Origin of the sequence: Paraburkholderia sp. NMBU_R16 (genome assembly GCF_013282575.1) — a bacterium.
Taxonomy (GTDB): domain Bacteria; phylum Pseudomonadota; class Gammaproteobacteria; order Burkholderiales; family Burkholderiaceae; genus Trinickia.
The window spans coordinates 1-57,671 of record NZ_JAAAYE010000003.1; the positions used below are offsets into that span (position 1 = coordinate 1).

At 63.8% G+C, this 57,671-nt stretch carries 52 protein-coding genes and 1 pseudogene (1 of these 53 running past the window's edge); 24 read left to right on the plus strand and 29 right to left on the minus strand.

The window, feature by feature from the left end:
* The 3 genes from GWC77_RS01840 to GWC77_RS30230 form a co-directional block, all read left to right on the plus strand.
* The coding region (locus tag GWC77_RS01840; protein ID WP_302181256.1) for an IS4 family transposase at positions 1–396 on the plus strand (396 nt) is incomplete at its 5' end.
* Between the two features lie 4 nt (positions 397–400).
* On the plus strand, positions 401–541 hold the full coding sequence (locus tag GWC77_RS01845; RefSeq protein WP_173255160.1) for a hypothetical protein: 141 nt from the start codon (positions 401–403) through the stop codon (positions 539–541).
* 232 nt (positions 542–773) lie between these two features.
* The gene (locus tag GWC77_RS30230) at positions 774–1,202 is read left to right on the plus strand and encodes an ACT domain-containing protein (protein ID WP_173255161.1); all 429 of its coding nucleotides are present in this window, start codon (positions 774–776) and stop codon (positions 1,200–1,202) included.
* Between the two features lie 172 nt (positions 1,203–1,374).
* Here the strand turns inward: GWC77_RS30230 and argP are convergent, their stop codons facing one another.
* The 3 genes from argP to GWC77_RS01865 all read right to left on the minus strand — a co-directional run bounded on the left by argP (position 1,375) and on the right by GWC77_RS01865 (position 4,340).
* Complete coding sequence (argP, locus tag GWC77_RS01855) at positions 1,375–2,325, minus strand: HTH-type transcriptional regulator ArgP (protein WP_173255162.1); 951 nt, start codon at positions 2,323–2,325, stop codon at positions 1,375–1,377.
* A gap of 138 nt (positions 2,326–2,463) precedes the next feature.
* Positions 2,464–3,210 (minus strand): glucose 1-dehydrogenase, encoded by a 747-nt coding sequence (locus GWC77_RS01860; RefSeq protein ID WP_173255163.1) that lies wholly within the window; start codon positions 3,208–3,210, stop codon positions 2,464–2,466.
* A gap of 197 nt (positions 3,211–3,407) precedes the next feature.
* A complete protein-coding gene (locus tag GWC77_RS01865; RefSeq protein ID WP_173255164.1) occupies positions 3,408–4,340 on the minus strand; it encodes a LysR substrate-binding domain-containing protein in 933 nt (310 codons plus the stop codon).
* Positions 4,341–4,525: 185 nt separating this feature from the next.
* Here GWC77_RS01865 and GWC77_RS01870 point away from each other — a divergent pair, with 185 nt between their 5' ends.
* Positions 4,526–5,755: a multidrug effflux MFS transporter gene (locus tag GWC77_RS01870; protein ID WP_173255165.1), complete on the plus strand. Its 1,230-nt coding sequence runs from the start codon at positions 4,526–4,528 to the stop codon at positions 5,753–5,755.
* Positions 5,756–5,805: 50 nt separating this feature from the next.
* On the opposite strand, the gene GWC77_RS01875 is transcribed toward GWC77_RS01870, so the two are convergent.
* Entirely contained in the window at positions 5,806–6,834 is a 1,029-nt protein-coding gene (locus GWC77_RS01875; protein ID WP_173255166.1) for a LacI family DNA-binding transcriptional regulator, read from the minus strand.
* A 173-nt stretch (positions 6,835–7,007) separates the two neighbouring features.
* Between GWC77_RS01875 and GWC77_RS01880 the strand changes: the two genes are divergently transcribed.
* A complete protein-coding gene (locus GWC77_RS01880; protein ID WP_173255167.1) occupies positions 7,008–7,553 on the plus strand; it encodes a gluconokinase in 546 nt (181 codons plus the stop codon).
* Between the two features lie 131 nt (positions 7,554–7,684).
* Positions 7,685–8,982 (plus strand): annotated as a pseudogene (locus GWC77_RS01885) (MFS transporter).
* Between the two features lie 12 nt (positions 8,983–8,994).
* Here GWC77_RS01885 and GWC77_RS01890 read toward each other — a convergent pair.
* From GWC77_RS01890 to GWC77_RS01915, 6 genes are all read right to left on the minus strand, one after another.
* On the minus strand, positions 8,995–9,855 hold the full coding sequence (locus GWC77_RS01890) for an MBL fold metallo-hydrolase (RefSeq protein WP_173255168.1): 861 nt from the start codon (positions 9,853–9,855) through the stop codon (positions 8,995–8,997).
* 125 nt (positions 9,856–9,980) lie between these two features.
* On the minus strand, positions 9,981–10,517 hold the full coding sequence (locus GWC77_RS01895; protein ID WP_367948983.1) for a hypothetical protein: 537 nt from the start codon (positions 10,515–10,517) through the stop codon (positions 9,981–9,983).
* Between the two features lie 74 nt (positions 10,518–10,591).
* Positions 10,592–11,137 carry a TIGR01841 family phasin gene (phaP, locus tag GWC77_RS01900; RefSeq protein ID WP_173255169.1) on the minus strand — a complete coding sequence of 182 codons (546 nt, stop codon included), beginning with the start codon at positions 11,135–11,137 and terminating at the stop codon, positions 10,592–10,594.
* 80 nt (positions 11,138–11,217) lie between these two features.
* Positions 11,218–11,712, minus strand: a complete 495-nt coding sequence (locus tag GWC77_RS01905; protein WP_173255170.1) for a ferritin-like domain-containing protein — start codon at positions 11,710–11,712, stop codon at positions 11,218–11,220.
* A 120-nt stretch (positions 11,713–11,832) separates the two neighbouring features.
* Positions 11,833–12,408 (minus strand): thiamine phosphate synthase, encoded by a 576-nt coding sequence (locus tag GWC77_RS01910; protein ID WP_173255171.1) that lies wholly within the window; start codon positions 12,406–12,408, stop codon positions 11,833–11,835.
* Between the two features lie 66 nt (positions 12,409–12,474).
* Positions 12,475–13,488 carry a hypothetical protein gene (locus GWC77_RS01915; protein ID WP_173255172.1) on the minus strand — a complete coding sequence of 338 codons (1,014 nt, stop codon included), beginning with the start codon at positions 13,486–13,488 and terminating at the stop codon, positions 12,475–12,477.
* 125 nt (positions 13,489–13,613) lie between these two features.
* Here GWC77_RS01915 and GWC77_RS01920 point away from each other — a divergent pair, with 125 nt between their 5' ends.
* The 4 genes from GWC77_RS01920 to GWC77_RS01935 are packed head-to-tail and all read left to right on the plus strand — an operon-like array spanning position 13,614 to position 20,411.
* Complete coding sequence (locus tag GWC77_RS01920; RefSeq protein ID WP_173255173.1) at positions 13,614–14,477, plus strand: M15 family metallopeptidase; 864 nt, start codon at positions 13,614–13,616, stop codon at positions 14,475–14,477.
* A gap of 60 nt (positions 14,478–14,537) precedes the next feature.
* Positions 14,538–18,473 (plus strand): type VI secretion system membrane subunit TssM, encoded by a 3,936-nt coding sequence (gene tssM / locus GWC77_RS01925; RefSeq protein ID WP_173255174.1) that lies wholly within the window; start codon positions 14,538–14,540, stop codon positions 18,471–18,473.
* A complete protein-coding gene (gene tagF / locus GWC77_RS01930; RefSeq protein WP_173255175.1) occupies positions 18,470–19,456 on the plus strand; it encodes a type VI secretion system-associated protein TagF in 987 nt (328 codons plus the stop codon). Before tssM ends, tagF begins: the two co-directional genes overlap by 4 nt.
* 4 nt (positions 19,457–19,460) lie before the next feature.
* Positions 19,461–20,411 carry an OmpA family protein gene (locus GWC77_RS01935; protein WP_173255176.1) on the plus strand — a complete coding sequence of 317 codons (951 nt, stop codon included), beginning with the start codon at positions 19,461–19,463 and terminating at the stop codon, positions 20,409–20,411.
* 52 nt (positions 20,412–20,463) lie between these two features.
* On the opposite strand, the gene tssA is transcribed toward GWC77_RS01935, so the two are convergent.
* The 9 genes from tssA to GWC77_RS01980 all read right to left on the minus strand — a co-directional run bounded on the left by tssA (position 20,464) and on the right by GWC77_RS01980 (position 31,159).
* Positions 20,464–21,573: a type VI secretion system protein TssA gene (tssA, locus tag GWC77_RS01940; protein WP_173255177.1), complete on the minus strand. Its 1,110-nt coding sequence runs from the start codon at positions 21,571–21,573 to the stop codon at positions 20,464–20,466.
* 1 nt (position 21,574) lies between these two features.
* Complete coding sequence (gene tssH / locus GWC77_RS01945) at positions 21,575–24,244, minus strand: type VI secretion system ATPase TssH (protein WP_173255178.1); 2,670 nt, start codon at positions 24,242–24,244, stop codon at positions 21,575–21,577.
* A complete protein-coding gene (gene tssG / locus GWC77_RS01950) occupies positions 24,241–25,356 on the minus strand; it encodes a type VI secretion system baseplate subunit TssG (protein ID WP_173255179.1) in 1,116 nt (371 codons plus the stop codon). The genes tssH and tssG overlap by 4 nt, the downstream gene beginning before the upstream one ends.
* A complete protein-coding gene (gene tssF / locus GWC77_RS01955) occupies positions 25,320–27,194 on the minus strand; it encodes a type VI secretion system baseplate subunit TssF (RefSeq protein WP_173255180.1) in 1,875 nt (624 codons plus the stop codon). The genes tssG and tssF overlap by 37 nt, the downstream gene beginning before the upstream one ends.
* 51 nt (positions 27,195–27,245) lie before the next feature.
* On the minus strand, positions 27,246–27,752 hold the full coding sequence (tssE, locus tag GWC77_RS01960) for a type VI secretion system baseplate subunit TssE (protein WP_173255181.1): 507 nt from the start codon (positions 27,750–27,752) through the stop codon (positions 27,246–27,248).
* Between the two features lie 84 nt (positions 27,753–27,836).
* Complete coding sequence (locus GWC77_RS01965) at positions 27,837–28,340, minus strand: type VI secretion system tube protein Hcp (RefSeq protein ID WP_173255182.1); 504 nt, start codon at positions 28,338–28,340, stop codon at positions 27,837–27,839.
* Positions 28,341–28,424: 84 nt separating this feature from the next.
* Complete coding sequence (gene tssC, locus GWC77_RS01970; RefSeq protein ID WP_173255183.1) at positions 28,425–29,915, minus strand: type VI secretion system contractile sheath large subunit; 1,491 nt, start codon at positions 29,913–29,915, stop codon at positions 28,425–28,427.
* A 17-nt stretch (positions 29,916–29,932) separates the two neighbouring features.
* Positions 29,933–30,469: a type VI secretion system contractile sheath small subunit gene (gene tssB, locus GWC77_RS01975; protein WP_173255184.1), complete on the minus strand. Its 537-nt coding sequence runs from the start codon at positions 30,467–30,469 to the stop codon at positions 29,933–29,935.
* A 36-nt stretch (positions 30,470–30,505) separates the two neighbouring features.
* Positions 30,506–31,159, minus strand: a complete 654-nt coding sequence (locus tag GWC77_RS01980) for a tetratricopeptide repeat protein (protein WP_173255185.1) — start codon at positions 31,157–31,159, stop codon at positions 30,506–30,508.
* Between the two features lie 349 nt (positions 31,160–31,508).
* Here GWC77_RS01980 and tssJ point away from each other — a divergent pair, with 349 nt between their 5' ends.
* The 3 genes from tssJ (at position 31,509) to icmH (ending at position 34,333) form a co-directional block, all read left to right on the plus strand.
* Positions 31,509–32,123, plus strand: a complete 615-nt coding sequence (gene tssJ, locus GWC77_RS01985; RefSeq protein ID WP_173255186.1) for a type VI secretion system lipoprotein TssJ — start codon at positions 31,509–31,511, stop codon at positions 32,121–32,123.
* Between the two features lie 87 nt (positions 32,124–32,210).
* Positions 32,211–33,557 (plus strand): type VI secretion system baseplate subunit TssK, encoded by a 1,347-nt coding sequence (tssK, locus tag GWC77_RS01990; protein ID WP_173255187.1) that lies wholly within the window; start codon positions 32,211–32,213, stop codon positions 33,555–33,557.
* Positions 33,554–34,333, plus strand: a complete 780-nt coding sequence (gene icmH / locus GWC77_RS01995) for a type IVB secretion system protein IcmH/DotU (protein ID WP_173255188.1) — start codon at positions 33,554–33,556, stop codon at positions 34,331–34,333. Before tssK ends, icmH begins: the two co-directional genes overlap by 4 nt.
* Before the next feature lie 7 nt (positions 34,334–34,340).
* Here the strand turns inward: icmH and GWC77_RS02000 are convergent, their stop codons facing one another.
* Both GWC77_RS02000 and GWC77_RS02005 read right to left on the minus strand, forming a co-directional pair.
* Positions 34,341–36,068, minus strand: coding sequence for a SulP family inorganic anion transporter (locus tag GWC77_RS02000; protein ID WP_173255322.1), 1,728 nt, complete (start codon positions 36,066–36,068; stop codon positions 34,341–34,343).
* Positions 36,069–36,176: 108 nt separating this feature from the next.
* Entirely contained in the window at positions 36,177–36,872 is a 696-nt protein-coding gene (locus GWC77_RS02005) for a DedA family protein (protein ID WP_173255189.1), read from the minus strand.
* Positions 36,873–37,018: 146 nt separating this feature from the next.
* Between GWC77_RS02005 and mutL the strand changes: the two genes are divergently transcribed.
* Together mutL and miaA are read left to right on the plus strand one after the other, a co-directional pair.
* Positions 37,019–38,986: a DNA mismatch repair endonuclease MutL gene (gene mutL / locus GWC77_RS02010; protein ID WP_173255190.1), complete on the plus strand. Its 1,968-nt coding sequence runs from the start codon at positions 37,019–37,021 to the stop codon at positions 38,984–38,986.
* A gap of 10 nt (positions 38,987–38,996) precedes the next feature.
* On the plus strand, positions 38,997–39,941 hold the full coding sequence (gene miaA, locus GWC77_RS02015; RefSeq protein WP_173255191.1) for a tRNA (adenosine(37)-N6)-dimethylallyltransferase MiaA: 945 nt from the start codon (positions 38,997–38,999) through the stop codon (positions 39,939–39,941).
* Positions 39,942–40,014: 73 nt separating this feature from the next.
* On the opposite strand, the gene purM is transcribed toward miaA, so the two are convergent.
* Complete coding sequence (purM, locus tag GWC77_RS02020; RefSeq protein WP_173255192.1) at positions 40,015–41,082, minus strand: phosphoribosylformylglycinamidine cyclo-ligase; 1,068 nt, start codon at positions 41,080–41,082, stop codon at positions 40,015–40,017.
* 114 nt (positions 41,083–41,196) lie between these two features.
* Here purM and GWC77_RS02025 point away from each other — a divergent pair, with 114 nt between their 5' ends.
* Genes GWC77_RS02025 through panB form a run of 7 tightly spaced genes read left to right on the plus strand, consistent with a single transcriptional unit; the run spans position 41,197 to position 47,505 of the window.
* Positions 41,197–42,273: an AI-2E family transporter gene (locus GWC77_RS02025; protein WP_173255193.1), complete on the plus strand. Its 1,077-nt coding sequence runs from the start codon at positions 41,197–41,199 to the stop codon at positions 42,271–42,273.
* Between the two features lie 2 nt (positions 42,274–42,275).
* Positions 42,276–43,067: a DnaA regulatory inactivator Hda gene (hda, locus tag GWC77_RS02030; protein WP_367948984.1), complete on the plus strand. Its 792-nt coding sequence runs from the start codon at positions 42,276–42,278 to the stop codon at positions 43,065–43,067.
* Positions 43,068–43,078: 11 nt separating this feature from the next.
* Entirely contained in the window at positions 43,079–43,765 is a 687-nt protein-coding gene (locus tag GWC77_RS02035) for an HAD family phosphatase (protein WP_173255194.1), read from the plus strand.
* Positions 43,762–45,348 carry a polynucleotide adenylyltransferase PcnB gene (gene pcnB / locus GWC77_RS02040; RefSeq protein ID WP_173255195.1) on the plus strand — a complete coding sequence of 529 codons (1,587 nt, stop codon included), beginning with the start codon at positions 43,762–43,764 and terminating at the stop codon, positions 45,346–45,348. Before GWC77_RS02035 ends, pcnB begins: the two co-directional genes overlap by 4 nt.
* Before the next feature lie 58 nt (positions 45,349–45,406).
* The gene (folK, locus tag GWC77_RS02045; RefSeq protein WP_173255196.1) at positions 45,407–45,958 is read left to right on the plus strand and encodes a 2-amino-4-hydroxy-6-hydroxymethyldihydropteridine diphosphokinase; all 552 of its coding nucleotides are present in this window, start codon (positions 45,407–45,409) and stop codon (positions 45,956–45,958) included.
* A complete protein-coding gene (locus tag GWC77_RS02050; RefSeq protein ID WP_173255197.1) occupies positions 45,955–46,629 on the plus strand; it encodes a deoxynucleoside kinase in 675 nt (224 codons plus the stop codon). Before folK ends, GWC77_RS02050 begins: the two co-directional genes overlap by 4 nt.
* Before the next feature lie 60 nt (positions 46,630–46,689).
* The gene (panB, locus tag GWC77_RS02055) at positions 46,690–47,505 is read left to right on the plus strand and encodes a 3-methyl-2-oxobutanoate hydroxymethyltransferase (RefSeq protein ID WP_173255198.1); all 816 of its coding nucleotides are present in this window, start codon (positions 46,690–46,692) and stop codon (positions 47,503–47,505) included.
* Between the two features lie 3 nt (positions 47,506–47,508).
* On the opposite strand, the gene GWC77_RS02060 is transcribed toward panB, so the two are convergent.
* The 4 genes from GWC77_RS02060 to grpE form a co-directional block, all read right to left on the minus strand.
* A complete protein-coding gene (locus GWC77_RS02060) occupies positions 47,509–49,479 on the minus strand; it encodes a chorismate-binding protein (RefSeq protein WP_173255199.1) in 1,971 nt (656 codons plus the stop codon).
* Positions 49,480–49,533: 54 nt separating this feature from the next.
* Complete coding sequence (dnaJ, locus tag GWC77_RS02065; protein WP_173255200.1) at positions 49,534–50,664, minus strand: molecular chaperone DnaJ; 1,131 nt, start codon at positions 50,662–50,664, stop codon at positions 49,534–49,536.
* A 219-nt stretch (positions 50,665–50,883) separates the two neighbouring features.
* Positions 50,884–52,836: a molecular chaperone DnaK gene (dnaK, locus tag GWC77_RS02070; RefSeq protein WP_173255201.1), complete on the minus strand. Its 1,953-nt coding sequence runs from the start codon at positions 52,834–52,836 to the stop codon at positions 50,884–50,886.
* A gap of 165 nt (positions 52,837–53,001) precedes the next feature.
* Positions 53,002–53,586 (minus strand): nucleotide exchange factor GrpE, encoded by a 585-nt coding sequence (gene grpE, locus GWC77_RS02075; protein WP_173255202.1) that lies wholly within the window; start codon positions 53,584–53,586, stop codon positions 53,002–53,004.
* Positions 53,587–53,985: 399 nt separating this feature from the next.
* Here grpE and GWC77_RS02080 point away from each other — a divergent pair, with 399 nt between their 5' ends.
* Positions 53,986–54,147: a hypothetical protein gene (locus GWC77_RS02080; protein WP_173255203.1), complete on the plus strand. Its 162-nt coding sequence runs from the start codon at positions 53,986–53,988 to the stop codon at positions 54,145–54,147.
* Here GWC77_RS02080 and GWC77_RS02085 read toward each other — a convergent pair.
* The 3 genes from GWC77_RS02085 to hrcA all read right to left on the minus strand — a co-directional run bounded on the left by GWC77_RS02085 (position 54,119) and on the right by hrcA (position 56,916).
* Positions 54,119–54,526: an RNA-binding S4 domain-containing protein gene (locus GWC77_RS02085; protein ID WP_173255324.1), complete on the minus strand. Its 408-nt coding sequence runs from the start codon at positions 54,524–54,526 to the stop codon at positions 54,119–54,121. The genes GWC77_RS02080 and GWC77_RS02085 overlap by 29 nt on opposite strands.
* A gap of 115 nt (positions 54,527–54,641) precedes the next feature.
* Complete coding sequence (hemH, locus tag GWC77_RS02090) at positions 54,642–55,709, minus strand: ferrochelatase (RefSeq protein WP_173255204.1); 1,068 nt, start codon at positions 55,707–55,709, stop codon at positions 54,642–54,644.
* A 187-nt stretch (positions 55,710–55,896) separates the two neighbouring features.
* The gene (hrcA, locus tag GWC77_RS02095; RefSeq protein ID WP_173255205.1) at positions 55,897–56,916 is read right to left on the minus strand and encodes a heat-inducible transcriptional repressor HrcA; all 1,020 of its coding nucleotides are present in this window, start codon (positions 56,914–56,916) and stop codon (positions 55,897–55,899) included.
* Positions 56,917–57,103: 187 nt separating this feature from the next.
* Here hrcA and GWC77_RS02100 point away from each other — a divergent pair, with 187 nt between their 5' ends.
* On the plus strand, positions 57,104–57,671 hold the 5' portion of the coding sequence (locus GWC77_RS02100; protein ID WP_173255206.1) for an NAD kinase. Its footprint extends 350 nt past the window's final position; only the first 568 of its 918 coding nucleotides appear in the window; its start codon is at positions 57,104–57,106; its stop codon lies off the right edge, out of view.

Sequence of the window (57,671 nt, forward strand, 5' to 3'; positions counted from 1 at the left end):
TTCTTTCATGTGCTGAAGAACGGTTGCCGAGTCGAGGCGCTACAACTGAGCACGATCGAGCGCATCGAGCGTGCTCTGGCGGTGTTCATGGTGGTGGCGTGGCGCATTGCTCGTCTCATGCGGTTAGGCCGAACTTGCCCTGACCTCGATGCCGAACTGCTATTCGAGCCCGATGAATGGAAGGCCGCCTTCATCCTCAACAAGACGGCCCCACCCGACAAACCGCCACGGCTAAACGAAGTGGTACGGCTCGTCGCCAGGCTCGGCGGCTTCCTCGCCCGCAAAGGCGACGGCGAGCCTGGCGTCAAGACCATCTGGCTAGGCATGCAGCGCGTGGTGGATTTTGCTGCTGGTATCAGATACGCGCGTGAGCTCGAGCAGCAGACTTGTGTGTAATGGAATGGGCTATACCGGTCTCGCCTCGAAAGCGCTCGTCTACCTGAAAACAGAAAAGCACATTGCGATGCTGAACAAGACATTCGGTTCGTTGTTCATGCTGGCAGCGCTCGTGCTGGCGACGTTTCAGCGCGTGGTGCACTGAGCCATGAGCCTGTCCATGATCCACCATCCCGATCCGCGCACGCCTGAACTTTGTGCAGGGCCCGTGGTGCACAAGCTGGTGCGCCTCAGCTGCGAGCGTTACGCCGATCGAGCGGCAGCTGGTCGCACGAGTTGCTCGCGCAAGCCGATTGCGTCGCTGCCGGTCTGCTGCGACAGATCGGACACGCGTGATAGTATTGCGCCGCCAGTAATCCGAAGCGAGGAAGTTCAGCGTGAGCCCAGAGCGTAATCTCGCGGTCCTGCTGCGCGACATGGCCCCCACGCTGACGTCGCCGCGTTACGTCTTTTGCGCTTTCTCGGATCATCGCCTGCCGGATGGCGTCGAGGCCATCTGCCTGTTCCGCGAAGCCGAAGGCCTCACCGCGATCGTCGAAAAGACGTTAGCCGAAGCGCTGGGTTTGTCCTGGTCCTTCGAATCGCGATTGATCACGCTCGAGATCCACTCCGATCTCGCCGCCGTGGGCTTTCTCGCCACGGTTTGCACTGCGCTAGCCCGCGTCCGAATTCCCTGCAATGCCGTATCTGCCTACTACCACGATCACATCTTTGTTCCGGTGGATCAGGCTATACAAGCGCTGGAAGTGTTGCGATCCCTCGCCACCCCTCCTTCGTTTACCTCTACCCTTGCTGCCGACGACTGACGTCCAGGCATGATCGCCAGCTGAGCATCATCAGCATGGCGCGGCCGCTCGCCGCGATGAGCCAGACTGTCGGTCCGCGAAAGTTTCAAAACCACGCGTTCCTGGGCGCCGGAATACTTGCGTCAGTCCTCTCATTGGAAATCCACCGGGTGCGCGAGCCTGGCAGCGCAAGCTAGCTCGACGCGGCGCTGGCCTCCCTAGCGTCGCCAGCAGCCCCGCATTGCCGCCCGTCCAGAGCCAGCGCGGTCCGCGCGAACTCTACGACGAACTCAGTGACTTGCCGCGCCAGAGGCGGCTCTTGTTGCCAGTGGTGCCAAAAGAGTGGAATGCAGAGTCCATCCTGCGGCGCGAGATCGACGAGCTGGCCCGAAGCCAGCAGTTCTTCCGCCTGCTGGGCGGGAACGAGACCGTATCCATTGCCGCTGCGAATCGCGTTGAGCAGCGCGCTCGGCGATGGAAAGTAATGGCGAGGAAACTGTTTCAGTTCGACACCAAACTTCGATTTCAGGAAGGTGTCGTGAAGGGAGTCCTTGCGATTGAAGAGCACCGCCGGCGCCGACTTCGCGTCATGCGGTGTCAACCCGCGTGGAAAATAGTGCTGCGCGAACGATGGCGCGGCAGCGCACCGGTACATCATCGAGCCCAGCGAAATCGCGCTGAAGCCCTGCGAAGGCTGGCTTTCGGTGGAGATGCACCCCGTGACATCTCCCCGCGTCAGCATGTGCCGCGTATGATCCTGATCGTCGACGTTGATTTCAAGCGCCACCGGCAGTTGTTGAACAAGCGCTTCCGAGCACCTGTCGAACCACGTTGCGAGGGAATCCGAATTGACGGCAATCGCGATCGGCGTGCGTTCATTCCGTGAGGTGCGCAGTTTGAGGCTGACATAGACATCATGTTCGAGCAGGCGCAAGGCTTTCACGTGCCGCAGCACGACTTCGCCGGCAGCCGTCGGTAGTGCGGGTCTCTCGCGCACCAGCAGCACGGTGGAAAGCGCTTCTTCCAGGGCCTTGATGCGCTGCGATACGGCGCCACGGGTAATGTGGAGCGCATTGGCCGCCTGCTCGAAACTCCCGTATTCGGTTACCGTCGCAAACGCCTCAAGTTGAAACCGATCAAGCATAGTGCACCCTCGTGAGCATTTTTATGGGGTTTTTAGCAGTGCACTATATTCCACCCTAAATCGGCATTTCATCTCACAAAATTAATTTGATGCGCGCATTAAAAATCTTTTACCGACGCTCAATGCGCGCAGCGCCCCTTAACGCAACCCACCCGCGGCCACGAGTTGTTCGCCCGTCATCCACCGCGAATCGTCGGACGCGAGAAACACCGCAACGCGACCGATGTCGTCGGGCTGCCCCGTGCGCCCCAGCGGTGTCTGGCTGATCGCCTGAGCTTCCATGTCGGAGCCGATGACACCCGCACTGTGCGTACCTTCCGTCGCGACGACACCCGGATTGATCGAATTGACGCGAATGTTCCGCGGCCCGAGTTCGCGCGCGAGTACACCGGTGATCGCATCGACCGCCCCCTTCGTCCCGCTATAGACCGCAGTGGCCGGCGGAACGATGCGCGTGACGACGGAACTGACATTGATGATGCTGCCGCCCTCGCCGAGATGCTTGGCCGCGGCTTGCGTCGTCAGCAGCAATCCAAGCACGTTGACGTTGAATTGCTTATGGAAATGCTCTTCGGTGATAGCCTCGAGCGGCGCGAATTCATAGATACCGGAATTATTGACGAGAACATCGAGGCGGCCGAATTGAGAGATCGCAGCATCGACGATGGCCTGTGCCTCGGCAGCCTTGGATACATCTCCACCCACCGCGACGGCTTTGCCGCCTTTCGATACGATCGCATCGACGACAGCTTCGGCGCCGGCGCGGCTGCTGGCGTAATTGACGACAACGGCGGCGCCTTCGGAGGCGAGCGCCTTGGCAATACCCGCGCCAATGCCTTTCGATGCGCCGGTGACGATCGCTACTTTGCCCGATAGCTTGCTCATGGTGCTTTCCTTTACGGTTCGTAATCGATGAAAGAGGTCCGACGCCGAGTCCCTGATTGGACACGGCGATACGGACAGAAAACACCGTGAAGTTAAGCCCGCCCCCCGATCCGATAAAGCGGACGGCGGCGAATTAACCGCTCGCCAAACTCGAACAATCGCCCAACGCGAAACCGGGCGTGCGTCGGGCGCCTCGCTCACGCCTCGCTGAAGGCCGCGCTGCCGGCTTTGGCATCCTCACGGATGCCATCCAACTCCTGCAGGACTTCCAGAAATCGCCGAGCCCCAACGGTCTGCGCCTTCGCGCGCCACATCGCGTGAATCTCGACCGCAAGCGGCAGCCATTCGATCGATTTGAAAACGACGCCCGGCGGGTTCATCCGCCGCATGCTCGCCTGCATGATCGCCGCGCCCAGCCCCGCACTGACGAGCCCGAGCGTCGTGGAGACATGGGCCACCTCGAATTGGATGTCGGGCTGAAAGCCGCTCGCGGCGCATGCCGCAAGAAACCGCTCGCGCGCCGCGGGGTTCAGCGCCTTGGGAAGCGCGATCCACGGCATGCCGTCCAGGTCGGCCGGCAGCACCGCTGGCCGCGCAGCCAATGGATGATCGTCCGCCAGAGCCAACACGAAAGGCTCGCGTGAAAGCAGCCGCGTGCCGAACGCAGCCGCCTGAGCGGGCACGTTATAGGCAAGCGCGATATCGATCGAGGCGCGCTCGAGTGCCTCCGCCTGCTCGGCCGAACGCATCGCGGCAAGTTTGAGACCGACGCGTGGATACTGCGCGCGAAAGCGCCGCAACGCCGCAGGCAATCGCCCGTTGTGCACGATGCCTTCGCAATAGCCGATCGACAGCGAACACGTTTCGCCCTTGCCCACCTGTCGGGCACGTTCCTCCAGCCGGCTCGCCTGCGCGAGCAGATCGCGCGCCTCGTCGAGAAACGCGCGGCCCGCCGGCGTCAATCGAACGCGTTGCTTGATCCGCTCGAACAGCTGCAAGCCCAAGTCCTCCTCGAGCTGCCGGATCTGCCGGCTCAGCGGCGATTGCGATATATGCAACCGCTCCGCGGCCCGCGCAACATGTTCGGTCTCGGCGACGGCCACGAAATAGCGTAGCTGCTGCAGCTCCATCTCGAACCTCACTTAAGACCACAACGGTATCAACTGCGTCCAATTAAGTCTTGGACGGCATTATATCCGCCGCTCTAAGCTTTCGTCTCGATAACCCGTCGTTGCTCGCTGCGCTCACCGGTTCGACCCGGCCCGCGCAAGCGCAGCGGCCACCTGATGACGTACCTTCATCGAGAGTGACTTCCATGGAACGCCCAACACCTGCCATCGCATACGGCGTACTGCTCACGACACTCGTCCTGCTCAGCGCCAGTGGCCTCATCGCCTCCGACATCAATCTACCGGGCATGCCGCTCGCCGCCCACGAATTCGGCACGCCGATCGCAGCACTGCAGCACACGTTCAGCGTCTATGTCATCGGCCTTGCCATCGCACAGGCCGTGTACGGGCCGCTCTCGGACGCATTCGGACGCCGCCGTCTCGTCATGGGCGGTATGTTGCTCTACACGGTTGCATCGATCGGCTGCGCATTGGCGCCCGATGTCGCGACCTTCGGTATCGCGCGAATCGCACAGGCGCTCGGAGCCGGCGCGGGCATGGTCATCGGCCGTGCCATCGTCAGCGACATCTTCGATACGAAGACCGCGGCGCACACCTTCACCACGATCATGCCGATCGTGGGCGCTTCGCCAGCCCTCTCCCCGCTCGTCGGCGGCTATCTGACGACTTATATCTCGTGGCGCGCGCCGTTTTTCTTCACGGCGGCGCTCGGCCTTGCGGCGCTCGCACTGCTCGCGATGTACATCCCCGAGACTGCGCCGAAGTCGAGCCGCCAACGGTCGGTATGGCGCACGTTCCAGAGCTACCCGATGCTGCTCGCCCAACCGCGCTTCTGGTCCTATACCGTGAATCTTTGCGTGGGCTACGCCGGCTACCTCGGCTATCTGGCTGCCTCGCCCGTCCTGCTCGAGTCCATGGGACTCGATGCCAAGGCCATCAGCCATTGCTACATCAGCCTTTCGGTCACGTATATCGCAGGCAATCTCGTTTCGCGGCATTTCGCCAGGCGCTATGCGCTGAACCGGCTGCTCGGCGTCGGCTATCTGCTGTTCGCGCTGGGCGCGCTCGCACTCATTGGTCTCGGCGTGGATGGCGTGAACAGGCCGTTGCCGATGATTCTCGCCATTTCGGTCATCACGCTCGCCAACGGCTTTCTGGTTCCGCTGTCCTTCGCCGGCGGCGTGACGAGCTTTCCTTCGAATGCCGGAGCGGCATCGGGACTGATGGGTGCCATGCATCTGACAGCGGGCTCGCTGGCCATCTATGCAATCGCCGCACTGCCTGCCACGGTGCTCGCCCTGGCGCTTTTCGTTGCCGGCGTGGCCACGCTAGGCTGCATCGCTTTTCCGCTTCTACTGCTGCGTTCGGAACGGCCCCGCGCCGTTACAGCCGTGACTGCTGCCTGCCGAAGCTGACGATGTCGATGGCGTGCGGTCGATCGCCAAGCCTTACCGCCGCACGTCGCTCACGCGCTCTCGCGCACGATGAGTTCGAAACCGAGATCGACAGCCGGCCGCGCAACGCGCTCGTTATCGATGAGGGCCAGCAGCAGTTGCGCGGCGATGCGGCCCATTTCAGCGCGCGGGGTGCGCACCGTCGTCAGTCGCGGCACGGAGTCCGCCGAACCGGCGAGATCGTTGAAGCCGACGATCGCCACCTGCTCCGGGACGCGCACGCCATGGCGGCAGGCCTCGTATAGCGCACCTTGTGCGAGGTCGTCGTTGCCGAAGAAAACTCCGTCGACGTCCGGGCGCCGCTTCATCAACTGCAAAAACAGCTCCCCACCGAGCCTGACCGACGAGGGCGCCGGCGTCATGACTTCGAGGTCGGCGTCATAGATCCCGCGCCGCTGCAGCACGCTTCGAAACCCTTCGCCACGCTGCATCATCCGCAGATCGAGTTGGGCGGCGACGAACGCGTTGCGTTTGCAACCGCGCGCAATCAGATGCTCCGCCACCGCCTCACCCGCTTTCGTTTGCGAGAAGCCGACGCAATAAATTCCGTTCGCCGACGCGAGCTCCATCATGTGGACGCACGGCACGCCGCTATCGGCGATCAGCCGCCGGGCCGTCTCGGTGCGATCGAACCCGGTCACGATCATCCCGCTCGGCGGCGACGCGAGGTAGTGCCGCAGCAAGTCCTCTTCCGCGTCGCGCGAATAATGCGAGTTGCCGATCAGCATTTCGAAGCCTCGCGGCCGCAACACTGCATGGATCGCTTCGAGCGCATCGGTGAAGACATTGTTCGATAGCGACGGAATCAGTACGGTCACATCGTGGCTACGGGCGGACGCGAGCGCACGCGCCGCGGAGTTGGCCACATAGTTGAGCTCGCGCGCAGCCGCCTGCACACGCGTCACGTAGTCAGGCCCGACCGAAGCCAGCCCGCGCAATGCGCGCGACGCGGTGATGGTGCTGACCCCGGCGCGACGCGCCACCTCCTCGAGGGTCGGCCGGCCCGTGGCCCGGGTTTTCCTGGGTGTCGAAGTTGTCATCGTTCGGCTAGGATAGCGCTGTCTTATCGTCTGGACAACGGTTAAAGCAGGGTGACGAAGCGCAGATGCGAAGCCATCTGAGTTTCTCCGGACGTAGCTCGACGGCCCAATGAAAGGCCGATTTTTCAGCGCGCGAAAGACAGCGCTATCTCAAGCAGCGGGAGTGCGGATCAATGAACCCGGCGATTTCAGCCATCGTCGTCATGGGCGTGGCAGGCTGCGGCAAGACGAGTGTCGCCAAGGCGCTCGCGGAACGCATCGGCGGCCACTATATCGAAGGCGACGCGTTTCACCCGGCCGCGAACGTCGACAAAATGTCGCGCGGCGTCGCCCTCACGGATGCGGATCGTGCGGGCTGGCTCGACAGCCTGGCGGCGGAACTGCTGCGGGTCGCGGCGCTCGGCGCGCGACCGGTGCTCGCCTGCTCCGCGCTCAAGCGCCGCTATCGCGAACGGCTGCGCACGGCTGTCCCCTCGTTGGGCTTCGTGTTCCTCGACATCCCGAGACACGCGGCGCTCGCACGCATTGCGACGCGAGCCGGTCACTTCATGCCGACCTCGCTCGTGAACAGCCAGTTCGCCGATCTCGAGCAACCGATCGACGAGCACCTCACGCTGACGCTCGCCGCCACCGCGCCGCTCGAGGCCATCGTCGAGCGCGCCGCCCTCTGGTGCGGCGATCGAGCCGCACAGCCGATATTTTCGCCGCACGAAAGATAGCGCTATCTCACAGGAACCACTCGGCCGCGACTGGTGCCAACAGCGCTGACCGACACACCGCAGCAATTGAATTCGGGGACCGCCCCGGAGTTTTCGGGAGACAGGAAGTGACCACAACGGCAAGCAATCAAATGACCAAGCGGCGCTGGGTAATTGGCGTGCTGCTCGGCATCGGCGTACTCATCAACTATTTCGACCGCATCAATTTGTCGGTCGCGGCCCCTCAGTTGAAAGAGGCGTTCAACCTCACCCCGGCGGAGATGGGCCTGCTTTTCAGCGCGTTCTTCTGGCCGTACGCGCTGTTGCAGGTGCCGGCCGGGATCGTGCTCGACCGCTTCGGCGTCACGCGCGTCGGCCGCTGGGGTGCGTTTCTGTGGGGACTGGCCTCCGCCGTGACGGCTTTCGCAGGCGGCTTCGGCGGCATTTTCGCCGCGCGCGCCATGCTAGGCGTCGCCGAGGCACCCGGCTTTCCCGTCAGTTCAAAAGCGACCGGCTACTGGTTCCCGCGCAGCGAACGCGCGCTCGCCACGGCAATCTTCGATGCGGCCGCCAAGTTCTCCAATGTGATCGGTGTGCCGCTCGTCGCCTTCGTCGTCGTTCGCATGGGCTGGCGCTGGGGCTTCGGCGTCACGGCGTTGCTGAGCCTCGCGTACTTCCTCGCCTTTTTTCTGATCTACCGCGATCCCAGCCGGGACCGCAAGGTCAACGCGGCGGAACTCGATTACATCCGCCAAGGCGGCGCGACGCCGGAAGGCACGACGAGCGCGAGCGTGTTCGGCATGCTCGGCTACTTGCTGAAGAAGTCGAAAGTCTGGGGGCTCACGATCGGCTTCGCCGCCTATGGCTATTCGTTCTACTTGTTCTCACCTGGCTGCCCGGCTATCTCGTGCATACGATGCACATGAACATTCTGACGTCGGCCGAATATGCGGCGATTCCGTGGGCGGTCGCCACCGTGGCGGACCTCGTCGTGGGCGGCTGGCTCATCGATCACCTGATTCGCCGCGGCCACGACGAAACCCGCGTACGCAAGGGCGTGCTCGTGGTCGGCATGCTGTTCGGCCTCGCCGTGCTGGGCGCGACGCAGACAACGAACGCCGGCTGGGCGATCTTCTGGATCTCGATCGCGCTCGGCGGCCTCGCCTCCGCGGCGCCTGTCGGTTGGTCGCTGCCCTCGCTGATCGCACCGAAAGGCGGTGTGGGCACCATCGGCGGCATCATGAACTTCGTCAATAACCTGATGGGCGTGGCCGCGCCCATCGTCACCGGCTACATCGTCGGGTCGACGAACTCGTTCACCAATGCGTTCATGATCGCGGGCGTGATCCTCGCCATCGGCATCGTCTCGTTCGTGTTCGTCATGGGCCGCATCGAAGCGATCCCCGAGCCGGAGCAACAAGGCGCGCGCGATCGCGCGTCGGTGGCCTGAGTCGCCCGGCGCTCACAGCGCATCGAGCGGAATCTTCAGATACCGCACACCGTTCGATTCCGGCGCGGGCATGGCGCCCGCCCGGATGTTGACCTGGACGGACGGCAGAATCAACGTGGGCATACCGAGCGTACTGTCGCGGCGCGTGCGCATCTCGACGAAGGCTTCCTCGGTAATACCGTCGTGCAGGTGAACGTTGGCATTGCGCTCTTCGGCCACCGTGGTTTGGCAGCACGGTTCGCGCGAATCGGGCGGGTAGTCATGACACATGAATAGACGCGTCTCGGGCGGCAACGACAACAGCCGGCGCACGGACCGATAAAGCGTGTGCGCGTTGCCACCTGGAAAATCGCAACGGGCCGATCCGACATCCGGCATGAAAAGCGTATCGCCGACGAAAACCGCATCGCCTATCTGGTATGCGATATCGGCCGGCGTATGCCCCGGCACATGCATCGCACGCGCCGTCAGCGCGCCGATTGCGAATGTCTCGTCCGCGGCGAAAAGGTAGTCGAACTGCGTACCGTCCGCCGGCACGTCCATCCCCAGGTTGAAGATGCCCTTGAACGTGCGTTGAACGACCTGAATGGCCTCCCCGATCGCGATTTTGCCGCCCAGCTCCGCTTTGAGGTACTGCGCCGCCGAAAGATGGTCGGCATGGGCATGCGTTTCGAGTAGCCACTGGACGCGCAAGCGGTGCTCGCGCACGAAGCGGATGATGCGATCGGCCGATGCGCGTGACGTGCGGCCCGATTTGGGATCGTAGTCGAGAACCGAATCGACGATCGCGCAATCGGTCCCATCGCCCGAATGAACGACATAGCTGAATGTGGACGTGGCCGAATCGAAAAAAGGTTCGACGAAGGGCCGCATGGCAACCTCCAGTTCGTTCGAGATGTGTTTGCGCGTCAATATATCAGCCTCGGGGACCGATGAGGCCTTCGTCGCCAGCGTCAAAGACATCTATCCCGACAGTCGTCGAATGGGCGACGACGCACTCAGCGCGATTGCCGCCGGAGCAAGGCCGCGAACGCGAAGCCGCCGGCGATAGCTGCGTAGACCCACGCCATCGAGCGCGGCGACAGATGCGACTCGAAGCCCGGCGTGAGCCGCTTGGGTACACAGTGATAGTCAACGGCATAGGCGGTCGCGGCCGTCGCCGCGGCCACTGCCAGCGTCGTGCCCACACGTTTGCGTGGCGAACTCGGAACGAGCGTTTCGAACAACACGCCCCAGAACATGGCGGCGCATTGGTGAATGGCCAACCCCAGCAAGGTGTGGCGGACACTGAAGCGTGTCGCGCGTGGGGCTGCGTCGGGCCATAAGCAATGCGTCACTGCATTGATCGGCGCATAGACGGTCGTCCCGTCGATGCGCGCCCGCCTTCCGGCCGTGAGGGCCGACAGCGCGCCGGCCGCCGCGCCCGATGCCGCGACGTGCCGGATCAAAGAAGAACGCTCGCTCGGCGAGAAACGGCGCATGGCCTCGCGCAGCAAGGTTTCACATTCGCCGTCGCGGGCGCGTCTCGTGTTCATCGCGAAGCGTTCCATTTTTCAAGTCCTTTTTCGGCAAGCAGCGTCGTCCATGCCGACGCAATGCTGCGGTAGCGCTACCGCTTCGTCGAGGATACGCTTTTTCCTTCGCTATCGACGAGGTTGACCGAACGCCCCTTGCCGCCGGTTTTCACACTCGCCGCCTCGGTCGATTCGACGGTCGCCGGCAGTTGGGCATCCGGATCCGTGACGACGAGGCTCGTCGACGCGGACGTATCAGCGCCCGCACGCGCGAGTTCCGATGCATCGTCGAGCAAGGAGGCGGCCCATCGCGAGTAGTCGTTGAGACTTGACCAGCTACATCCGACGTTATCGGCCACCGTCTCGATTGCAATATTGCTTGCGTGGCCCCAGTAGGCCAGCGCCTTTTTCAATGCCGCCTGACTCTGCGCGGACGGCAATGTCAGAACCCAGTCGAGCGATCGCGTCGCCAGCACTTCATCGGCGATTTCCTTTTGTTCCGCGAGCGTCGTCTTGACTGTCTGCACATTCAGCTGGGTCATACGCTGCAGGCCGTCGAGGGTGCGATCCGCCATATCGCTGAGCGAGCCAATGGTGGACTTACCGATGCGACCGGCCGATTCGAGTGCGGGTGTGTTCATCTTGTTGCTCCGTCGGAAAGAGGTAGGACTCCTGTAACGCGTGCCGCACGGCACGCATTCAACTAGCGAAGCGCAAACCGTCAGCCCTTTTTCGCCTGGGGATTGCCGACCTTTTCTGCAAACTGCGAGAGCTTTTGATCGGTCGCCTTCTCTTCCTCCAGCGTTTGATGCAGCAGTTTCACCGCATCCTCCCGGCCAAGCTGTTTGCCGAGGGCGCAAAGCGTGCCGTACGCCGCGATCTCGTAGTGCTCGACTTTCTGAGCGGCGCCGATCAGGCCCGCATCGAGGATGGGCCCCTTCTCGAGTTCCTCGATCAGCTCCTGCCCTTCCTCGATGAGCCCCTCCATCGCCGCGCATTTCATGCGCTTCAAACGAATACCGCACATCTCCACGACCTTGTCGATGCGCTCGACCTGGCCGTGCGTTTCTTGCAGATGCGTCTCGAATGCCTGCGACAACTGCTCGTTGGTCGCGGCACGCGCCAGCTTACCGAGTGCACGTGTCAGTTGTTTTTCCGCGCTGTAAATATCGGAAAGATCGTGAATGAACAAGTCTTCCAGCGTTTGGCGTGCCATAGCGAACTCCCTTGGATCGATGTGAAAAGCGATCGCATTTGCGATCAAGCACAAGGCTCCGCTCACGGATGCAACGCACGTGCCTCGAAACGCTCGAACGCCATGGGAGGGGAAGCGGTGCTACCAGAACGCCGAAATACCGGCGATGCCTTGTGCGCCGAACGCTCGGGCCAGCCGGCAATCGGCGCGTGTCATGCCGCCCAGCGCATAGACCGGCAATTGCACGCTCGCGACGAGTTCGGCGAAGCGCCGCCAGCCGAGCGTCGGCGCGCCGGGGTGGGACGATGTCGGCAGCACGGGAGAAAGCGTCACGAAATCGACCCCAATGGCCTGCGCGTGGCGCAACTGCGCTCGTGTATGACAGGCGGCGCTGACCCACTGCGAGCCGGATGTTGGGCGCCGCGTCGAGCGCAGCAATCGTTCGCTATTCAAGTGGATGCCGTCGGCGCGTATCCTCGTCGTTTCGGCAGGCCCGTTCAGCATGAGCCGCGCGCCGTGACGGTGGCAAATCGCGAGGACCTCGCCGGCCAATTCGTCGAACGACTCGGCGCTCGCGTGCTTCGAGCGCAGTTGGATAAGCGCTATCCCACCCGCCAACGCATGCTCGATACGTGCGAGGAATGGGTCGAAGCGCCCGTCGGCCGGCGGCTCGGGTGTCACGAGCAGCCATTCAGGAAGGACTTTGTCGTCGCGCATGCGGCAAAGCTACCAAAAGAAGCTTGCCCTGTCATCGCCTCGGCGCCGCGCCGGTCTCGCCAAGCGCTAGTTGCTCGAGCCGGCGGATTGAAAGGTGCTGGATGGGCACGCCGGATCCTTGCCCCAGTGATCGGCGCAGACGTGCCACCGGCAAAACTGGCCTTCGATCAAACCACGCGTCGAACATTCGGCAACGCGCTCGGCCAATCCCGGCACCCCGCTCGTCGCGGTTTGCGTCTTCTGTGCCGCACCTGTCTTCGCCGGCGTCTTGCCGTGATTGGCATCGTAGGGCTTCGTACGCGCCACGATTGCGGCCAGCAGATCGACGTCCTGGTCGGTCTTTTTCGCGCCGGCATTCGCATCCTTGCGCGGATGCGCCGATGCGACGCGTTGTGCCTGATGCTTCTTATCGGCCTCGCGAACGGTGTGCGACGCCGTGGTCGTCTTCGTCGCCTTCGCCGTCTTCGTCGCCTCACGCGCCGCGACGGCGCTCTTCGCGTGCACTGCCGGCGCGGCCGCACTGCCCGATGCCGATGCGCCGTCGCTCAAGGCGCGGGAAAGACGCTCGCTGTCGGACGCACTCGCACCGATCGCCCCCATCGCGGCGGGTGCAGCGCTCGCCGCCGAGGCAAGCGCACCGGCAGGTGCGGTGGCCGGGCGATCGTTAGCCGCAGTATCGGCCACGATGACAGCCGGCTGCGGAGACGATGCCGTCGTCTTGAGCGTGTCGGCCGCGGTGCCTGCTGCGTCGGCTATGACCGTCGCGGCCGCCGCGCTCGCTGCCGGTACTGCCGCCGCCGTCTTTTGAACACCGTCGAGCGCCGATGCCACGGGCGGGCTCGTCTGGCCATCGTCCCGTGACACGCGCTGCCACTGCCAGGCGCCGAATGCACTCAGGCCCAGCGCCGCGGCGACGACGACGATCCAAAGCTTGTTGGAGCGGCGCGTCGGATTCGGCTGCGCAGCGACACGGCCTTCCAGATTCGCGAGAATCCGCGAATCGTTATCAGCGGCGCTCTTGGCCGTCTCGGAAAGCAGGCTCGGCCGCGCTTTGGAACTGGGACTGTCCGGCGCACTCATTCACTGTCTCATTGAATTTGGGTTTAATTCGCCGCGATAATGCAATCCGGCCCGCCTTGCAGCAGGCCAGATTCTAAGATCAAGCATTACAAAAGACAATTTATTTCCCAGCTACGGGGCCGAACTTGATTGCCGTTGCGCTTACCGCCTATTTTGCTCTCGCCGTCACGCTGGCAGCCGTGCTGCTATTGCCACAGGCGCGTACCGCACTGATCAATGCCGCGCTTCATATACAGCGCCGCGTAGGACGTCGCGCCTCGCTGCGTATGACACAAGCACGCGATCGGATAAGGAAATCAGTAAAAATTTCGCGATCGACGATTGGAAATACGAAAAAAATACTGATTCGACGTCGCTTGATGATTTTCATTACGACAGGTATCCTTGCCGCGCCTCCACTGCTTGCAATTGCACTGCGCGGCAAGCTGTTATTTCAGTATGACGGCGAAACGCGGGCGCCCGACGAGAAAATCGCCGCTTTGCTGCATGGCGAACAGCTCGTTCCACCGCCGCCGTTGCCGCCGGAGGTTTTCGCGACGCAAGAAGTCGAACAGGTCCGTCCAGCATTACGCGACGCGAGTCGCGATTGGAGTTTGCTGGATGCGGACTTTAGAACGCGGCTGTTGCTCGTGTACAAAATCATGCGCGAGCAATACGGCTATGAAATGGCTTTGCTCGAAGGTTACCGAAGTCCGGATCGACAAAACCGGCTGGCGCAGCTGGGGGGTGTCACAAATGCTGCCGCATATCAGAGCTATCACCAATACGGCCTCGCCGCCGATAACGCCTTTTTGCGAGACGGCAAGCTCGTCATTTCAGAAAAAGATCCGTGGGCCATGCGCGGTTATCAGCTGTACGGGCAAACGGCCGAACAGGTCGGCTTGACCTGGGGCGGACGATGGAAATTGATGGATCTGGGGCACGTCGAATATCACAAGCCCGGATTTGTTCTGCGGCGCGCCGCCGCCCTTTCCGTTTCCACCCGGTAATCGAATCAAAAGCTGCTTTTGCCGCGCTGTCGTCGCGCCATTCATATAGAAGAACGTCTTATGCAACGCCTGCTCAATGCGCTCACCCATAAACGCACGATGACCGTTTTCGGCCTGCTCGTCGTCGCCATCATCCTCTTCGGAGGCGCGCTCTGGTTCGACATTCCGCTCGCGTGGCCCGGCGCGGCGTTCGCTGGGCTCCTGCTGATCGTGCTCGTCGTCTGGCTTTGGAGGCGCCGGGCCGCCCGGCGAGCCAACAGCAAGCTTGGCGAGATGCTCGAACAACAGGCCGAAGCCGACAAGGCCGCCGCGGTCCAGCAGCCTGCCAAGCAAGCGGAGCTCGACGTTCTGCGCACGCGGCTCGTCGATGCGGTACGCGCGATCAAGACATCGAAGATCGGACAGATATCGGGCGGCTCCGCGCTTTATGAGCTGCCGTGGTACATCGTGATCGGCAATCCTGCCGCGGGCAAGAGCAGCGCCGTGCTGAACTCCGGGCTCCAGTTTCCGTTCGCCGACAAGAACGACGCGGTAATTCACGGGATCGGCGGCACGCGCAATTGCGATTGGTTCTTCACGACCGAAGGCATCCTGCTCGATACAGCCGGCCGCTATTCGGTGCACGAGGAAGATCGCACGGAATGGCTCGGTTTTCTCGGGTTGCTCAAGCGCTATCGGCCCAAGGCGCCCATCAATGGGATCATCGTCACGGCGAGCATCGCGGAGCTGACGTCGAGCCGTCCCGATGCCACCATCAACCTCGCCCGCAGCTTGCGCCAGCGCGTGCAGGAATTGACCGAGAAGCTCGAAGTCTTCGCCCCGGTCTACGTCATGTTCACGAAGGCCGACCTGATCACCGGCTTCGCCGAATTCTTCGGCGGGGGCGAGCGCCATGAATACGAACGCGTCTGGGGTGCCACGCTGCCCTATGAGCCCGACGAAAGACGGGACGTCGTCGCGCAGTTCGACGAGCGTTTCGAGGAACTCTACGAGGGCTTGAAGGAAATCAGCATCGCCCAGATGTCGATCAATCGAGGCAACAAGCTGTCGCCCGGGCAACTGAGCTTCCCGCTCGAATTCCTCGCCATCAAGCCGGCGCTGCGCATGTTCCTCGCGACGCTGTTCGAGAACAATCCATTCCAATACAAGCCGATCCTGCGCGGCTTTTATTTCACGAGCGCACTGCAAGAGGGCCAGACGAACAGCGCCGCGGCGCTTCGCATCGGCACGCGCTTTGGCCTCGCGACCGACAATCTGCCCGCGCCGCAGGCGCCCTCCTCGCAAAACGGTTTTTTCCTGCGCGATCTGTTCTCGAAGGTGATTTTCGCCGATCGCCAGACCGTGCGACAGTTCGCGAGCCCGGCCAAGACACGGCTGCGCTACGGCACGTTCTTCACGTTCGTCGCGGTACTGGCGCTGGCGCTCGGTGGCTGGACGTGGTCCACGATCGGCAATCAGCAGCTCGTCGCGAACGTGCAGGCCGATCTCGACAACGTCGTTCGCATTCAGCAAGGCCACAACGATCTCCAATCGCGCCTGCAGGCGATGGACATTCTCGAAGACCGCATCGATCAACTCGAACAGTTCCGCCGCGATCGACCGCTCTCCGTTTCGCTCGGCCTGTATCAGGGCGATCGCATCGAGCAGCGCTTGCTCGCCGAGTACTACCGCGGCGCAAAGCAATTGATGCTCGATCCGGTCTCGCAGAACCTTGCATCGTTCCTGCGCGACGTCAATGCGCACCCCGATCAGTTGACACCGCTCACGCGCCCTCCCGAATCGGGCGCCGTGACCGTTTCCGCGCGCAGCGGCACGTCGGCGCTGAATCAGCAAAACGCGCAAGGCGGGCTTTACAGCGATGCCTCGCCGAGCAACGTCGAAGATGCCTATAACGCACTCAAGACCTACCTGATGCTGTCGGACAAGCGTCATGTCGAGGCGGCTCATCTGACCGATCAACTCGCACGTTTCTGGCGGGGTTGGCTCGAGACGAATCGCGGCAACATGCCACGCGGCGACATGATCAGGAGTGCCGAACGCATGATCACGTTCTATCTCTCGCGTGTATCCGACGACGACTGGCCGATGATCGACGCCAATCTTTCGCTCGTCGATCAGACCCGCGAGAACCTGCGCCACGTCGTGCGAGGCATGCCGGCGCGTCAGCGCGTGTACGAGGAAATCAAGGCGCGCGCTTCGACCCGGTTCGCACCGATGACGGTGGCGCGCATCGTCGGCGACAACAACGCCAATCTCGTCGCCGGCAGCTACGCGATTCCGGGCACGTTCACGCGCGATGCCTGGTTCCAGTACGTGCAGCCCGCCATTCGCGATGCCGCCACGAAAGAGCTGCAGGCGAAGGATTGGGTGCTCAACACCGCGTCGCAGGACGATCTCACGCTCGAGGGCAGCCCCGAACAAATCCAGAAAGCGCTGGTCGGCATGTACAAGACCGACTATGCGCAGCACTGGCAGCGCTTCATGCAGGGTATCGCCATTCAGGATTTCGGCAGTTTCGATCAGGCCGTCGCATCCATGAACCGTCTCGGCGACCCGCAGGATTCGCCGATTCGCAAGATCTTCGAGACTGCATACGACCAGACCGCCTGGGACAATCCGGCACTCGCTTCCACTACGCTGCAGCGCGCGCAAAAGGGCGTGAGCGGCTGGTTCAAGCGGATGTTCTCGTCACGCGAGCAGGCTGCGCAAAACGCCGGCATCGACATCGATCCGGGCGCGCTCGCGCCGACGACGATCGGCCCGGTGGGCACGGCATTCACCGGTCTTGCGCGCATCGTCGCCAAGCAGGGAGACAATTCCTTGCTTCGGGGCTACATGGAGACGCTCTCGAAGGTGCGCACGCGCTTCAATCTGCTCAAGAATCAGGGCGACCCCGGCCCTGGCGCGCGCGAGCTGATGCAGCAAACGCTCGAGGGCAACGGCTCGGAGCTTGCCGATTCGCTGAAGTTCGTCGACGAGCAGATGCTCACCGGTCTGACCGACGATCAACGCAAGGCGCTGCGTCCGCTGCTCGTGCGCCCGCTGATGCAAGCGTTCGCCGTCGTGATCGGGCCCGCCGGCGACGAAGTGAACAAGGTGTGGAACGCACAGGTGCTCCAGCCGTTCCAGACATCGCTTGCGAACAAGTATCCGTTCATGGCCAATGCGAAGGTCGAGGCCGGTGCCGGCGAAATCGCGCAAGTGTTCGGCCCGGACGGCGCCGTCTCGAAGTTTGTCGGGACCACGCTGGGGCCGCTCGCGGTCAGGCGCGGCGATACGCTGAGCCCGCGCACGTGGGGCGGCATGGGCGTCGCGTTCACGCCCGACTTCTCGAGCGGGTTCGCACGCTGGGTCGCCCCGCTCTCGGGCGCGGCGGCAGGCGGCGCGCAAGCGACGGCGGAGCCGCAAACCGTCTTCCAGATCCTGCCGCAGCCCGGTGCAAAGACGACCGAATACACGCTGACGATCGACGGCCAGCAACTGCGTTACCGGAACACCCCCGCGCAGTGGGCCAACTTCGTATGGCCCAACCCGCAGGGCGCTGCCGGTGCCACGCTCACGGCGACGACGTTCGATGGCCGCACGATTCAGCTCGTCAACGAACCCGGGCGCTACGGGCTCGAGAAGCTCATCAATTCGGCGCAACGCAAGCGCAATGCCGATGGCACGTTCGACCTGTCGTGGACGCAAGGCGATGTGACCGTCGCATTCAGCATGCGCATCGTCAGCACGTCGCAACCGCAAGCCGGCAGCGGCGATGCGCCTCAGCAACAGAGCTTGCGCGGCACACGGCTGCCGGCGAGCGTCGTCGACGTCGCCGCAGCCCGTGCGAATGCCGCGGCCGCAAGCGGCTCGACGCCGGCGACGGCGGCCGCTTCGGGCGCGACGACGGCCGCCACTTCCGGTCCGACGCCGAGCATCGACTCGCCGCGCACCGTATCGACCAATCCGGCCGCCGCCCCTGCCGCGGCCACGAACCCGGGAGCCGCGCAATGACGCAATCGGTCCAGGCGCAATTGGCCTATTTCGGCAAAATCCCCTCGCGCGGCGATTTCGTCAAAAGCACGAACAATCCGCAGCTCCTGCAAACGCTGGACCGCTGGATTGCGCAAGCGATGGAGCTTCTTGCCGAGGATCCACGTTGGAAGATCGTCTACGAGAACGCCCGGCCGATGAACTTCGCGTTCCTCGGTTCGCAAAGCAAGCTTGCCATCGCCGGTCACATGATGGCGAGCCACGATGTCTCGTCGCGGCGCTTTCCGCTGGTCGCGGCAACCGCACTCGAGGTCGAGCGCCCGCTCGCCTTCCTCGCGCGCAGCCCGCTCGCATTCGCGCGGCTCTGGTCGCGCGCCGCGGCTCAGATGCGGGAGCTTTACGAGTGCACCGAGCCGAGTGCCGCGTTGCAGGCATTGGGCGACACGCAGGTCTCGATCGACGCCGGACAATCGAACTCGCACGACGGCACGTTTTCGGATTTCGTCGAGCATCAAACCTTGGCCGGGCTCGAGCAGATGTTGCTCGCGAGCGGCCATCCGGTACGACTGCGCGGTGCGATGCTCGCACTGGGCTCGCTGCTGAAGCCCGTGATGCAAAGCAAATCCCGGCATCTCGAGCGCGGACTCACGTTGCCGTTGCCGAACGACACGTTCTACCGAAGCCTGGTTGCGGCGTTCTGGCTCGAACTCGTCGCACCGTTTCTCTCGCAGGCCGATTTCGAGGTCGCGATTTTCATCGGTACCGTTGCCGAACGCGAGCGTCTCGTCATCGGCTTCAACGGCGCATCCGCAAAAACGCTTCATAGCGTCATCGATCCGCAGGCTTATGCGACACACAACATCGATATTGACGATCCCGAATGGGTCGACGAACACGCGCAAAACGAACCGGGCATCAGCAAGCTCGTCAGCTATCTGGAGCAACCTCAGCTCTCGCTGCGTATCGCCATCGATACGTTCCGAGAAGCATTCATCGGGGCGTAACGCGATGGTTGCAATTCTTCCTGGTGTGCTGACGCGCCTCGCGGCCGTTACGGCATTCGTCTTGGCGGCCGGTTCGACAGCCGGTGCCGCATTCGCCGACACTGCGGGCCCCGCCAGTGTCTCTCCGGTCGACAACAGCGGGATCGGCATCCGCTCGACTCCGATAGCGCCGACGCAGTCGTCCGGCCAGGCCGCCCAGGCGGGGCAGCCGCCCGGCGCGGCGAACACCGCGACACGCGTTCCGCCGTCGGTCAACGCGACGCCGGGACAAGTCGTCGCCAGCGGCAAGGTGCCCGACGAATCGACGCGCGCGGCCGTGCTGCAGCGTCTGCGCGACACCTATGGCACGGCCAACGTCGTCGATCAGATCGAGGTGGGCAATGTCGATACGCCGCCGAACTGGGCTGCCAACGTTCAAAAGCTCATCGGTCCGCAGTTGAAGCAGATCAGCAAAGGGCAGTTGAAGATCGACGGAACGCAGATCGACGTCAAGGGCGAGGTGGGCAACGAGGCGCAGCGCCAGCAGATCGCCAGCGATATGGCCAATGCGCTCAATCCCACGTACACGATCAAGAACGGCTTGCGAGTCAGCGCGTCGGAGCAAGGTGTGCTCGATAGCACGCTGGCGAACCGCACGATCGAGTTCGAGACGGCAAGCGCGATGCTGACGCCGCAGGGGCGTTCGATCCTCGATCAGATGGCCGCGGCGCTCGCCAGGCTGTCCGGCAAAACGGTGGAAATCATCGGGCACACGGACAACTCGGGCAATCGCGCTTCGAATATCGCATTGAGTCAGGCCCGGGCCGACGCGGTCAAAGGCTATCTCGTGACGAAGGGTATCGCGCCGCAATCGATGACGACGATGGGCGTCGGGCCCGATCAACCGATTGCATCGAACGATACCAGCGATGGACGCGCGCGCAATCGGCGAATCGAGTTTCGTGTCGGGAAGTGAATAGGGCGACGTGTCGATGCATGTCGATGCATATTGCATCCGGCGCGAAGGCTCATTGCGCGTCCGGCTTCACCCCCAGCAGTTCACGCAAATGCGCGAGCGATCCATCGTCCTTCACCACGGCAGCCAGCCATTGATGCAGCGGCATGTCGGCCCATTCCGCGGCTTTGTCCGCCAAATAGGCTGCCGGACTATGCGGCTCCGTCGCCCGTAAGAACTGGGCAACGGCACGCAATTGCGCGACCGCATCGGCACGGTTGTGAATCACGCCCGGATGCCGGGCTTGCTGCGTCGAAACCATTGGCGTTCCTTGCGAAAGCGGCGTCTTGAATGTCGGCTCGGCGCGCTCGACGCTCGGTGCCGCTGGCGGCTGCGCGGCGCTGCCCGAAGACACCTCGACACTCACGCCAACGTCGCGCGCGAATCGCTCCGCCAGCCCATGGACGAAAGCGTAGGAGTCCTTGACTTGCCGAAAACTCGGGGCGGCCTCTTGCGCACGTGTCTCGAGTTCTTGTTCGAGCGCGAGCATCGCCGCCTCGAACGCTTTCAGATCGGCCAGCAACGCGCGATAAAACGGCACCGGCGTTGCGCGCTTCGCCGCATCGATCTGCTCGAACGAGGGTTTGCCGCGCGCAATGTCGTCTGCGTGATCGGGGTCGCGCTTGATCGCCTGCGCGACATTCGATGCGACCTCCCAATCGATGGCGGTGAAGCTGGCGCTCGATGTCTGCGTCAACGGCATTTCGCGCAGCAGTTGCGCAGTACGACCCACGAGCCAGGTCACGTTGCCAAGCCGGTACTCGGTGTCCTCGCCTTCAGCCAGCGGATGCACCTTGTCCCAGTACTGAGCGCAAAGCCCGCTCAGCAACGTGTAGCCTTGCGTCAAACCCGACATCCCTTGCTTGATCGCAAGGGCCTCCGTCATCCACGCGGCAACGCGCAGATCTTTCGTCCGCTTGCTCAGCAGCTCGGTGCACCGTTCGATCACGAGGCTCCAGTTGGCCTCCTTGATCTCGGTCACCCACTCGCCCTGATCGAGCGATGGGTCGTCGAAACGGCGCGCATGCTGAATTTCGTCGAAATCGTTCGAAAACAACATATCCTCGCCGCATGTCGATGCGCCGTCCAACGGCGCCAGAAGCGGTGCAAGATCGATTGCCATCTCATGCCACCTTGTATTCGAATTCGCCGTCCTCGCCGGCACGCACGGCGATCCTCTCCATCCGGGCCCCTTGCGCCACGCGTCCCAATACCTGCTGCGCCAATTCGGGCAGCAGGGTACCGTTTAGAATGTGGTCGACGTTGCGCGCGCCCGAGTCCACTTCTGTGCAACGCGCCAGCACCGCATCGACGAGCGACTCGTCCCACGAGAACTGTGCGCGGTGATTGGCGGCAATCCGATCGCGAATACGCCCGAGCTTCAGTTCGATGATTTTGGCGAGGACGTCATCGGAAATGGGGTAATACGGAATCACCTTGACGCGTCCGAGAAAAGCCGGCTTGAACGTTTTGTATAGTTGCGGGCGCAGCATTTCCGAAAGCGCGCCCGCATTGGGCAATTCGTCGGCCTGCTTGTTCAGGCACGCCTGCATCACGGCCGACGATCCGACGTTCGACGTCAAGATGATCAGTGCATGCCGGAAGTCGATTTCGCGCCCTTCGGCATCGTCGAGCGTTCCCTTGTCGAACACCTGAAAGAACATCTCGAGCACATCGGGATGCGCCTTTTCGATCTCGTCGAGCAGTACGACGGAATAGGGATTGCGCCGCACCGCCTCCGTCAGTACGCCGCCCTCGCCATAGCCGACGTATCCGGGCGGCGACCCTTTGAGCCCCGATACGCTGTGCGCCTCCTGATATTCGCTCATATTGATGGTGATGAGCTTGCGCTCGCCACCGTAAAGAATATCGGCGAGTGCCAGCGCCGTCTCAGTCTTGCCCACCCCCGAAGGTCCGACGAACAGAAATACGCCGCGCGGCTTGTTCGGGTCTTCCAGATTCGCGCTGGCCGTGCGCACGCGCTGCGCAATCGCATCGAGCGCGTGGTCCTGTCCGATCACGCGCGCGGCGAGCAGATCCTTCAGACCGAGCACGGTGCGAAGCTCGTCCTTCACCATGCGTCCGAGCGGAATGCCCGTCCATGAAGCGACGATCTCCGCGACGACATGGCCGTCGACCTGCAACGGCACCATGGGCCGCGATTGCTGGATCGCCTGCAACGACGACATCTGCTCGGCCAGCGCCGCGCGGGTGCCATCGGCCTCGTCGGCGCTCGCCGTCTCGAGCGCCGCACGCAACTCGCCGATACGCGTCACGAGCGCGCGCTCCTGCTCATACCGCGCTTCGTCGGCCGCAAGCGTTTCGACATCGGTCGCGCGCGCCGCGCGCAGCTCGGCAAGCCGCTCTTCATGCCCCGCTCCCGCCGAACCGCCTGCGACCTCGCGTTCGAGCGAAGCGATCTCCGCATCGATGCGCTCGATCCGTTTGCGCGCATCGTCGATCGCAGCGGGTGTCGAACCGTGTGCCAACGCGACCTTTGCGCAGGCGGTATCGAGCACGCCGATCGCTTTGTCGGGCAATTGACGCGCCGTGATATACCGGTGCGAAAGACGGACGGCCTCGGTGATGGCCTCATCGAGAATGCGCACATTGAAGTGCGCTTCCATGCGCGGCGCCAACCCTCGCACCATGGCGGCCGCCAAAGCCTCCCCTGGCTCGTCGATCTTCACGACCTGAAAGCGCCGCGCAAGCGCGACGTCCTTCTCGAAGTACTTGCGATACTCGCTCCAAGTCGTGGCAGCGACCGTGCGAAGCTCCCCGCGCGCGAGCGCGGGCTTCAGCAAATTCGCCGCATCGTTTTGCCCCGCTTGTCCGCCCGCGCCGATGATCGTGTGGGCTTCGTCAATGAAAAGAACGATCGGTACGACGCTCTTCTTCACTTCGTCGATGACGTTTTTCAAACGGTTCTCGAACTCGCCTTTGACACTGGCGCCGGCCTGCAGCAGCCCCATGTCCAGCACATGCAGCGCCACACCTTTCAGCGGCTCGGGCACGTCGTCGGCCGCGATGCGCAGTGCGAGCCCCTCGACGACCGCTGTCTTGCCCACGCCGGCTTCCCCGGTCAGGATCGGGTTGTTCTGACGGCGCCGCATCAGGATGTCGATGGTCTGCCGGATCTCGGCTTCGCGCCCAATGACGGGATCGATCTTGCCTTCGCGCGCACGTTGCGTGAGATTCGTCGTATAGGTATCGAGCGCGGGCGTCTTCGATGCCCCGGGCGCCGCGAGACCGGGTATCGCGCCGTCCGCCTCGCCCGCGCCATCCGTGCCTCGGCCGGCGCGCACCGGCACGGCCTCAGCCTCGTGCGATCCGGCCGTGATCTCGTCGAATTTGTGCTTCAGCGCTTCGATGGGCACCTCGGCGAAAACGGACGACATCCGCTGTGCAAACTGCGCCAGGTCGGGTGCGCTGAGCAGGGCGAGCAGCAGGTGCCCCGAGCGGATGCGCCCCGCGTGCGAATCGAGCGATGCAATCAACCACGCCTGCTCGAAAAGCGCGATCAAATGCGGCGAAAATACCGGTGTGCGCGTGTTGCCGGTTTTCAGGCGCCCGAGCTCGCGCTCGAGATCGCGGCGCAACGTGTCGGCGCTCAGCCTGTTCGAGCGCAGCACGATCCCGAGATCGCTCGAGGTATCGTCGAGCAAAGCCAGAAACAAATGTTCGAGGTCGACCTCATAGTGACCGCGGGCGAGGCAAAGGCTCGCGGCACGCGTGGCCGCATCGAGGCACAGTGCATCGAGCTTGGCAATGAGGGTCTTCAGAGGCGTGCTCATGAGTCGACAGTTCCTGTGTCTTGGAAGGAATGGATGAGGTTCAGTTCGTAGCGTGCGTCGTCGCGATCGCACTCCGCTTCGCGCGTGCAAAGAAAGGCATCCCAGCCCAGCCGCGCGCCTGCGCCGAGCTGGCTCGTGCCGACCTCTTCGCGCGCCAGGACGAGCCATACCTCGTACTCGAGCATGTCGCCAGCGGCAATCGACAGCATGCGCTCGAGCGCGATGGCCGACGCAGCGCCCGGCAGAAATGCTTCGTAGTCCTGTTTATCGAGCGGGCCGACGACGAGCCGCGCGCGCATATCGCGTTGCCAGACGCGCTCTCCCACGAGCGCGGTCGCGCCGAGCTTCGCGTTGGTCAGGCCGAGCCGCGAGAGACGTTCGGCGGGCACCTCGTACCACTTGCCGATGAACTGCTCGACCTGCACAGGCACGCGAAAGTAGTCCGACAATGCACGCTCCAAATAGGCGGCGGACATCGGCCGATGCCGGATCGGCAGCGCGAAGCCGGCCATCGCTTCGTCGACGAGCGCGCCGGGACCGCGCTGCAGCGCGGCGCGCGTCGGCACATGCGTCAATCCCGCAAGCGCCAGCAGCAGCGGGAGATAACGTTCGTTCCGATCGAGCTCGTAATGAAACGGGAGGCGATACTTTTTCCATGCCTCGTAAAAAAGCGCCGTCGCCCGATCGGAAAACACATCGAAAAATTCGCGCGCGGCCCGGTCGCGCTGCAACTGTTCGCGAGCGGCGAGCTGCTCCGTGTAATGCAGCGGCAGCGCGCCCTGGCCACCCAACATGCCGAAGAACGACGGCGTCAATTCGATCCGCGCGAGCGATCGGTCCGCCATCGCCGCACGGCGCTCCTCCGGGTGCGCGAGCGCAGCGCCCGCGTGATCGTAGGAGACTGCCCGCTCGAGCTCGCTCGGCGCGAACGTCAACGACAACGTGCTGCGGAATCCGATATGCCCGGCGACGCGTTCGCCGGCGCGGCGCGATACCTGCTGCGCGAACCACATCTCGAGCACGCGCACGGCCTGGAAAAATTGAAAGCGGTACGGCTCGTCGAGGAGCCGCTCCACTACGCCAGCATCGAATCGGCGCTGCGCGGCTTGCATCGCATGATCTCCTCGCCCGTGCGCTTGGACACGGCAACCAGTTGTACGAAGCTGTTCAGACTCACGTAGAGTCCAAAGAACATATCGAGCGCGCGAAGGAACGACGCGAGGCTCGTGCCGACGAAATGCGTTTCATCGACGGTGAGGCGCACTTCGGTACCGCGCACGAACGTCTCGAACGGCTTGCCGGGCAGCCATACGACAGCAGGCCGCTCTTCGAGCGCGACGATGCCTTCGATGTGACGGATCGAAGCCGGGGTGCGCCGAAGGTCGTAGAGGACGAGCAGTTCCTTCAGCGTCGATAGATCCTCGCGTAAAAGCGAGACCTCCGACAAGGCGAGATGCGAAACCAACCGCCAGTGCATCGACGCGCCACGCTCGATTCGCACGCTCGGCGTGGGGCGGCACAGCATCGAGACGGGCCCATCGAAAATCGTTCGGTCCGCGAACAAATCGCCGCCTTCGAGGCCGATCGCGAGCCGCGCGGGCAAATCGCGATTCGTGCAGGTGAGCGCGAGGCTCACCGTGCTCGTCATGGCGCGCGCGGGCGAAAAATGCGCATCGACGACGGACAGCTCGGTTTCGTAGCCGGGGCTCATCTGCGCGACCCGCTCATTGCGACGCGCAAACCAATATCGGCCGACTTGAGACGGCTCGTCGTGATGCAGCGCGTAAAACGGCCGGAACTCCTCGACAGCCTGTTCGCCGACGCACTCCTTCACCACATGAACGGCATCGATCGAATACACCTCGTAAGCGTGCGCGTGGCGGGCATCGGCGATGACCGGATACGAGACAGCCTCATGGCTGATGCGGATCGGCTCGCCGCGCCGAGCGAAGAGATTGACGACGGGCGTCGCAAAGAGACGCAGATGGTGCGCCGACAGCGCTTCGACAAGCCGCGGCGCCTGCGTTTCCCCGCGCGTCTGCCTGATCGTCACATGGAGCGTCAGCCGACGGCATGGCCCACTGGCCCGAAGCATCTCGGCCAGGCCAAAATCGATGAAATCGAATTTCTCGGGAAACGCGAAGTACTCGGTGAGCAAACGGTAGGCGGGGTGCGATCTCGCCGGGTAGTCGATCAGCGCCTGATCGTCGGCGAAGCCGGTCTGCTCGATCGGCATGCCTTCGAGCCGCCTCCAGGCCCCCGGCTCGGCCGCCCCTTCTGGCTCGCTCGAATCGCCCACCTCGACATAGGCCGCCGTAGCGCGAATGAACATGCAATCGGCCAATGCCGCGGTAAACGACTGCTCACCGTGAAGATAGGCGCGCAACGTCGCGAGTCCCAACGCATGCAAGCCCATATCGGGCGACGTACTTTCGAACGTGAAGGACAGCACACCCGAGACATTGCCCGGCAACATCGGGGCATTGGCGGGCAACGCGGCGAGCGGTCGATAGCGTGCCCGCGTGACGGCAATCGGCGCCAGCGTGAGGTCGAATGCGGTACGGAACTGGCAGCGCACGCCGCGAACCTCGCGGCTCTCGAGCAGGGTCCCGCGCGGAATCACGACCGGCACGCGCGGCGCGATCGCCGCGGTCGCGGCGCTCGCGCCGAACTGAGCAATGGAGCAGGACGGAAACGGACGCAGGTAGTGCGGATAGAGCACTTCGAAAAGTGCCTCGGCAAACTCCGGATATTCGTCGTCGAGCTTCTTGTTGATTCGCGCGCCGAGCAACGCAAACGAATCGATCATCCGCTCGACATGCGGGTCATCGCTTTGCTCGCCGCTGATGGCAAGCCTGGCCGCGATCTTCGGGTAGCGATCCGCGAACTCGCGCGAATACTGCCGCAAAAATGCCAGCTCCCGCTCGTAATAAGGCAGCAACGCTTCCATCTATATTCCCCGAGCGCGGGCGCTTCTCTCCGTTTCCTTGCCTGCCTCTGATCACTCGTACGCGCGGATACGCGACGCTTCGGTGCTGCGCCGCGAGCGTGTGACGGAGTATTGCAGCGTGGACGCCTGCAGCATGGCATCGAAGCTGACCGGCTCTTCGGCCGGGTGGACGACGAGCTTCGCCCGGATCGCGAAGTAAAGCGCATTGGTCGATTGCGCGTTCAACTCCAACGAAACCGTCACTTCGCGCAATCGCTGCTCGTGCCGCGCGATGGCGTTACGGATCGATGTGCAAATGAACCCGCGATCGGTGTAGCTCGCGAGACTCAGCCCAGCGAAGTCGTTCAACCCGTAAGTCAAGACCGAACGTTGGCATTCGATCAGTTTCTCGAGCTGTCCTTCCGTGAACACGATACGCGTGTTGAGCAGTGCCTCGACATCGCGCGCCACGCGGCTCTTGAGCTCGTCGAGCGACATCTGCCGCATCGCGGCCGGGGCCGGGGAATGCGGATCGTCGTCGAAAAGCTTGTCGAGCAAGCTCGGTTCGAATCGCTTCATCGGTACGTGCGCGCCTCGCTCTACCCTCGGAACGGCACGGGCGGACACCGGTGCGAAAACCGGCACGCCGCCCGCTTCGCTACATCAGACCGCGTAGGTCTTGTCGTTCTTCGTGAGGCTCCAGGCGCCCTGCGCATTGCCGCCCTGGTTGCCGCCCACCTTCTGCTGCGTGTACTTCCACTGGACGGCGGCATACTTGAGCGAGAACGTCTCGCTCGGCAGGCCTTCGCCCACCACGCTCGGCGCAATGCTCGAAATGATCACGTACTTGAGTTTGATTTCCAGGTACTTGACGCGCTTGCCCTCGCCGTCCGCACGCATGAAGTCGATCGTGACTTCATCGAACGTCGTGCCGCCCGAAGCGTGCTGATAAAGCAGCGGACTGACGACATCGATGTCTTTCGTGAACGTCATGTCGGCATGCTCGCAGCGCTCGGCCGTATGGCCGCCGGCCGTCGACGCCGTTGCCGAGCGCGGCTGGACGATCGAATGCGCCCACGAATTCAACTCGATCCAGCCGGAGTGATCCTTGTCGGCGGATTCGCCTTGGATGGCAGGGTTGCCGAACTTCAAAAACATATCTTTCATGGCTTCTCGACTCCCGAAGTGGCGGTTTAAAAGCGAGCCGGGCAGCATGCCCCGGCCCGTTCAAATTGAAATTGGATTTGGGTGTCAGGCGCCTGCCGGCTTGGGCAGGTCCGCGACGAGCCGCAGCGAAATCGACAGCTCGTCGAGCTGAAAATGCGGACGCAGGAACGCGACCGAGCGATACGAGCCCGGCTTGCCGGGAATCTCGGCCACCTGGATCGACGCTTCACGTAACGGGAACTGCGCCTTTTGCTCTTGTGTTGCGTTGTCGTCGAGCAGCACGTATTGCGAGATCCAGCGGTTCAGGAACGTCTCGACGTTTTGCGCCGAGGCGAAGCTGCCGATCTTGTCGCGCATCATCGCCTTCAGGTAATGAGCGATGCGAGAGACCGAGAAGATGTATTGCAGTTGGGCGGACAGTACGGCATTCGCGTTGGCGCTGTCGGTGTTGTACTTTTTGGGCCGTTGTGCCGACTGCGCCGCGAAGAACGCCGCGTAATCCGAATTCTTGCAATGCACGAGAGGAATGAAACCGAGGTCGCTCAGCTCCTTCTCGCGCCGATCGGTGATCGCGATTTCGGTCGGACACTTCAGGGCGATCTCGCCGTCGTCCGTCTTGAACGTGTGCGTGGGCAGATCCTCGACGAGTCCGCCGCCTTCCACGCCGCGAATCGCGGCGCACCACCCGAAATCGTCGAACGCGGCCGTAAGCCGCGCGGCGAACGCCCACGCGGCGTTGCACCAGAGGTACTTGTTGTGATCGGTGCCGTCGACGTCCTCGACGAAGTTGAACGAGTCCGCGACGAGGCCGTCCTTCGGATTGAACGGCAAGCGCCCCAGGTACCGCGGCAGCGTCAGGCCGACGTAGCGCGAGTCTTCCGACTCGCGGAACGACTTCCACTTCGCGTATTCGACGGTATCGAAGACTTTGCCGAGATCGCGCGGCTTGCCGAGATCGGCAAACGATTCGAGGCCGATGATCTCGGGCGATGCCGAGGTGATGAAAGGCGCGTGGGCGGCAGCGGCGACATGCGACATCTGCTCGATGAAGTACATGTCCTCCGGCTGGCGCGTGATCTCGAAATCGCCGATCAGCGCGCCGAACGGTGCGCCGCCGAACGTGCCGAACTCTTCCTCGTAGACCTTCTTGAACAGCGCGCTTTGATCGAATTCCGACGCGTTCTTGAAGTCGCGCACGATCTCGCGCTTGGCCGCATGGAGCGCCTTGATCTTGATCGTCGAACCGGTGTTGCTCTCCTTGCACAGATATTCGAGCCCGCGCCAGGTGCTTTCCATGCGCTGAAACTCCGGCGCATGCATCACTTCACTCAACTGCACGGAGAGCAGGCGATCGAGCTCCGCAATGCGCGCATCGAGCGTAGCGGACAAATTGTCCGACACGACGACGGTGCCTTCGAGCACCTGGTGCGCGAGCTCGCTGATGAGGTCTTTCGCCCGCGCATGCTCCGAATCGGATTTCGCGACTTTGCTTTTTTCGACGATCTCGTCGAGCAACGATGTTGCCGTGCTCGTTTCCGCGAGCGCAGTGCTCGCCATGGCCGTTTGCTGATTCATATCACCCCCGCTCGGGCTCACTCGCCCTGCTTGTCCTGGTCCGCCTCGTTGTCACTGTCGCGCGCCGCGCCCGTCAACGTCTGTAGCTGCTGCGTGTTGGCAAGCACTTCGCTCAACAAGCTTTCCAGCTTGTCGTTGCCGGCGAGTTTGTTGCGCAGATCGGCAAGCTTCGAGCGTGCGTCGAGCAGGCGTTGCAGCGGCTCGATCTGGTTGACGACCTCGTCCGGGCTGAAGTCGGCCATCGAGCGCAAACGCAGGTCGACCGCAAACGAACCACCCGCGTCGGTCAATCGATTCTTGACCTGAAAAGCCGCGCGCGGCTCCAGGCCTTTCATGACATCGTCAAAATTGTCGCGATCGATATTGACGAATTTGCGCTCGCGCAGCTTCGGTTGCTCGACTTCCGATTGCCCGGCCAGATCGGCAACGACGCCGACGACGAACGGCAACTCCTTGACCGCGATCGCATCGCCGCGCTCGACCTCATAGGTCAGTTGCACGCGCGGCGGACGCACTTTTTGCAAGCGCTTTTGAATACTTTCTTTCTTCGCCATCGACGGCTCCCCGAAACGTTGGTTCAAACGGACCGTTCAGCGAAGCGCGCTGAAAGGATCTGCGCCGCTGCCGGCCGGCTTTGCAGCGGCGGGTTCGTCGGGCTTGGACGCCGTCGTTGCCGCGTTCGCCGCGTCCGCCCCGGCTTCTTTCGCGGCCGGCGCCGGATGGCGCGCGATGCGGCGGCGCTTCACCGCGGGCTTTTTCTGCGCGACTTCTTCCGGAAAGAGCGTTGCCTGCCCGAGCGTGTCGCGCAGTTCGTGTGCGAGCGTCTGAGCGTCGCTCTTCGCGTCGCCCGCCAGCGCGGCGTCTTGCCTCAATTCGCCGAGCGATTGCGTGGCAATGCGCAGGCCGCTCACGGCCAGTACGCTTTTGGCCGCGCGATCGGTCGAATCGCGCTGCAAGGCTTCTTGCGCGGCGACGATCGCCTGACCGTAGTGGTTTTGATCGAACTGGATTTGAGCGATGCGCGACCACGGCTCTTCGCGTGTCGGGTCCGCCTTGGTCAACTGTTGGTACAGCGCGAGCGCTTTGTCCTTGTCACCGCCTTTTGCCACTGTGTCGGCATCGGCCAGCGCCTTGTTGAATGCCTCGGGTGTGGTTTGCTGAGCCGATTGCTGCGTCGCGCAGCCAGCGATAGCGGCGCACACGAGCACCGCCGCGGAAAGTTTTAGAGAGAGTCGCTGTTTCATGATTTGTTGGTACCGCCTAGCGGTTTATTTAATTCGCCCGGAAACCACAGCTTTGCTTTGCGGCGAGTGCGCGCGTATAGTACCGGCCAAATTTCCATAATTCAACTTCTATCGTGTGATATAGGTCGAGTAGGAATTCTTTGAATAAGGAATGGACATGGGCGAGGAGGAAACATTTTCCGAGTCGATTTTGAGTTGATTCCGCATTAAGCAAAATTTGCCGGACGGGGCGGCGTATTAGCCACTATACAAACTTGTCCGTCCTCGCGTTTTAAACGGATTGCAGGCGCCGTTCCGGCTGCTTTTCCCAAACTTTGGATGGAGCACCGGCATCGGCCGGATTAGTTCGATGAGGCCATTTTTCAGACACGCCATGGCACCGCTCGCGGTCGCCTTGTCACTCTCGGGGTGCGCCGCCGGCGTACCCATGCTCGGTGCCGCAGCGTCGGCCGCGCTCCAGGCGGCCGGCCTCGGCAAGCCCGCCGTGCCCGACTCGCAGAAGCCGCCGCGCGACATTTCGCTCACGCTCGCCGCCGCGCCCAATCTGAATGCGGCCAACGACAGGCATCCGCTTGCCGTGGTCGTGCGGCTATATGTACTCAAGGATCCCACTTCGTTCCAGCAGGCCGGCTTCGACGCCTTTACCGATCCCGCGAAAGAAAAGAGTGCCCTGGGCGCGGATTTACTGGGCGTGCGCGAGGTGACACTGATCCCGGGCCAGCGCTATCAGATGGTGGAGAAGGTTTCGCGTGAAGCGCAGGCGTTCGGTATCGTCGCGCTCTTTCGCGATCCCGCCATGCGGCGATGGAAATTCGCTTTCGATCCGGTGAAATCGGAGAAATCCGGCATAATGGTCGGCCTTCACAGTTGCGCGATGACCGTCGCGAACGGCACGGTCATTCCGCCCGATCCGGGTCTGCCTATGCCTGCGTTGAATATGCTGTCATCGGTGTCTTGCGGATGAAGGCCGCACCAATGAGCAGTCAATGCATGTTGAATGCACCTTTTATGACCGCATGCGCGGCGTTTTGACTTTCCTTGCGGATTCGAGATGAGTTATTCGGCGAAATTGCTTTGGGGAGAAGGCCTTTTTCTCAGGCCTCAGCATTTCCAGCAACAGGACGCTTATCACGAGGCGCGCGTTTTCGAATCGATACGCGCCATTCAACCGTACAACTGGGGCGTACGCTCGGTGCGCTTCGATCCCGATTCGCTCAACAACAAGTCGTTGCGGATCGCGGAGCTCTCGCTGATCTTCCCGGACGGCACGCTTTATACGGCCCCGCAGGCCGACGAGTTGCCCGAATCGATCTCGCTCGATACGCTGCCCGACGGCGTCAGCGAGTTCGTCTTCTATCTCGCGCTGCATCCGTTGCGCGACACGGGCAACAACGATTCCGGCGAAACGAACGGCGGCTTCGGCTCGCGCTACGCGAGCAAGCAGTTGGCGGTAGCCGATCAGTTCACCGATGCGGCAACGGCCAATCTCACGTTCCTCAAGACGCGCGTCAAACTGATCGGCCACAACGAACCGCGCGCTCAACTGATCGCGGTGCCGATCGCGCGCGTGAAGCGCACGGCGGCTTCGGGCTTCGAGCTCGACGAGACCTTCGTGCCGCCAACGCTTGCCATCGAAGCGTCGCCCGTGCTGCACCAGTGCTTGCGTCAGCTCATCGATGCGCTGCAAGCGAAGGTGAGCGCGCTCTACGGGTTTCATCGCGAGCCGACGAAGAACATCATCGAGTTCCGCTCGGGCGACATCGCCTCGTTCTGGTTGCTGCATACCGCGAATGCGGCGGTCGCATCGCTCGTGCATTTGCTGCAGCATGCATCGCTGCACCCGGAGCGGCTCTTTCAGGAGCTGCTGCGGCTTGCCGGCCAATTGATGACGTTTTCCAAACGCTATTCGCTCACCGATCTGCCCGCGTATCGACATGACGATCCGGGGCCCGCGTTCGAGACGCTCGACACCATCGTGCGCGACTTGCTCGAGACCGTGATTTCGACGCGCCATTTCGCGATCGCGCTCGAAGAGGTTCGCCCGTCGTTTCATATCGGCCGCCTCGATTCGGGCAAGATCGACGACAAGACCACCTTCTTCATCGCCGTCTCGGCGGACATGGCACCTGTCGAGCTCGTCGAGGCCGTCCCCGCGCGCTTCAAGGTCGGCGCACCCGACGACGTCGATAAGCTCGTGCTCTCCGCGATGCCCGGCGTGAAGCTCGTCTACACGCCGCAAGTGCCGCCCGCCGTGCCGGTGCGCCCCGGTGCCTGCTACTTCTCGCTGGATGCGCGCGGCACGCTGTACGAGCGCATGCTGCAGGCTCAGTCGGCGATGATCTACACGCCGTCGGGCATCAACGATCTCAAACTCGAACTGATTGCGGTGACATCGTGACCGAAGTCCCTTCCCTTTTCGGCGGCAGTGTCCCGCCGGCGACCTCCGCGTCGAGCACTGAGACCGGCGCCCAGGCGCGCTCGCTGCGCGATTTGCTCTATGACGGCTTTTTCATGCTGTTTCTGCTCAAGCAAGGGCGCGAGCCGGGCGACGCGGCAGAGTTCAGCTCGCGCGTGCAGTCGTTTCTCGCGGACTTCGAGCGCGGCGCGAAAAAGCTCAATGCACCCGCCGACGATGTCTATGCGGCCAAATTCGCGTTTTGCGCGGCGATAGACGAAGCGGTGCTCGCATCGTCATTCAAGATTCGTGCGGATTGGGAGCGTCGTCCTTTGCAGCTCGTGCTCTTCGGCGAGCAGCTCGCGGGCGAAAAGTTCTTCGATCACCTCGAAGCGTGCCGCGCACAGGGGGCCGCCCGCCTACAGTCGCTCGAAGTGTTCCACATGTGTCTGCTGCTGGGCTTTCAAGGCAAGTATTTGCTCGAAGGGCCGGAGAAGCTCGCCTATCTGAGCGCCCGGCTCGGCGATGAAATCGCCCACATGAAGGGCAAGCGCGCGTCGTTCGCGCCGCACTGGCCGCTGCCCGATCAGATCGCGCACCGGCTCAAGCATGAAGTGCCGCTGTGGACCATCGGCGCCGTATTCGCGCTCGTCGCGCTCGGTGCGTATTTCGGGCTCCACACGTATTTGCGCGATTCCACGCTCCATACGCTTGCGCCTTACTCGCAGCTCGTCAAGCCTGAAGCCGAATCGGCCAACCTGACGATCTCGCTGCCTTGATCGGCGCTCAGGCGCCGCTCGCGGACGGGTTGTCGTTCGCGGGTGCCCCGCGCCCGTCGAGTACCGATTGCACGCATTCATCGACGCTGAGCTCGCGCAATGCTTGCGCGGGCAGCGTGTCATCGACTGCGCGACCGAGCGCCGCCAATGCCCTGGGTTTCAAGCGAGCCAGCACGAGCGTCTGAGCGCGCGAACGCAGCTCGGCCGCAAATATACGCAAGGCCTCGATCGAGGTGCTGTCGACGTCGGGCGACTCCTCCAGGCTCAGCATCACGGTATGCGGCGTCGGCACCTGGGTCCCGATACGGGCGCGCGCCTCGCTGAGCACACGTTCGACGTTGGCGAAGAAAAGCGGCACTTCCGGGCGCACGATCACGATGCCGTCGATCGGTCGTGCGTCGGCGTGCGCGGCAATATCGACGAAGTCATGGCTGCCGCGCAGGCGGCCCAGCACGCTCACCACCGGCACCGACAAGCTGCGCAACGTCAGGAACAGGCTCACCGCGATCGCCGCGAGCAGCCCGTGCAATACGCCGAACACGAGCACGGCGGCCAGCGCGGCCATCGCGAGCAAACGATCGCGCTGCCAGACCCAATAAGGCCGGAACACGCCAGGATCGATCGAATGGCTCACCGCGTAGATCACAATGGCGGCGAGCACCGGCTCGGGCGTGCGCGCGAGCTGCGGCAACAGGAACGACACGATGAGGGCGATCACGAATACCGCCGCGACGCCCGCCAGACGCGTTTGCGCCCCCGCCGCCTCGTTCGCCGAGGTGGCCGAGTAGCCTGCACCGACCGGCATGCCCTGCAGCAGACCCGACGCGACATTCGCCGCCCCGAACGCGAGCAAGTCGCGGTTCGCCGAAACGCCATCGCCATGCTTGAGTGCAAACGTGCGGATCGAGCCATAGGACTCCGCGTAAAGAATCAGCATCAGCGCAAAGGCGAGTTCCACCGTTTCGAGCCATTCGGTGCGCTGAAAGGCGGGCAGCCCGAAGTGCACGTTGCGCAAATCGATATCGCCGACGATCGGAATACCCCAGCGATGCCAGTCGATCCAATAGCCAGCCCCGATGCCGAGCACGATGACGACGAGTGTGGCTGGGATCCGCGCCCGGCGACCGAGCGCGAAGAGAATGGCGAGCGCAACGGCCCCGACACCGACGCTATGCAGATTCCACTGCGGCGCCTGCAGCAGTAGCTCGTAGGCGATGCGAGGTGCATCCGGGAATCGCGACTTCACGCCGACGATGCTGGAAATCTGCTTGAGGGCGATGGTCAGCGCGAGGCCGAAGGCGAATCCGCGCAGCACCGGCTTGGCGATGAAATCCGACACGCCGCCCAGGCGCGCCACGCCGGCCAGCAGGAAAAGGCCGCCCGCGGCCGCGACGAGCGCGGCGGCAGCTGCGAGACGGGCGCCCGGCACGGCACTCACCGTCGCGGCGAGTACGGCGGCCGACGACGATGTCGCCGAGACGATCGCGAACCGGCTGCTGCCGAGCGCGGCATAGACGAGCAGCCCAGCGAGCAGCGCGACCACGCCCGCCTGCGGAGGCAGATTGGCAAGGCCCGCATAAGCAACGGCTTCGGGCAGTAGCAGACCGGCGATCGACACGCCCGCGAGCGCGTCTTTCGCGAGCCGCAGGGAACGCGGCGGCGCGGCTTCGGGGCTCGCGTAATGGCTCGGGTCCTGAAGATGCGCCGCGGCGGCGTGGCCGGTATCGATGGTCATGGTCGGCAAGGCGTGCGACGCCTTTTTGCTTTAGCTCTCGGCTCTCGTTGACGAACCGTCACGCGCCCTTGCCCGCCCGCGCGCCTGGGCACACGGCATCGACGCCAATCACGGACGTCCGCTTTGCTTGTGCACGACCGCGCCAGCAGTCTTCTTGCGCCACATCTTCCAAAGCGCCGCCAGTGCGAGCGGCACGATCGCGGCGCCGATCCCCACGAGCACGATGATATTCAGGTACTGGCGGATAAACGGGATATTGCCGAAGAAGTACCCGGCGAGCACGAGCAGCAGTACCCAGCACAAGGCGCCCGCCACGTTGAAGAACTGAAAGCGCGAAACGCTCATACCGGACACGCCGGCGACGAACGGCGCAAACGTGCGTACGACAGGAACGAAGCGCGCCAGCACGATCGTCTTGCCGCCATGCCGCTCGTAGAAATCGTGCGTCTTTTGCAGCGCCGCGCGATCGAGAAAGCGCTCGAGATAGCGAATACGCGTATTGAACACGGCCGGCCCAATCGCACGGCCGATCGCATAGTTCAGCGTATTGCCGCCGACGGCCGCCGTCAGGAGCAGCAGGATGAGCCAGGTCAGGTTCATCTCGCCCGTCGCGCAAAAGGCCCCGCCGATGAACAGAAGCGAGTCGCCCGGCAGGAACGGCAGGATGACGAGCCCGGTCTCGCAAAAGACGATGAAAAACAGCACCGCGTACACCCACGCGCCGTATTGATTGACGAAGTCGCCAAGAAACGCGTCGATGTGCAGCACCAGGCCGACGAAATGAAGCAGCGTATCCAAATGCATCCCTTTGAGAAAAATTCCGCGCGCGACAGGAGAGGCGGCGAAGCGCTCGCGCCATGATACCGAAAGTGCCGCGCCCATCCTCGAAACGGCTCGTCGCCGGTATGCGCCGACCGGACCGGCATGGCGCCAATCGCTATAATCGCGGCATGTCCGAATTCCCCGAACCGCCCACGCGCATCGACAGCACGCCCGCTCGCTCCGTGCGCGCGATCGCCCCGCTGCCCGACCAGTTGATCAGCCAGATTGCGGCCGGTGAAGTGGTCGAGCGGCCGGCCTCTGTCGTCAAGGAGCTGCTGGAGAACGCGCTCGATGCGGGTGCAAAAACGCTGCGCATCGTGCTGGACGCGGGCGGCGTAAAGCGGATTTCGATCGCCGACGACGGCTGCGGCATCCCGGCGGCCGAATTGCCGCTCGCGTTGATGCGTCATGCGACGAGCAAGATTCGATCGCTCGCCGAACTCGAAGCCGTGGCGACGCTCGGTTTTCGCGGCGAGGCGCTCGCTTCGATCGCCTCGGTCGCCGAAACGTTCATTACGAGCCGCACCGCGGACGCACCGCACGCCACGCGGATCGACGCCCAAACGGGCGCATTGTCGCCCGCGGCCGGCGCCGTCGGCACCACCATCGAAATCCGCGAGCTTTACTTCAACACGCCGGCGCGCCGGAAGTTCCTGAAAACCGAGCAGACCGAACTCGGCCACTGCATCGAAATGATCCGTCGCGCGGCCCTCGCGCGCCCCGACGTGGCGATTTCGGTGCTTCACAACGGGCGCGCGCTCGAACACTGGAACGCGAGCGAGCCGGCCCAGCGTGTCGCGAAGATTCTCGGCGAAGGTTTCGCGCTCGCGCACCTGCCGCTCGACGAGCAAGCCGGACCGCTAGCGCTCTACGGCTGCGCCGGACTGCCGACCGCAAGCCGCGGCCGGGCCGATCAGCAGTACTTTTTCGTCAACGGCCGCTTCGTGCGCGACAAGCTGCTCACGCACGCCGTGCGCGCGGCCTATGAGGACGTGCTGCACGGCGATCGCTATCCGTCATATGTGCTCTTTCTCGACCTGCCGCCCGAAGCGGTCGATGTGAACGTGCATCCCTCGAAGATCGAGGTGCGCTTTCGCGATTCCCGCGCCGTGCACCAGTTCGTCTTTCACGCGCTCCAGCGCGCGCTGGCGCGGGAAGCGGGTGCCTCGCCGGAAACCACGGCAGGCGGACACGCCACTCACCTCGCGGCCGAGCCGCAGCAGGGGTCGAATTGGCCGGTGTCCGGCGGACTCGCGCCATCGGCACCGGTTGGCGCGACGCCATCGGCGACGGTCCGCTCGGGCACGACCTGGATGCGCGATGCGCGCATGACGCAGGGCAGGCTGCCGGTCGCCCAGCCGTTGGCGCTCTACGATGCGTTGTTCGGGCGCAAGGATATCGGCCCCGGTGCGGCCGACGGGCCCACACAGGCCGTCGGCGGCATGCTCGAAGCCCGCGACAGTGCGGAGCCGCTCTACACCACGCATGCCGGCGCACCCGCAACGGACGACGACCATCCGCTCGGCTTCGCGCTGGGCCAGATCCACGGCATCTACGTGCTCGCGCAGAATGCGCGTGGCCTCGTGATCGTCGACATGCATGCAGCCCACGAGCGCATCCTCTACGAGCAATTCAAGCGCGCGCTCTCGGAGCGTGCGATCGCCGTGCAGCCGCTACTGTTGCCGATCTCGATGCCCGCGGACGCCGTCGAAATCGGCACGGTCGAAGAAGAACGCGAGACGCTCGATGCGCTCGGCTTCGACCTCGCGGCGCTCTCCCCCACCACACTCGCCATTCGCGCGGTACCGGCGCTGCTGAAAGACGCCGATTTGCCGGCCCTGGCGCGTGCCGTGCTCGCCGACCTGCAGGCCTACGGCGGCTCGCGCGTACTGACCGAGCGGCAGCACGAGCTGCTCGGCACGCTCGCCTGCCATCACGCCGTGCGCGCGAACCGGCGCCTGACGCTCGACGAGATGAACGCGCTGTTGCGCCAGATGGAGGCGACCGAACGCGCCGACCAATGCAATCATGGGCGCCCCACCTGGTACCAGCTCTCGCTCGCCGATCTCGATCGCCTCTTCATGCGCGGGCAGTGAGCGAGACGGCATGAATCGGCCTGCCATTGCCTGCCTGCTCGGCCCGACAGCGTCGGGCAAGACGGCCGCCGCGCTCGCTTGCGCCGAGCGGCTGCCCATCGAGATCGTCAGCGTCGATTCCGCGCTGGTCTATCGCACGCTGGATATCGGCACCGCCAAACCGACACCGGCCGAGCGCGCGGCGGTACCCCATCACCTGATCGACATCGTCGAGCCCACCGACAGTTATTCGGCCGCCGAATTTCGCGCCGACGCATTGCGGCTGATCGACGAGATTCGCGCGCGCGGCCGCATTCCGCTCTTCGTCGGCGGCACGATGCTCTATTACCGGGCGTTGGCCCACGGCCTCGACGACCTACCCGCCGCCGACGCGGACATCCGGGCAGAGCTCGAAGCGCAGGCTGCCCGCGCGGGCTGGCCGGTTTTGCATGCCCGGCTCGCCGCCGTCGATCCCGTTACGGCCGCAAGGCTCGCGCCGAACGATGCGCAGCGGATTCAGCGCGCACTCGAAATCTATCTCGTTTCGGGACAGCCGATGTCGACACTGCTCGCCTCGGCCGCGGGAAGCCGCGAAGCGTCGCCGTACCGGTTCGTGCCGATCGCGCTGGAGCCGTCGGACCGCGGCGCGCTGCATGCGCGCATCGCGCGGCGCTTCGATGCGATGCTGGCGGCCGGGTTCGTCGATGAAGTCGCCGCGTTGCGCGCGCGCGGGGATCTCGATCCGTCGATGCCCTCGATGCGCTGCGTCGGCTACCGGCAGGCCTGGGAATACCTCGATGGAACCATCGACTCGGCGACGATGCGCGACAAAGCGATCTTTGCGACGCGGCAGTTGTGCAAACGGCAACTGACCTGGCTGCGTGCGATGACGGAGCGCATCGTCATCGATTGCTGCGCGGACTCGGCTACGCACGACGCCGTCGAAGCGATAGAACGCGCGCTCGATACGCGCTGAGCGTTGCTCTGCATTGCGGCCCGCCCGTCGCGCGAAGGTGAACGACGGGCGTTTGCGGGCACTAGCGAGCCCGTTACACGACGATGGTCTGCGCTTCGCCTTCGGCCCGCGCACGCACGACGCCGATTTTCCAGACGGCTTCGCCGGCCGCGCCGAGCTGTCGCATCGCCTCGTCGGCGTCGGCTGCCGCCACGATGACGGCCATCCCGATCCCGCAATTGAAGACGCGATGCATTTCGGCATCGGCCACGCCCCCCTGCTGCTGCAACCAGGAAAAGAGCGGCGGCATCGGCCACGCGCCGTTGCGAAGTTCAGCCGTCAGGTGCTCGCCGAGCACGCGCGGAATGTTCTCGACGAGACCGCCGCCCGTGATGTGCGCCATGCCCTTGACCGCGATGTTCTGCATCAACGCGAGCAGCGGCTTCACATAGATGCGCGTGGGCGCCATCAGCGTGTCGGCCAGCGAGCGGCCATGAAAATCGGCCGAAAGGTCAGGATTGGCGCGCTCGATGATCTTGCGCACGAGCGAAAACCCGTTGGAATGAATGCCGCTCGACGCCAGCCCGAGCACCACGTCGCCCGCGGCGATCGTGCTGCCGTCGATGATCTTGCTCTTTTCGACCGCGCCCACCGCAAAACCCGCCAGATCGTATTCGCCATCGGGGTACATGCCCGGCATTTCAGCGGTCTCGCCCCCGATCAGCGCACAGCCGGCCAGCTCGCAGCCCTGAGCGATACCCTTCACGACCGTCGCCGCGGTGCCCACGTCGAGCTTGCCGCAGGCGAAGTAATCGAGGAAGAAAAGCGGCTCGGCGCCTTGCACGAGGATGTCGTTGACGCTCATCGCGACGAGATCCTGGCCCACCGTGTCGTGCTTGTTCAGATGAAACGCGAGCTTGAGCTTCGTCCCGACGCCGTCCGTGCCGGATACGAGCACGGGCTCGCGGTATTTCTTCGGCACTTCGAAAAGCGCGCCGAAACCGCCGATGCCGCCCAGCACGCCGTCGCGCAGCGTCCTCTTCGCAAACGGCTTGATTGCGTCGACGAGCGCATCGCCCGCGTCGATATCGACGCCCGCATCGCGGTACGACAGACCCTGAGCCGGATGCTGCCCATCCGGAGCCGATTTCGATTGATTCATGGGGGAGTGCGAGAAGGTCGGTAAAATGCGATTTTAACTGATGTCGGCTTCGATTCCGTGCTACTCGTCGGCAGGCCGTTCCGAACCGCTCGCCGACCCCACCAGGAAACGCTTTTGTCGCAGAACGCTCCGCTTCTCACGCCTTATCAGCGCCAAGCCCTTTTCTGGGGTGCCGTCGCGCTCGGCCTCGGCATGCTCCTATGGCTGCTGCGCCCCGTGCTCACCCCGTTTTTGCTCGGCGCGATCCTCGCCTACATCCTGCAGCCCGGAGTGGGATGGCTCGTGCGCAAGCGCGTGCCGCGCGGGCTCGCCGCGCTCGTGATGATGCTGTTTTTCGCGCTGCTCGTGACGCTGCTGGCGCTGCTCGTGTTCGCCGTCGTGCGGCGCGAAGGCCCACAACTGCAACAGCAGATCCCCGGGCTCATCGCGCGGCTGCACGATTGGGCTCAGCCGAAACTCGCGTTCCTAGGCTTTGGCGACGTCTTCGATTTCTCGAGCCTGCGCGACATGCTGACGGGCCAGATCGAAAGCAGCGCGCAAGCGGTCGCGCTGGCGGTCTGGAAATCGGTGCGCACGAGCAGCAACGTCATGATCACGGTGGTGGGCGACCTCGTCATGGTGCCGCTCGTGCTCTTTTACCTGCTGTACGACTGGAACATGATGCTTGCGCGCGTCGCCTCGTTCGTGCCACGGCGCTGGCTCGCGAAAACCACCGAGCTCGTCATCGAGATGGACGGGACGCTCTCGCAATATCTGCGCGGCCAGTTGCTCGTGATGGGCATCCTCGCCATCTATTACGCCGCCGCGCTCAGCGTCGCCCGCTTCGAAATCGCGCTGCCGGTGGGCATATTCACCGGGCTTGCCGTTTTCATTCCCTACGTGGGCTTCGCGACGGGGCTCATCCTCGCGCTGCTCGCCGCGCTGCTGCAGTTCGGCGACTGGTACGGCTTCGCGGCGGTGGCCGTCGTCTACGGCATCGGCCAGATTCTCGAAAGCTTCATTTTGACACCGCGGCTCGTCGGCGAGCGCATCGGCCTGCATCCGCTCGCCGTGATCTTCGCGCTGCTCGCATTCGGCCAGTTGTTCGGCTTTTTCGGGGTGCTGCTCGCCCTGCCCGTCAGTGCCATCCTCTCGACCGCGCTGCGCGAAGTGCGGCGCGGCTACCTGGCAAGCGGGCTTTACAAGAACTGACCGTGACCGTGCTGCGCCAACTGACGCTCGATCTGGGCACACCGCCGCCCTCGACATTCGACAATTTTTTCGCCGGTACCAACGCGGAACTCGTCACGCGGCTCGCCGAGCTCGACGGCGCGCTCGCGGCCGGCCCGGTGGCCGACCGCACGTTCTACATCTGGGGCGAGCCGGGCAGCGGGCGCAGCCATCTGCTGGCAGCGCTCGTGCATAGCGCGGGGCCCCAGCGCGCCCGCTTCATCGGCCCGCAAAGCGCGCTCGCGGCATTCTCGTTCGACGCACGCGTGCCGATCTATGCGATCGACGACTGCGACAAGCTCTCGAGCGCGCAACAAGTCGCGCTGTTCAACCTTTTCAACGAGGTGCGCGCGCAGCCGTCGGCAGCGCTCGTCGCCACGGGCAATGCCGCGCCGATCGCGCTGGCCGTGCGCGAGGATCTGCGCACCCGGCTCGGCTGGGGGCTGGTCTTCCACCTCGCTCCGCTGCCGGACGACCGCAAAGCCGCCGTGCTCAGGCAAGCGGCCAGGGAGCGCGGCATTGCGCTAGCCGAGGACGTCCCGAGCTATCTGCTCACGCACTTTCGCCGCGACATGCCGAGCCTGATGGCATTGCTCGATGCGCTCGACCGCTTCTCGCTCGAGCAAAAGCGCGCCGTCACGCTGCCGCTGCTGCGCACCATGCTCGCTCAGCCGGCCGCTTGGCAAGGCACGCAGGACACGGACGCGAGCGCGTCCGAACGATCGGCGGATACGCCCCCCGGCGCTCAGGCCACTGGAGCGCGCCGGTTCAAGTAAAATGCGCCCTCATGACCCATCTCGCACTTTTCGACCTCGATCACACGCTCATCCCGACCGACAGCGACCACGAATGGGGCCGCTTCATGGTCAAGCTCGGCATTGTCGATTCCGAGCGCTTCATGCGTGACGTCGATCGCTTCTACGCCGACTACAAGGCTGGCCAGCTCGACATCCATGCCTACCTGGAAGCGATGCTGACGCCGCTTGCCAAGTATTCGCGCGAGCAACTGGCGGCCTGGCACGAGCAGTTCATGCACGAAGTCATCCGGCCCGCACTGGTTCCGGCCGCGCTCGAGCTCGTGCGCAGCCATCAGGAGAAGGGCGACCTTTGCTGCATCGTCACGGCGACGAACGAATTCATCACGCGGCCGATCGCCGACGCGTTCGGCGTCGAAATGCTGATCGCCTGCGAAGTCGAAACCGTCGACGGCCAGCCCGGGTCGGCGTTCACAGGCCGAGGCGCCGGCACGCCGAGCTACCGCGAAGGCAAGATCGTGCGCGTTGAATCATGGCTGGCGTCGCTCGGCAAAACACTTGCCGGGTTCGAGCGCAGCTACTTTTACAGCGATTCGCATAACGATATTCCGCTGCTGGAGAAAGTCACCGATCCGATCGCGACCAATCCCGACGCAACGCTGCGCGCGCACGCCGAAGCGAAAGGCTGGCGCATCCTCGATCTTTTTGAACCGTCGTGATCAAGAAACTCATCCGCAAACTGCTGGGCCACGACTCGCCCGCGCCCGTCGACGCACCCGAGACCGCCCGATCGCACCAGGATTCGCCGCCGCTCGACGAGAGCGAATCACGTCCGGCGAAACCGCGCCGCAAGCCTGCGCGCGCAGGCGGCAAGAGTGCGCCGCCCGAGCCCGATGTTCCCGTCATTCTGTCCTCGGACATTCATGGCATCGATCCGACGCTGATCTCGCGCAACGCGGTTCGCGTCACCGATACGCTGCAGCAGGCCGGCTACCGCGCATTCATCGTCGGCGGGGCCGTGCGCGATCTGCTGCTCGGCATTGCGCCGAAAGATTTCGATGTGGCGACGGATGCGACGCCTGAAGAAGTCCAGAAGCTTTTTCGCCGCGCGCGGCTGATCGGACGGCGCTTTCAGATCGTTCATGTCCAGTTCGGACAGGAAATCATCGAAGTCTCGACGTTCCGCGCGCTCGTCGACACGCCGCAGGATGCGCCGCAAGCGGCGCCCGCGGGCGGCGCGCCGGGCAGACGGTCGCGCCGCGACGAACTCGATCGGCGTACGCACGCCGTCGATGCCAGCGGACGCGTACTGCGCGACAACGTCTGGGGCGAGCAGCACGAGGATGCGACGCGGCGCGATTTCACGATCAACGCGATGTACTACGATCCGGCGACGCAAACGGTGCTCGACTATCACAACGGGATGGCCGACGTCCGGGCGCGCATGCTGCGGATGATCGGCGACCCGGCGACGCGCTATCGCGAGGATCCTGTCCGGATGCTGCGCGTCGTGCGCTTTGCCGCGAAGCTCGGCTTCGAGATCCACGATGCCACGCGCGCACCGATCACGGCACTTGCGGACCTCATTCACAACGTCCCGGCCGCCCGGCTGTTCGACGAAATGCTGAAACTGCTGCTGTCGGGCCACGCGCTCGCGTGCCTCCAGCAGTTGCGCAAGGAAGGACTTCACCACGGGCTGTTGCCTTTGCTCGATGTCGTGCTCGAACAGCCGCACGGCGAATCGTTCATCACGCTTGCGCTGAACAGCACCGACGCGCGCGTGCGCGCGGGCAAACCGGTTTCACCCGGCTTTTTATTCGCCACGCTGCTCTGGCACGACGTGCAACAGCGCGCGCAGCAATTCGAGCGCGACGGCGAATATCCCGTTCCCGCGCTGCATCGCGCCATGGACGACGTGCTCGACAAGCAAACCGAGAAGCTCGCCATTCACAAGCGCTACTCGGCCGACATGCGCGAGATCTGGGGATTGCAAGCGCGCCTCGAAAAACGCTCGGGGCGCAGCGCGCTCAAGCTCATCGAACACCAAAGATTTAGAGCGGGGTATGATTTCCTCCTGCTGCGCTGCGAGTCGGGCGAACTCGATCCGTCGATCGGCCAATGGTGGACGGCCTTCATCGAAGGCGATTCGGCGGCGCGCGAAGCGCTGCTTTCGGAAGGCGGCAGGGAGCGGGCACCGCGCAAGCGCCGGCGCCGCGGCGGTCGCAGCCGCGGCAAGACGGGCGACGCGGAATCGTCGAGCGATGCGGTCAGTCCCGCTACGCACGACGTGCGCGAGGAGTGACGGGCGCGGCTGTGCGCGCCCGGAGTGGTCAAGTCGTGGAGTCGTAGGAAGCCATGTGATGACGGTTGCTTATCTCGGCCTCGGTGCAAATCTCGGCGATGCCCGACAGTCCTTGAAGGATGCGGTCGTCTGCCTTGCCCAACAGCACACCATCACCGTGCTCGCCAAGTCGAGCCTGTATCGGACTGGACCGATCGATGCTGAAGGCGACGACTACTACAATCTCGTCGTCAAAGTCGAGACGACGCTCAGTGCCCATGCCCTGCTCGCGCTGTGCCACCGCATCGAGCACCAGTTCGGGCGGGAGCGCCCGTTTCACAATGCTCCGCGCACGCTCGATCTCGATATCGTGCTGTACGGTGAAGCGCGCATCGACGATACCGATTTGACGATTCCCCACCCGCGCGCAGCCAGACGCGCGTTCGTGCTGGTACCGCTCCTCGAAATCGACCCCGACATTGCGATTCCCGGTGCCGGTCCCGCGAAGGCGCTCGTTGCCGCCGTCGCCGATCAGCGCATCGAGAAGGTTCAAACCTGCCGCTGTGCGTTGCTCGACAAGCTTGGTATCAAGCGCGAGGCGCCTCCTTCCACCGACAGCGATTGCCGATGACTCATCCCGCCATCACCGTCGAGGCGCCGGATCGCCGCGCGCCGTGCCGCTACCTCGCGATCGAGGGGCCCATCGGAGCAGGCAAGACCTCGCTCGCGCAACGACTCGTCGAGCGCTGGTCGATGCGGCCTCTTTTCGAACGCGCGAACGAGAATCCTTTCCTCGCGAGGTTTTATGGCGATATGGCGCGCTATGCGCTGCCTACGCAGTTGCACTTCGCACTGCAGCGCATCGACGAAGCGCGCGAAGCAGCCGAAGCGCTCGCGAGCGGCGCTTCGCTCGTCGCGGACTACATCGCCCAAAAGAACGATATCTTCGCCCGCATCACGCTCGATGACGAGGAGTGGCGTCTTTATCGAAAGCTAGCGGCCCATCTCGATGCCGTAGCGCCCGTACCCGATCTCGTCGTCTATCTTCAAGCGAGCCCCGCGACGCTCCTGCAGCGCGTTCAAAAGCGCGCCCGTCCCGAGGAGGCGCCGATGTCCGAGGCGTATCTGCGCAAACTTGCCGAAGCTTACGACCAATTCTTCTATCACTTCGATGCCTGCCCGGTGTTGACCGTCAATACCGAGCATTTGAATCCGCTCGAGTCGGCAGCGGATCTCGAGCTCGTCGTCGAACGCATCGAAACGATGCGGGGCCGCAAGGCGAGCTTCGTCAAAGCACAGTGAGCAGCCCGGCCGCGATCCGGCCGGGCGCTTTCCACTCTCTTTCCGGGAACGGGACATCCGATGACCTACCTGCAGGAAACCAGCCGGCCCAAGGTGACCGTGCCGAAGCTCCAGGCGATGCGCGACGCGGGCGAAAAAATCGCGATGCTGACCTGCTATGACGCGAGCTTCGCGTCGCTGCTCGATCGCTCGGGCGTCGATGTGCTCTTGATCGGCGATTCGCTCGGCAATGTGCTGCAAGGACATACGACGACGCTGCCCGTCACGCTCGAGGACATCGCCTACCACACGAGTTGCGTCGCACGCGTCGATCCGCGCGCGCTCGTGGTGGCCGATCTGCCGTTCGGCAGCTACGGTACGCCCGCCGAGGCCTTTGCCAGCTCGGTCAAAATCATGCGCGCCGGCGCGCAGATGGTGAAGCTCGAAGGCGGCGAATGGCTCGCCGATACAGTGCGCTATCTTGTCGAACGGTCCGTGCCCGTCTGCGCGCACGTGGGGCTCACGCCGCAATCGGTGCATGCGTTCGGCGGTTTCAAGGTACAGGGAAAGACCGACGCCGCTGCCGCACAGCTCGTGAGCGATGCGCTTGCGGTTCAGGATGCCGGCGCGCAGTTGATCGTGCTGGAAGCCATTCCGTCCGCGGTGGCCTCGGGCGTGACGAACGAATTGCGGATTCCGACGATCGGCATCGGCGCGGGACTAGACTGCTCAGGACAGGTGCTCGTCCTTCACGACATGCTCGGTATTTATCCGGGCAAGCGGCCGCGCTTCGTCAAGGACTTCATGGCCGGCGCTCCGAGCATCGCAGCAGGGATCGAGGCCTATGTGAAGGCCGTCAAGGATGGGACGTTCCCGAGCCCCGAACACGAGTTTTGAGCCTCACTGAGGCCCGGCTTCGTCCTGCCGGGCCGGTACGATCCGCGCCGGCAGCGCGCCACGCAAGGCATTGCATATCAGCAGCGCTTCGGCGGCGTAAAGGTCGCGCAAGGTAAGCTCCCGCTCCGCAGCGCCAAACGCGCGATCGTCGAGCAATACCGCGCGCATCACCCCGGGCAGCAGACCCGCGGAAAGGGGCGGCGTCCACCAGCGGCCCCCAAGCTTGACGAAGACGTTCGAGCGGCCGCCCTCGGTCAACTCGCCGCGCTCGTTGAAAAAGAGCGTGTCGAATGCACCGTTTGCTTCGGCCTCGCGCCAGCCGCGATCGTATTCGGCGCGACGCGTCGTCTTGTGCCGTAACAGCCAGTCGTTCGAGCGCATCGGCGCAAATCCGTGCTCGGGAGCCAGCAGCACGCCAACGAACGACCCTTCGGCCTCATCGCCTTTTGCCTCTCCGCCGAGCGTCACGACCGGACCGAGCGGCGCAGTCACGATCCCGGCCCGCCCCTCCTTCGATAACGCAAGCCGGAAACGGTGCTCGCCGCCGGCGCTCAAATGCGCGCAACGCTCGGCGATCTGCTCGCGCAGTGCCGACTCCTCGAAAATAAAACCGAGCTCGGCCGCGCTGGCTGCAAGACGTGCGAGATGGCGGTCGAGATGCGCCACGCCCGTCTCGCGCGAAGCTCGCATCGTTTCGAACAGCTCGAAGCCCGGATCGGCGCCGGTCAGGAATTTCGCCTTCAGCCGGCACTCCGCCAGTTCGTCGGCCGCGACGCTGTCGAGCACGATCCCGCCGCCGACGCCCATCGTTCCGGCGCGCAGCCCCGTTACCTCGTTCGGCACGTCGAGTGTCAAAGTGCGGATCGTCACGGACAGGCAGAAGTCACCGCACGGATGGGACGCGTCCTGCGCGCTATTGGAAGGCGCGTCGTACCAACCGATCGTTCCGGTGTAAAGCCCCCGCGGCGTGGTCTCGATCTCGTCGATGAGTTCCATCGTCCGGTGTTTGGGCGCACCCGTGATCGAGCCGCACGGGAAGAGCGCCCGCATGATGTCGGCAAAAGTGGCGCCGTCGATCAGATCGGCCTCGATCGTAGAGGTCATCGCCCAGATCGACGGATACGGTTCGATCGAGAACAACGCCGGCACCTGCACCGAGCCAATTTTTGCCACGCGCGAGACGTCATTGCGCAGCAGATCGACGATCATCAGGTTCTCGGCGCGATTTTTCGGATCGCTGCGCAGAAACGCTTCGGCGCGTGCATCCTGCTCGGGCGTGCGGCCCCGCGCCGTCGTCCCTTTCATCGGGCGCGTGCGCAACCGCGCGCCGGTCTTTTCGATGAAGAGTTCCGGCGAGCACGAAACGATCCACCGATCGTTCGGCAGCGCGATGAGTGCGCCGAACTGCACGGGCTGTCTGGCGCGTAGCCGCCGGTAGAGTCCGAGCGGCGAGCCGAACACACCGAACTTCAGTCGATAGGTGTAGTTGATCTGGTAGGACTCGCCCGCGCGCAATGCCTCGTGAACGGCGGCAATTGCCGCATCGAATTCGTCGGGCGTCACGCTTTCCGCAACATGGGCCGTACCCGCTACCGATGGGTCGATGCCCGTACCTTGCGAAAACGCGGCCCCCTCCAGGCGATCGCGCTCGGCAAGCCATGCATCCACTTCATCGCGCGTGAGCTTCTCGCATCGCTCGAACAATAAAAAACGCAGCGAGCCGGAGCCGCGCTGCGTCGAATGGGTTCGCGCGAGATGCAAGTCGCGCCCGAATTCGTAATCGCCGAGAACGAGCGCATGAAGCCCGCCGCGCACATCGGCCGCGGCGGCAGCGCACACCTCGTCGAGCTTCGAAGCGTCACGCGCTACGTGCTCGCGCACGAACCGCGTGTACAAACGGCTCGAACGGCGCGCCGCGCTCGCGTCGCAATCGTCGAGCAGCGCGAATACCGTGCTGCGCTCATCAACATTCATCGTTCATACCCGCAGCAACGGACTGCCCGGCGCCTCTCGCTAGTGCACTAGAACTCAATCGAAAAAGCTTTTTACCTTGTCGAACCAGCTTTTGCTCTGGGGACTATGGCGCGGCCCGCCCTCCACGAGCGATTTCTCGAACTGCTTGAGCAGTTCGCGCTGCGTGTCGGTCAGCTTCACGGGCGTTTCCACCTGCACGTGAACGTATAGATCCCCAGCCACGCTCGAACGCAGGCCTTTGATGCCTTTGCCGCGCAAGCGGAACGTCCGGCCCGATTGCGTCCCCTCGGGCACCGTGAAGCTCGCGCGCCCTGCAAGCGTAGGCACTTCGATCTCGCCGCCCAGCGCCGCCGTCGTGAACGGGATCGGCATCTGGCAGTGCAGATCGTCGCCTTCGCGCTCGAAGACCGAATGCGGCTTGATATGGATCTCGACGTACAAGTCGCCCGGCGGTCCGCCGTTGACACCCGGCTCGCCGTTGCCCGACGAGCGGATACGCATGCCGTCGTCGATCCCCGCCGGAATCTTCACTTCCAGCGTCTTCGTTTCCTTCACCTTGCCGGCGCCGTGGCAGTTCGCGCAGGGATCGGGGACATAGGTCCCGCTGCCGTGGCACTTCGGGCAAGTCTGCTGGATGCTGAAAAAGCCCTGCGACATGCGCACCGCGCCCGCGCCATGACACGTCGGGCAGGTTTCGGGCTTCGTGCCCGGTTTCGCCCCGGAACCGTGGCAGACCTCGCAGCTCACCCACGTCGGTACGCGGATCTGTGTCTCGCAACCGTGTGCCGCCTGCTCCAGCGTGACTTCCATGCTGTAGCGCAGATCGGCGCCGCGATAGACCTGCGGGCCCGCGCGACGGCCGCCACCACTGGCCGCCTGACCGAAGATGTCGCCAAAGATGTCGCCGAACGCATCGGCGAAGCCGCCAAAGCCGTGCGCACCGGCGCCCGCCATATTCGGATCGACGCCTGCGTGGCCGTACTGGTCGTACGCCGCACGCTTTTGCGAATCGGAGAGCATTTCGTAGGCCTCTTTGGCCTCCTTGAAGTGCTCTTCCGCATTTTTGTTGTCTGGATTGCGGTCCGGGTGATACTTCATCGCGAGCTTGCGATACGCCTTCTTGATCTCGTCGTCGCTCGCGTTTTTCGCAACGCCCAGAACCTCGTAGTAATCCCGTTTCGCCATCGGCTCACCACCGGCCGCGCAGCGCGCACGACCGCTCCTTTCACATGCTGTGGAGTCTTCCGACTCGTTCGGACATGCCTCTCGCCGGCTACCGCTTCGCAGCCGTCACAAGCACGCCGCCCATAAAGCAAATGTGCCCGGAGAACCCGAAGGTTCGCCAGGCGCGTCACCGGCCGGCCCCATGAAGGGTACCGGCCGCCGTTTCGGCTAAGCCTTCGCTTAGTCCTTCTTCACTTCCTTGAACTCCGCGTCGACCACGTCGTCTTCCGCGGATTTGCTCGACGCCTGGCCTGCGCTCGCACCGCTGCCGGCACCCGCGGCCGCACCCGCGGCGCCTTGCGCCTGCATGTCGGCATACATCTTCTCGCCGAGCTTTTGCGAGACCTTGGCCACGGCTTCGATCTTCGCTTCGATCGCCGCCTTGTCGCTCGAGCTGCCCTTCAACGTTTCCTCGAGCTCCTTCAGCGCCGATTCGATGCTCTCCTTCTCGCCGGCGTCGAGTTTCTCGCCGTACTCGGTCAGCGCCTTGCGGGTGCTGTGCACGAGCGCGTCGCCCTGGTTGCGGGCATCGGCCAGCTCACGCAGACGGTGATCTTCCTCGGCATTGGCTTCGGCATCCTTCACCATCTTTTCGATCTCGGCTTCGGAGAGGCCCGAGTTCGCCTTGATCGTGATCTTGCTTTCCTTGCCCGTGCCCTTGTCGCGCGCGCCGACGTGCAAGATCCCGTTCGCGTCGATGTCGAACGTCACCTCGATCTGCGGCACGCCACGCGGTGCGGGCGGAATGCCTTCGAGGTTGAACTCGCCGAGCAGCTTGTTGCCGGCCGCCATTTCGCGCTCGCCCTGATACACCTTGATCGTCACGGCCGACTGGTTGTCGTCCGCCGTCGAATACACCTGCTGGTGCTTCGTCGGAATCGTGGTGTTCTTGCTGATCATCTTCGTCATGACGCCGCCCAGCGTTTCAATGCCGAGCGACAGCGGCGTCACGTCGAGCAGCAGCACGTCCTTGCGGTCGCCGGAGAGCACCTGCCCCTGGATCGCGGCGCCCACGGCCACCGCCTCGTCCGGGTTCACGTCGCGGCGCGGCTCCTTGCCGAAGAACTCCTTGACCGTTTCCTGAACCTTCGGCATGCGCGTCATACCGCCGACGAGAATCACGTCGTCGATATCGCTCACCTTCACGCCCGCATCCTTGATAGCGATGCGGCACGGCTCGATCGTACGCTGGATCAGATCCTCGACGAGCGCTTCGAGCTTCGCACGCGTGATCTTGAGGTTCAAGTGCTTCGGCCCCGAGGCATCCGCCGTGACGTACGGCAGATTGATTTCGGTCTGCTGGCTCGACGACAGCTCGATCTTCGCCTTCTCGGCCGCTTCCTTCAGACGCTGCAGCGCGAGTACGTCCTTCGAGAGGTCGACACCCTGCTCTTTCTTGAACTCGCCGATGATGTAATCGATGATGCGCTGGTCGAAATCCTCGCCGCCAAGGAACGTATCGCCGTTCGTCGACAGCACTTCGAACTGCATTTCGCCGTCCACGTCCGCGATTTCGATGATCGAAATGTCGAACGTACCGCCACCGAGGTCATAGACCGCGATCTTGCGATCGCCCTTCTCGGCTTTGTCGAGACCGAACGCGAGCGCGGCCGCCGTCGGCTCGTTGATGATCCGCTTGACTTCGAGACCTGCGATCCGGCCAGCGTCCTTCGTGGCCTGACGCTGGCTGTCGTTGAAGTACGCCGGCACGGTGATCACGGCTTCGGTGACCGGCTCGCCGAGGTAGTCTTCGGCGGTCTTCTTCATCTTGCGCAGGACTTCGGCGGAGATTTGCGGCGGCGCGAGCTTGTTGTCGCCCACTTTCACCCAGGCGTCGCCGTTGTCGGCCTTGACGATCTCGTAGGGCATCAGGCCGATGTCCTTTTGCACTTCCTTTTCCTCGAAGCGGCGGCCGATCAGGCGCTTGACCGCAAAGAGCGTTTTCCTCGGGTTCGTCACCGACTGACGCTTGGCCGGCGCGCCGACGAGGATTTCCCCATCCTCCATGTACGCGATGATCGACGGCGTCGTCCGGGCGCCTTCCGAATTCTCGATCACCTTGACCTGATTGCCTTCCATCAGCGCCACGCACGAATTCGTGGTGCCGAGGTCGATGCCGATGATTTTGCCCATTTTTCCTAATCTCCTGACTTTCAATCCGTAGCAGCGGCGCCTACCGGGGAGCCGCTCCTGCTCGATTCATAACTGCACTCAACATGAGTGCTCGCGCATCGTTTTCAAGGCCCCGGGGCCCATGCGGTCATTGGTTTTTTGCGTGCGCCCGGGCGCCCGGCGCGGTTACTTGGGCTGGGCCACGGTCACGAGGGCCGGCCGCAGTACGCGGTCGGCGATGACATAACCCTTTTGCAGCACCGATACGACGGTATTGGGCTCCTGGTCGGCCTGCACCATCGAAATGGCCTGGTGCTGGTGCGGATCGAATTTCTCGCCGACCGGGTTCAGTGCCACGACACGTCCTTTTTCCATGGCGGCCGTCAATTGGCGCAGCGTCAATTCGACGCCTTCGCGCAGCTTCGCGATGTCGCCCGACGAGTCCGCCAGCGCCGCCTCGAGACTGTCGACCACGGGAAGCAGGTGCTCGGCAAAAGCCTCGATCGCGAATTTGCGCGCCTTCGATATGTCGTCGGCCGCGCGGCGGCGTACGTTTTCCGTCTCGGCCTTGGCGCGCAGGAAACTCTCCTCGAGTTCAGCGAGCTTGGCCTGAGCCTCGGCGAGTGCCGTCTCGGCCGGATTAGCTGCCTGCGCCTGCGATTCCTCGGCAGCGGGTGCCGCTTGCGTGGCGACGCTCTCAGCCATGGGTTGCGCCGTATCGCCTGCCGAAGCGGGGTTCTGATCAGCGGGGTTGTCTTGCGGGTGTTCCATGTCGCGAAATCGTCCTAAAGGTGAAGTCGTTCAGAGCGTGCATTTCGCGCGCCGGCTCGCTCCGGTGTCTGTCACCGCGCTGCCGGAGCGCTGTTTGTTGCAAAAAAGCAACCCCACGCTCGCGCATCCCGGCGTAAATGGGGGCGCCATATGGCGTTTCAAGAGGCGAACGCGGCTTTTTCGCACCGCTCCCGTGCATGGGAAACGAACGGTAACACTGGTTACGGCGCCAGTACCGAAACCGCATTGAGCACCATTCTGGTTTGCCCTACACTGGTTTTCATCTAAGTGTTTTTCCGTGCAACGCGCCGCGATCCGCGGTCACCGCACGGAGCCAGGCAGCATCGCTTCGAACCGCTTTTCGTGTCCGTGCCCGCTCATCTCCATTGGGGGAGTACCGTGAAACTGACCTTTGCAATTGCGGTGGTCGCGCTGGTACTCGTCGCGGGGACCACGACCATCTGCATCTCCGGCGCCGTCACCGACAAGACGACGGAATATGGTGCCGTCCATGCCACTTTCGAGCAGTTTTTCAATCCCCACCTGAAAGTTTGTCGATGACGCGCCTGTCGCGCTTCGTCGGCCGCCCGTGCAGCGCGGCCGCCGGCTCGCGGTAGGTACGGCGCCGCTGCTCCTCGGCCGCGCGCTGCGCGCGGCTTTCCGACGTTTCCTCGTAAAGGGTCTGTGCCACAGCGGCCGGCCCGCGCACCTCGCATACCCCCACCACGCGGACTTCCCAGCTCAGCCGGTCGATTTCGATCGCGACCAGATCGCCCACCCGGACTTCCTTGGCAGGCTTCACGGCCGCGCCGCCGATTCGCACGCGACCCTTGTCCACTGCGTCAGCCGCCAGGGACCGCGTCTTGAAAAAGCGCGCGGCCCAGAGCCATTTATCGATGCGCAGGCGCGCACCCGGTTCCGTCGAAATCTTGAAGTTCATGGCAATCGCTGAAATGGGCTCGGGGCGCACACCGGCTCCGCACGCTTGCGCGCAACGATCCTGCCCGCCGCCCGCAAGTGCGCGTACGCCGATGCGCTTCGGAAGCGCCGCGTCATCACGCGAGCGCGCCGGCCGCGGCTGGCGCATGCGCCGGCCAGCCTTGAAGCTGCTGCGCGACGATTTCCCCCAGCGCGGCGATCCATGCCGGTGCAGCGTTCAGACATGGAATGCGATGAAATTCCTTGCCGCCGGCATGCAGAAATTCGTCGCGGACCTCGATCCCGATTTCCTCGATCGTTTCGAGGCAATCGGCCGTAAAGCCCGGACAGAGGACATCGGCCCGTCGCACGCCGGCCGCCCCGAGCTCGCGCACAGTCGGCGCCGTGTAGGGCTGCAGCCACTGCGCACGCCCGAAGCGCGACTGGAACGTAACGAGGCATTCGGTGGCCGTCAATCCGAGCGCCGCAGTCAGCATTGCCGCCGTCTGCTGGCATTGGCCGTGGTAGGGATCGCCCAGATCGAGCGTGCGCTTGGGCACGCCGTGGAAACTGAGAATCACCTTGTCGCCCGAGGCGAAATTCGGGGTGCCATGGACAGCCCAGTACGCCCGCACCTGCTCGGCCAGCGCGCCGATATAGGCAGGATGATCGGCATAGTGCCGCACGGTGCGGATCTCGAGCTGATTGCGCATGCGCCCGAGCGCCGCGAATGCGGCATCGAACGCAGTCGCCGTGGTCGACGACGAATATTGCGGATACATCGGCATCAACAACACGCGCTCCGCGCCCGCCAGCTTCAACTGGTTGAGCATCGCGCCGATGCCCGGCGTGCCGTAGCGCATCGCATAATCGACGATCACCGGATAGTCGTTCGCATGCAGCAGCGTACGCAGCGCTTCGACCTGCTTTTCGGTGTAGACGCGCAGCGGCGAGCCTTCCTGCATCCAGACGGACGCGTACTTTCGGGCCGACGAGCGGCCCCGGAGCGGCAGGATCAACCCGCGTAACACCGGCTGCCAGACGAGTGCGGGGATTTCCACGACGCGCGGATCCGACAGGAATTGCGCGAGATACCGGCGCACCGCGCGCGGCGTCGGCGCATCGGGCGTGCCGAGATTGATCAGCAGCACGGCGACGCGATGAGACGTGGCAGGCTGCGACGGCAGCTCGAGATCGAAGCGCATAGGCAATCGTAGAAAGGCTTGAGCGGCGCGGCAAAAGCTCGGTTCACGTGAAGGGCATTATAGCGAGCCGCCCGTGCTGCCCGACATTCGGCCTTCCGGCCAATGGCGGGGCTCGGCGCACACCGTGCATCATTCGCCCATGGCCCGTCGGCGACCGATGGGCGCCGGCAGGGCCGAAGTCTAGTGCCTAGTGCTGACTGAGCGCGGTCGACAGCAATCGCGCGGTGATGTCGACGATCGGAATCACACGGCTGTAGGCCATGCGCGTCGGCCCGATGACGCCGAGCGTGCCGACGATCTTCCCATTGACCTCGTAGGGGGCCGTCACGACGCTCATCTGCTCGATCGGGACGAGATTCGACTCGCCGCCGATGAATATCTGGACGCCCTGGGCATGACTCGATACATCCAGCAATTGCAGGAGGCTCGTCTTTTGATCGAATACGTCGAAAAGCTTGCGCAGCCGCGCCATGTCGGACGAAAGGTCGGCCACTTCGAGCAGATTGCGTTCGCCCGAGATCAGCACCGTTTCACCGGTGTCGGATTCGTCCGTGCTCGCGGTCACCGCCGCGTGCATGAGCGCCGTCATGTCGCCGCGCAGTTCGTCGATTTCCTCGCGCAGCCGCCGGCGGACCTCGTCGAACGAGAGCCCCGCAAAGTGCGCATTGATGTAATTCGATGCTTCAGTGAGCTGCGAGGGGGAATATTCGCGCCGCGTCGCCATGATGCGGTTCTGGACATCGCCTTCGGGCGTCACGATGATCAGCAAAATGCGCTTGTCGGACAGCCGCATGAATTCGACCTGCTTGAACACATGGCTGCGGCGCGGCGTCAGCACGACGCCGGCGAATTGCGACAGATTCGACAGCACGCTGGCCGCCGCCGCGACGACTTTTTGCGGCTCGCCGGGCTGCAACGTCCGTTTGACGGCCCGTGTAACGGCTTCCTCGTCCGCGACCGATTCGACCGTCAGCATCGTATCGACGAACAAACGGTAGCCGCGCGGCGTCGGGATCCGGCCCGCCGACGTATGCGGACTGGCCACGAGCCCCATCTCCTCGAGGTCCGACATCACGTTGCGGATCGTCGCCGGGCTCAATTCGAGCCCGGAATAGCGCGACAACGTGCGCGAGCCGACCGGCTGACCTTCCGCGATATAGCGTTCGATCAGGGTTTTCAACAGGGTTTGTGCGCGTGGTTCTAGCATGACGCAAAATTTTAGCCAATCGCCGATGGTCCCCCGGCCGCCTGAAGGCGTCCGGGTTGCCGTACAGCGGGTCCCGGCGCGCGGCCCGCCCTTCATCGGCACGTCATCATTCTAGCGACAAATCAATATTGCGGGACCGGGTGGAACAACGGTTCTTTTAGGACCCCAGCTATGGTGTAATGCCGGCATGAATATTGGCACCCAGTTCAAGACCGTTGCGCTCGTCGGGCGCAGCAACACGCCCGGCATCGGCGAGCCGCTGGCGGCGCTCGCCGCTTGCATCGCGCAGCGGGGCTTCGAAGTGGTATTCGAAGCCGAGACCGCACGCGATATCGGCATCGGCGGCTACCCGTCCCTCACGCCGGCCGAAATCGGCGCGCGGGCCGATGTCGCGGTCGTGCTGGGCGGCGACGGCACGATGCTCGGCATCGGCCGCCAGCTCGCGCCCTATCGCACGCCCCTCATCGGCGTCAATCAGGGGCGGCTCGGGTTCATCACCGATATCCCCGTCTCCGAGATGCAGCAGCGCGTGCCGCAGATGCTCTCAGGCAGCTTCGAGCGCGAGGAGCGCACGCTGCTCGAAGCGCGCATCATGCGCGCGGGAGAGCCGATCTATCACGCGCTCGCGTTCAACGATGTGGTGGTCAACCGCAGCGGTTTTTCCGGCATGGCGGAGCTGCGCGTGCTCGTCGACGGGCGCTTCATGTACAACCAGCGCTCGGATGGCCTCATCGTCGCGACGCCGACGGGTTCGA

Coding starts and splice junctions, on each gene's coding strand:
- GWC77_RS01845 (WP_173255160.1), top strand. CDS start 401: ATGGGCTATACCGGTCTCGCCTCGAAAGCGCTCGTCTACCTGAAAACA.
- argP (WP_173255162.1), bottom strand. CDS start 2,325: ATGCTTGATCGGTTTCAACTTGAGGCGTTTGCGACGGTAACCGAATAC.
- GWC77_RS01860 (WP_173255163.1), bottom strand. CDS start 3,210: ATGAGCAAGCTATCGGGCAAAGTAGCGATCGTCACCGGCGCATCGAAA.
- GWC77_RS01865 (WP_173255164.1), bottom strand. CDS start 4,340: ATGGAGCTGCAGCAGCTACGCTATTTCGTGGCCGTCGCCGAGACCGAA.
- GWC77_RS01870 (WP_173255165.1), top strand. CDS start 4,526: ATGGAACGCCCAACACCTGCCATCGCATACGGCGTACTGCTCACGACA.
- GWC77_RS01875 (WP_173255166.1), bottom strand. CDS start 6,834: ATGACAACTTCGACACCCAGGAAAACCCGGGCCACGGGCCGGCCGACC.
- GWC77_RS01880 (WP_173255167.1), top strand. CDS start 7,008: ATGAACCCGGCGATTTCAGCCATCGTCGTCATGGGCGTGGCAGGCTGC.
- GWC77_RS01890 (WP_173255168.1), bottom strand. CDS start 9,855: ATGCGGCCCTTCGTCGAACCTTTTTTCGATTCGGCCACGTCCACATTC.
- GWC77_RS01895 (WP_367948983.1), bottom strand. CDS start 10,517: ATGAACACGAGACGCGCCCGCGACGGCGAATGTGAAACCTTGCTGCGC.
- phaP (WP_173255169.1), bottom strand. CDS start 11,137: ATGAACACACCCGCACTCGAATCGGCCGGTCGCATCGGTAAGTCCACC.
- GWC77_RS01905 (WP_173255170.1), bottom strand. CDS start 11,712: ATGGCACGCCAAACGCTGGAAGACTTGTTCATTCACGATCTTTCCGAT.
- GWC77_RS01910 (WP_173255171.1), bottom strand. CDS start 12,408: ATGCGCGACGACAAAGTCCTTCCTGAATGGCTGCTCGTGACACCCGAG.
- GWC77_RS01915 (WP_173255172.1), bottom strand. CDS start 13,488: ATGAGTGCGCCGGACAGTCCCAGTTCCAAAGCGCGGCCGAGCCTGCTT.
- tssM (WP_173255174.1), top strand. CDS start 14,538: ATGCAACGCCTGCTCAATGCGCTCACCCATAAACGCACGATGACCGTT.
- tagF (WP_173255175.1), top strand. CDS start 18,470: ATGACGCAATCGGTCCAGGCGCAATTGGCCTATTTCGGCAAAATCCCC.
- GWC77_RS01935 (WP_173255176.1), top strand. CDS start 19,461: ATGGTTGCAATTCTTCCTGGTGTGCTGACGCGCCTCGCGGCCGTTACG.
- tssA (WP_173255177.1), bottom strand. CDS start 21,573: ATGGCAATCGATCTTGCACCGCTTCTGGCGCCGTTGGACGGCGCATCG.
- tssH (WP_173255178.1), bottom strand. CDS start 24,244: ATGAGCACGCCTCTGAAGACCCTCATTGCCAAGCTCGATGCACTGTGC.
- tssG (WP_173255179.1), bottom strand. CDS start 25,356: ATGCAAGCCGCGCAGCGCCGATTCGATGCTGGCGTAGTGGAGCGGCTC.
- tssF (WP_173255180.1), bottom strand. CDS start 27,194: ATGGAAGCGTTGCTGCCTTATTACGAGCGGGAGCTGGCATTTTTGCGG.
- tssE (WP_173255181.1), bottom strand. CDS start 27,752: ATGAAGCGATTCGAACCGAGCTTGCTCGACAAGCTTTTCGACGACGAT.
- GWC77_RS01965 (WP_173255182.1), bottom strand. CDS start 28,340: ATGAAAGATATGTTTTTGAAGTTCGGCAACCCTGCCATCCAAGGCGAA.
- tssC (WP_173255183.1), bottom strand. CDS start 29,915: ATGAATCAGCAAACGGCCATGGCGAGCACTGCGCTCGCGGAAACGAGC.
- tssB (WP_173255184.1), bottom strand. CDS start 30,469: ATGGCGAAGAAAGAAAGTATTCAAAAGCGCTTGCAAAAAGTGCGTCCG.
- GWC77_RS01980 (WP_173255185.1), bottom strand. CDS start 31,159: ATGAAACAGCGACTCTCTCTAAAACTTTCCGCGGCGGTGCTCGTGTGC.
- tssJ (WP_173255186.1), top strand. CDS start 31,509: ATGAGGCCATTTTTCAGACACGCCATGGCACCGCTCGCGGTCGCCTTG.
- tssK (WP_173255187.1), top strand. CDS start 32,211: ATGAGTTATTCGGCGAAATTGCTTTGGGGAGAAGGCCTTTTTCTCAGG.
- GWC77_RS02000 (WP_173255322.1), bottom strand. CDS start 36,068: ATGACCATCGATACCGGCCACGCCGCCGCGGCGCATCTTCAGGACCCG.
- GWC77_RS02005 (WP_173255189.1), bottom strand. CDS start 36,872: ATGCATTTGGATACGCTGCTTCATTTCGTCGGCCTGGTGCTGCACATC.
- mutL (WP_173255190.1), top strand. CDS start 37,019: ATGTCCGAATTCCCCGAACCGCCCACGCGCATCGACAGCACGCCCGCT.
- miaA (WP_173255191.1), top strand. CDS start 38,997: ATGAATCGGCCTGCCATTGCCTGCCTGCTCGGCCCGACAGCGTCGGGC.
- purM (WP_173255192.1), bottom strand. CDS start 41,082: ATGAATCAATCGAAATCGGCTCCGGATGGGCAGCATCCGGCTCAGGGT.
- GWC77_RS02035 (WP_173255194.1), top strand. CDS start 43,079: ATGACCCATCTCGCACTTTTCGACCTCGATCACACGCTCATCCCGACC.
- folK (WP_173255196.1), top strand. CDS start 45,407: ATGACGGTTGCTTATCTCGGCCTCGGTGCAAATCTCGGCGATGCCCGA.
- GWC77_RS02050 (WP_173255197.1), top strand. CDS start 45,955: ATGACTCATCCCGCCATCACCGTCGAGGCGCCGGATCGCCGCGCGCCG.
- panB (WP_173255198.1), top strand. CDS start 46,690: ATGACCTACCTGCAGGAAACCAGCCGGCCCAAGGTGACCGTGCCGAAG.
- GWC77_RS02060 (WP_173255199.1), bottom strand. CDS start 49,479: ATGAATGTTGATGAGCGCAGCACGGTATTCGCGCTGCTCGACGATTGC.
- dnaJ (WP_173255200.1), bottom strand. CDS start 50,664: ATGGCGAAACGGGATTACTACGAGGTTCTGGGCGTTGCGAAAAACGCG.
- dnaK (WP_173255201.1), bottom strand. CDS start 52,836: ATGGGCAAAATCATCGGCATCGACCTCGGCACCACGAATTCGTGCGTG.
- grpE (WP_173255202.1), bottom strand. CDS start 53,586: ATGGAACACCCGCAAGACAACCCCGCTGATCAGAACCCCGCTTCGGCA.
- GWC77_RS02085 (WP_173255324.1), bottom strand. CDS start 54,526: ATGAACTTCAAGATTTCGACGGAACCGGGTGCGCGCCTGCGCATCGAT.
- hemH (WP_173255204.1), bottom strand. CDS start 55,709: ATGCGCTTCGATCTCGAGCTGCCGTCGCAGCCTGCCACGTCTCATCGC.
- hrcA (WP_173255205.1), bottom strand. CDS start 56,916: ATGCTAGAACCACGCGCACAAACCCTGTTGAAAACCCTGATCGAACGC.